Here is a 57,671-nt window from a genome sequence, read left to right as displayed (position 1 = left end):
AGGATTTTGTTCACATAGTAAAAGATAATAATATAGATTTAGTTATTATAGCAGGGGATGTGTATGATTCTAGTAATCCTCCAGCTAGGGCAGAAAAAATGTTTTATGATACCTTAAAAAAGATATCAGCTAATGGGGAGAGGATGACTTTAGTTATTTCAGGAAACCATGATAATCCAGAAAGATTAGTGGCTGCAGGTCCCTTAGCAAGAGAACATGGCATAGTAATGGTTGGAACTCCTAAGAGTATAGTTGAAGTAGGGGAATATGGAAGAAATAAAGTTTTAAATTCAGGAGAAGGATTTATTGAATTAGATATAAATGGAGAAAAGTCTGTAATATTAACTGTTCCATATCCAAGTGAAAAGAGATTAAATGAAGTTTTATATGGTGCAATGGATGAAACTTGTGAGAGAATAAAAAGTTATAGTGATAGAATAAAGCTTTTATTTGATTCCCTTAAGGGAAATTTTAAAGAGGATACAATTAATTTAGTGGTATCTCATCTTTTTGCAATGGGAGCAGAAAATACTGGTTCAGAGAGAAATATAGAGCTTGGAGGAAGTTTTATTGTTGATAAGGAATGTTTCCCAGAAGAAGCTCAATATATTGCTTTAGGACATATACATAAGCCTATGATTCTACCAGGAACTAATAAAAAAATAAGATATGCAGGTTCACCACTTCAATACAATAAAAAAGAAATAAGCTTTGAAAAAAAGTGTTTTATTGTAGATGTTAAAGCAAATGAGGAGGCAAATATAGATGAAATAAAATTTGATGTGTACAAGCCTATAGAAGTTTGGAAGTGTGATAGCATAGATGAAGCTATTTATAAATGTGAAGAGAATAAAGATAGAGAATGTTGGGTTTATTTAGAGATAAAAACAGATAGATATATAAGAGAAGATGAAATAAAGTCTATGAAGAAGCTTAAAGGGGATATTATTGAAATTATTCCTAAGATAACACTAGATGAAGATGAGAATGATGAAAGAAGTTTTTCAGAAAAATCCTTTCAGGAATTATTCACTGACTTTTATGAAAAGGAAAGAGGGGTTAAGCCAGAGGAAGATTTATTAGAGCTTTTACTTAATATAGTTAAAGAGGAAGGGGATGAAGAAAATGAAACCAATTAGGCTAGAGGTTAAGGGATTAAATAGTTTTATAGATAAGCAAGTTGTTGAATTTGATAAGTTAACAGAGAGAGGGCTTTTTGGTATTTTTGGACCTACTGGAAGTGGAAAATCTACAATTCTAGATGGAATAACCCTTGCTTTATATGGTGATATTGCAAGAAAAAGCTCAAACTATATAAATACTAACTGTGATGGTGTTTATGTAAGTTATGAATTTCAAATAACAGGTAATGAAGTAAAAAGGTATAGAGTTGATAGGGAATTTAAAAGAGATAATAAAAGTGGTGGAATAAGAAATAAAAGTTCAAAGATAATTGATATAACAGGCGGAGTTGAAAATGTACTAGAGGAAAAGGCAAAGGCTGTAACTTCAAAGTGTGAGGAAATTATAGGGCTAAAATTAGATGATTTTATGAGGACTGTTGTTCTGCCACAAGGGAAATTTAGTGAGTTTCTTAAGCTAGAAGGAAAAGAGAGAAGAAATATGCTTGAGAGATTATTTAATCTTAGAAAATATGGTGATGATCTTTCTAGTAAGCTTAGTTTTGAAATAAGAAAAGAAAAAGATAAGATGAATGTCTTAGAAGGACAATTAAAGGGATATGAAGGAGTTAGCGAAGAAGCTTTAAAAGCAAAGGAAGAAGAAATTAAGGAAATCAACTTAAGTATTAAAAGTAAAGAAGAGTTATTAAAGAAGATAAAAAAAGAATTTGAGGAAGCGGAAAAAGTTTGGAATATTCAAAAAGAACTTTATGATAAAAGAATTGAAGAAGAGAGTTTAGTAAGTAGAAGTGAGGAAATAAAATCTTTTAAAGAAAGGGTTGAAATTTCAAATAAGGCGGATAAGTTAATAGTATTTATAAATAATCTTGAAGAGATTTTAAAGGAAATAAATAAAGAGGATTTAAAATTTAAGGAGTTAAATAAGAAATTAGAAGAACTTATAAAATTAAGAGAAGAAAATAAGTTAAAGTTTGAAGAGGTTGTTAAAAAGAAGGAAGAAAAATTACCTGACTTAAGATTAAAGAAGGAAAAGTTATTAGAAAGCCAAAAGGAAAGAGAGATACTTTTTCAAATAAAGGCTGATGGGGTTAAATTAAAGGAAGCTTGTAAGAAGATTTTTGAGGATAGAAGTAAATGTGATACTAAATTAAATTCTATAGAAGAAAATGAAAAGAGATTAAATGAAGAATTAAAAGAGAAGGAAGAGAGAAAAGAAGAGCTTTTTGTCCATGAAGAATTTAAAAATAAGATTAATAGTGGATTATTTATTTTAAATTCTTATGAAGGCTTAGATAAACAATTTAATGAGATAAAGAGTGAAGAAATTGAATTAAAGAAATCTATAAAAAGTCTTAAAGAGGATAAAGAAAAGTCGGAGAATGATTTAAAAGTAAAGGTAGAAAGCTTAGGTAAGACAAGGGACAAACTGGAAAATCTTTTAAAGGAAACACCAGGGGATAGTAATTCTATTTTAGAAAAACAAATAAAACTTGGAGAGTATAGAGAGAAGCTTAATAAATATAAAGAGATAAAAAATTCTTTAGAAGAATCCTTAAAGACTAAAAATAACTTTGAAGAAAAACTTAAAACTTTTGAAAATCAAAAATTATTATTAGAAAAAGAGATAAGAGAGCTTAAGGATTATATAAATAAGGTTAAGGTTGAAGAACTAGCTCATAAACTTAGGGAGAATTTAGTAGATGGGGAATGCTGCCCAGTTTGTGGATCAACTCACCATGAACTTAATAAGGTTGAGAAAATTAATTTAGAGGAATCAAATGAAAAAACAACTTTATTAGAAAGTAAGGAAGAAAAATTAAAAGAGCTTATTTTAGAGTTCTCAAAAATAGAAGCTACTTTAGAATATGAAAATAAGAAAATTGAGGAATTAAATATTTCCATAGAAGAAGTAGGAGAAGTTAATGAGGAAAGATTAAAATTCTTAGAAGAAGAGTTTAATACCTTAAAAGATAAAATAGAGGAGTTTAATCTTAAAAAAGAAAATCTAGAAAAAGATTTAGAAAAATTAAAGGAAGAAAAGAATAATTTAGAAAATATCTTCAATAAGGCTGAGATTATTTTATGTGAAAAAATAGTTAGAGAAAAAGAAATAGCTTCAAAGGTAAAGGAATTAGATAAGGAGTTAAAATTAAAAAATTCTGAGCTTAATTCCATAAAGAATGAACTAAAGATTGAGGATATTAAGTTAGAAAATGAGTTGATATTAAAAAAAGAGAAAGAAAAAAATCTATTAGAGAAAGAGATTAGAATCTTAAGAACTCAGTTAGAAGAATCAAATAAGATAAAGGATGAATTAAGAGAAAAAAGAGATGAATTAAAGGAGAATTACTTAAGTCAAAAATCCTTATTAGATGGTAAAGTAGAAGTTTATAGAGAAAAGGAAAGAATGATTAAAGGTGCTTTAAAGGGCTTAATTGATGAAGCTTTACCTATTGAAAAAATAGATATAAAAGGCTTATTAGAAGATTTACAATTAGAGATTGATTATATAGAAAATGCTTATTTAAATTTAAGTGAGGAAAAAGAAAAACTAGAAAAAGCCTTTAATAATATGAATCAAGAGATGGCTGTTACTAAGGAAGGAGTTAATTCATTAAATCTTAGAAAAGAAAATGAGGAGAAAAAAGTAAACTTAGCTTTAGAGGAAGAAGGATTTAAGACAATATTAGAGGTTAAAGAGGGTATTTTATCTAAGGATGAAAAGGAAAAATTAAAAACATTAATTGAAGAATACCATAATAACTTTATTAAGGTTAGGGCAAATATAGAATTATTAATTAAAAAGTTAAATGGAAAGAGTTTAACAGAAGAAGAATGGACAAGGGTTCTTCAGGAGAAAAATAATACTGAAAAAGAATTAAAAGAAGTTGAAGAAATAAAAATTAGACTTGTTACTGAAAGTGAGTCTATAAAGAAAAAACTTGAAGAACAAAGGGATATACTTCATATTAAAGCTAAACAAGAACATAAGCTTGCTCTTTTAAGTGATTTAGAAAAATTGTTTAAAGGAAAGAAGTTTGTAGAATTTATTGCAGCAAATCAATTAAAATATATATCCATAGAAGCCTCTAAAAAGCTTAAGGATATAACAAATGGAGTTTATGGATTAGAGGTTGATGAAAATGGTAAGTTTATAATAAGAGATTATAAAAATGGTGGTGCAGAGAGAGATGCCTCAACTCTTTCAGGGGGAGAAACCTTCCTAGCTTCCTTAGCCTTAGCATTATCACTTTCATCACAAATTCAGTTAAAAGGAACAGCACCTTTAGAATTATTCTTCTTAGATGAGGGCTTTGGAACTTTAGATGATAATCTTTTAGATGTGGTCATGAGTTCCTTAGAAAGACTTCATCATGAAAGGTTATCTGTAGGTATAATAAGTCACGTTGAGTCTATAAAAAACAGAGTGCCAGTTAAGCTTATATTAACACCGGCAGAGGCAGGCATAGGTGGAAGCAAGGTTAAAATAGAAAGAAGTTAAATTAAAATCAAAAGAGCTTAATAAATAAGCTCTTTTGATCATTTTAATATTTAAAAATATTTTAAATTTAGTTAAAGAGATTTATATATTTATTACTAGTTTTAGCTAATAGGTCTTCAAAATAAATCTTGTAAAATTATTGATGTGGTTATTAATGGGGTAATTATATAAAAGTGGAAATTATTTTTCTTATGAATAAAGTAATTGTGAAGTAATTAGTTACATAAAATTCCTAATTTGGAGTTATTATATTATTTTGTTTGAAATAAAATGATTTTGAGAAAATGTTTACAAATTTTTTTTATATTTAAGGTTGAAATATATTAAATTAGAATATAAAATTTATCTTAAGATTGGCGTGGGTTAAAGGTTTAAATCAATTTAACTGAGATTAGGAGAGAGATAAAAATGAAAATACTTATAATTAATTGTGGAAGTTCATCATTAAAATATAAATTAATTGATATGGCTAATGAAAAGGATATCATAGAGGGGATAGTTGAGAGAATAGGACTTGACCAATCTAGATTAGTTCAAAAAAATGAATTGAGAGAAAAATATATAGTAGAAAAAGAAATAAAAGATCATAAAGAGGCTATAGATATAGTTCTAAACACTTTAGTAGATTCAAAGGTTGGAGTTATTAAGTCTATTGATGAAATATCAGCAGTAGGTCATAGAGTAGTTCATGGAGGAGAAAGATATTCTTCTTCAATAATCATAAATGAAGAAGTTATAAAATACTTAGAAGAGTGTAGTAAATTAGCACCACTTCATAATCCAGCAAATATAATTGGAATAAGAGCATGTCAAAGTCTTATGCCAAATAAAGAAATGGTAGCTGTATTTGATACAGCTTTTCATGGAACATTGCCAGAAAAGGCATATATATATGCAATAGATTATGCATTATATAAAGATCATAAAATTAGAAAATATGGATTCCATGGAACTTCACATAAATATGTATCTCATAAGGTTGCAGAAACTATGGGAAAAGATATAAAAGATTTAAAAATAATTACATGCCACTTAGGAAATGGTGCAAGTATATCAGCAATAAAAGGTGGAGAGTGTATAGATACAACTATGGGATTCACTCCACTTGCTGGAATTCCAATGGGAACTAGATCAGGTAATATAGACCCATCAATAATTCCTTTTTTAGTTGAGGAATGTGGATATACTATAGAAGAGGTTTCTGAATCATTAAATAAAAAATCAGGAGTTTTAGGAATATCAGGAGTTAGTTCAGATTTTAGAGATATAGAAGATGCCGCTTCAAATGGGGACAAGCGTGCACAATTAGCATTAGACATATTCCACTATAGAATAAGAGCTGAAATAGGTTCATTTATAGTAAATATGGGTGGTGTAGATGTAATAGTATTTACTGCTGGTGTAGGTGAAAATTCACCTGAAACTAGAGAAGAATGTTTAAAAGATCTAGAATTCTTAGGATTAACTTTAGATAAAGAAAAAAATAAAGTTAGAGGAAAACTTGCAGAAATATCACAAGCTGATTCAAAAATTAAAGCATATGTTGTTCCAACAAATGAGGAATTAATGATAGCTAAGGAAACTGTAGAATTAATAGGTAAATAATTTATAGTAAATAGTTTTATAAAAAGGTTTGTAAACTTTAAAGAGTTTACAAACCTTTTTTATAGTTATCCTCTCTGTATTTCAAGGGAGTTAGACCAGTAAATTTTTTAAATACTGTGCAGTAGTAACTTTGATTACTAAATCCAACCTTATGTGCAATATCCAAAAGTGAGAGGTCAAGATCCTTAAGCAACTCCTTACTCTTTTCGATCCTGTAATTATTTAAAAAGTTTATAAATGTTTGGCCAGTTTCGTTTTTAAATAGATTACAGAAGTAGGACTTATTTATTTTAAATTCTGTGCAAAGAGAGTCTATAGTAATTTCTTTTGAGTAATTTTTTTCTATAAAATCTATAGCTCTTCCCACATAAGGAGAATATGAAATTGAAAAATTATCTTTAAGTTTTTCATCTAAGATTATTTTCAATAGAGAATTATAATACTTAAGACAACTTTTAGTCTTTAAAGGTATTTTATAAAGTTCTAAATCATCATTAGAATTTTTTAAATCCTCCTTTAAATATAAGGGACCTATTATGAAAATTAAGTCTTTATCAATTGATTTATAATTAAACAATGAATAAAAAGATATATTATTTTCAAAGGTAATTATTAGTGAGTCATTATGATCATGTTTTAAATATGAGCGTTCAAATTTGCTATTTAAGTTCAAGTCATTAAATATATAATCATAAAAAGAAGAGTAACCCACCTCAGAAAGAATATTCATATTATTATCTACAGCTCTTATTGGAATTTCACAGCAGTTATAAAAATCTATAAGAACTGATTTTAAAAAAATCACACAAAATCCTCCTTTTTAAACTTAATATATTAAAAAAAATCTTAATATAGAGAAAAACAATTATAAAAATCTATGATAATATAAGTATGTTAACATTATTGATAATCATTTTCAATGGGAAAAGAAAGTCAAAAGGGGGATTAACTTTGGGAAGAAAGAAAATTAATAAAATTTTAGGTTATGCACTTGTAACATCTATGTTAGTTGGAGTAGGAGCGGATACTGTATATGCAGCCACTAACGTAAATAGTGGAACTGCAATTGTGCGTTCAGAAGGACTTAGAGATGGAATATATGAAGCTAATAATGTAACTTCATATGTTGAAGAAGGAAATTCTACAGGAGAAAATATGGCAAGAAATGCTGTAGGAGAAAAAACAAAGTTTAGGATTGAAGATGGCAAAACATTAATGACGGTTTACTTTAATAGTAGTTTATATGGATTTATGAATAATATTGAGGTTAGCACTGGAGGAGAAGCTTTAAAGATAGAAGAAAATAAAGATGATAAATCAATAACATTTGAAGTACCATCACCTGATACAAAGGTAAAAATAGGATTATTCATAACAATGATGGGAAGAAAGGTTGAGCTTTTCTTAGTTAATGATATGAATACTGTTAATTTATTAGATGAAGCACCTACTATAAATAATGCTAAGGATATTAGTGTTACTCAAGGAGATGCTATTGATTTATTATCTGGAGTTATTGGAACTGATAAGGAAGATTCTAATTTAAAAGTTGAGATAAGTGGAGATACATCATTTATAAAAGATGGGAAGGCAGAGATTCCTGGAGTATATCCAATAACTTATAAAGTTACAGATTCATCAGGGCAATTTGATGAAAAAACAGTAAATGTTACAGTAAATAAAAAAACAACTTTAAGGGATGGAAGTTATACCCTTAAGAATACAGTTCAATATGTTGGACAAGGAAACATGGAAACAGGAAATTCCATGGCTAGAAAAGTGTTATCAGATGATTCAAGAATTGATATATCAAATGGAAAAAATACAGTTACATTAACTTTTAATAGTGAATTATATGCTTTCTTAAAGAATTTCAATGTAACAGTTGATGGAGAAAAAGTGGAAGCAGAAGTAAATAAAGATAATAGAACTATAAAGTTTAATATACCTGATTTAAATTCAGATATTGTTGTATCTACACTAGTTAGTATGATGGGGAAAGAAGTTAGTTTTAAAACTACTTTAAATTATGATACAGCTAAGAAATTAGAAGATAATTTAGAAGAAAATAATAAGCCTGGTAATGAAGATAATGAGAATATTCCAGGTGAAAATGAGAATAGTGGAAATCAAGATAATTCAGGAAATAATGGAAGTGCAAATGAAGATAAAGAAAATGAAAGTGAAGGAAGTTCAGGAGAAATAGTAGATGCAAATCAATTAAATAATGGTATCTATAACATAAAAAATGATGTTTCATACATTGGTGATGGAAATCAAGATGTGGGAAATGATATGGCAAGAAAAGCTCTATCTAAGAATAGTAAATTAGAGGTAAAAGATGATAAAAAGATTCTTACACTAAAGTTTAATGAAGAGCAGTTCTCATTCTTTAAGGATTTTAGAATAACTGTAAATGGTAAAGATGCTTTAGCAACGCCAAATGAAGCTGATAGAACAATATCTTTTGAGATACCAAGTCTTGATGCTAACATAGTTGTTACAGCCTTTGTAAGTGTAATGGGTAGAGATGTAAGCTTTAAAACAATACTTAATAAGGGAACTTTAGAATTAGTCAGTGGAGAGGACAAACCTGCCATAGAAGAAGAGAATAAATCAGAAGAAAGTAACGGCACAAGCTCTTCTAATAATGGAAGCTCAGCTAATGAAGAAAATAGTACAGTTACAGAAAATAAAGTTACTAAGGGAAAACTTTACACAATAGAAAACAAAGTTGTTCATAAAAGTCAGACTGGTGTTGATATGGCAAGAAAATATTTAAACAAAATATCTGACTTAGAAGAAATTGATGGAAAAACTTATTTAACATTAACATTTACTGGTCAAGAGTTTATGAAAGACCACAAGATAACTGTAAATGGTAAAGATGCTAACTATAAAGTTGTATCTAAGAATGGTGATTCAATTAAATTAAGATTTGAAATTCCTAATTTAGATGCAGATATTAAAGTAAGTTTATATGTAATACCAATGGGAAGAAATGTTGAGTTTAATGTGGAACTTTTAAAAGATACTAAAAAGTTTGTAAAAGACTTTACTGTATCAAGCTTGCCACAGACTGGTTCACCAATAGGAGGAAACTCAGTTGCATTATTAGGAATGGCAATGATGGGAACTTCTATGTTTATTAGAAAAAGAGAAGAGTAAAAGTATTTTAGTTTGAGAGGATTTCCTCTCAAACTATTTTAAACAAATGGAGGGAAATTAGATGAGACTTTTAAAACCTGTTTTATTAGTTATGTTGACACTTTTTATTTCTTTAACAGGAGTTTTTGGAAGTATTGATGTACTAGCAAATGAAACCTTAGAAAATGGAATATATGATGTTAAAAATGATGTTTATCATGATTCAGATATAGGGATGTCAATGGCTAGAAGCTATTTAAACGACACTATGCAGCTTAAAATTTTAGGGGATGAAACAGAATATACTATAGGTTTTTCAGGAACAGAATATATGGAAAATTTCAGAATCTTAGTAGATGGTAATGAGGGAAATGCTGAGGTTGTTGAGGAAGATAAAGAGAATGGAACTATAAAACTAAAAGTTAAGGTTCCTAATAAGGATTCAGAGCTAGAAGCAAAAATATATGTAGGACCTATGGAAAGAGATGTTCAATTTAAGGTTATTCCAAAGTTTGATACTTTAACTCTTGTTGAGAAGTTAGAAGTACCTAAAGTGGAAAATAAGGATAGTAGAGGTGAAAATCTTTCTGATGAAACTGGAAAAAGTGAAGATGCTATAAGTGAAGCAACAGGTTTAGCAAATAATAAGAATATGTTCATTTATATTGGTGGCGGAATTATAATAGTTGCTTTAATAACTGGTTTAGTAATAGCTAAAAGGAAGAAGTAATATGAGAAATAAACTATCTAAAGGATTATTTATTTTAGGTTTAGTTATAGTTTCTACAGTTCTTATAGGAAAACTTTATAGAAGTAACATTGAGAAAAAAACTTTAGAAGAGTTTAAGGAAAAGTTTAATTATTCAGAAGAAGAGAAGAAGAAGACTTTAGAAGAAATAAAAAATGGAGATGGAATAGCTTTAATAGATATAGAAAAAATAGGTGTACATACAGTTATTGCTGAGGGTAGTACCTTAGATGTGTTAGAAAATAACATTGGCCACTTTGAAAATACTGCTATGCCAGGCGAAAATGGAAATTTTAGTATTGCAGGACATAGAAATACTATAAATAATGAGGTCTTTAGAAATATAGACAAGCTTCAAGTAGGAGATGAAATAAAAATTACAACTTTAACTGACATATTTCAGTATGAAATTAATGAGATTTTTGTCACCTCACCTAGTGATACTGATGTTTTGAATCAAAATTTAGATGAGAAAACAATGACCATAGTTACATGTACAAATAGAGGAAAAGACAGATACATAGTTAAAGCAAAATTAATAGGTTAGTGGAGGGAAAATAGTGTTTTTAAAAAAGGGTATAGCTTTAAGTTTAATATGCCTTTTAGGCTTTGGAGTTATGGGATGTTCAAATAGCTCTGGAGAATCAAAGGAAAGTTTAAAAAAAGAAAATGGAGAAGAGATTGTTGTGGCAACCTCTGTTGCTGTAACAGAAATATTAGATGAATTAGGAGTAAAGATAAGCGGAGTTCCAACTAGTTCTTATGATTTGCCTGAAAGTACTAAAGATGCGGTTAAGGTTGGTAATCCCATGAATCCAGATTTAGAAATAATAAAATCTTTAAATCCAGATGTTGTAGTATCTGTAGATACTTTAGGAGAAGATTATAAAAAACTATTTACTGATAACAATATACCTAGTGAATTTATAGATTTAACTACATTAGAAGGATTAAAAACAAGTATATCAACTTTAGGTGAAAGATTTAATAAGAAAGAAAAAGCAAATGAAATATTAAATGAGCTTAAAGTTAAGGAAGATGAGTTTGTAAACTTATCTAAAGAAGAAAAAAAGGATGTTTTATTAGTATTTGCAGCACCAGGAAGCATGATGATTGCTACGCCTTCATCTTACATAGGAAATTTAGTTGATAAGGTCGGAGCAAATAACATAGTTAAAGATGATAAAAAGCCATTTGTTTCATATAGCAATGAAGAAATAGTAAAGCTAAATCCAGATATGGTATTAGTTATGACTCATGGAATGCCTGAACAAGCTAAAAAAATGGCTGAAGAAAAATTTGCTTCAGATCCAGCGTGGAGCAGAATTGAAGCTGTTAAAGAAGGAAAGGTCTATTACTTAGAAAATGGATACTTTGGTATGAGTGCAAACCTAAAAGTAACAGAATCTTTAGATAAGTTAGGTGAAATAATATATGGTGAAAAATAATAAGTTAAAAAGCTTATATATAGGTTTATCAATATTAATAGTTTTAATTTTAATGATAATTTCTTTAAAGCTAGGAAGTATTGATATAAGTTTTGGTGAACTAATAAAAGGTCTTTTAAGTGGAAGTAATGAAGGAAATATAGGAATAATAAAAGATTTAAGAATGCCGAGAGTTATTATAGCTGCTTTAGTTGGAGGAAATCTTGCCTTGGCAGGGGTATTACTTCAGGCAGTAATAAGAAATCCCTTGGCTGATCCTCAAGTAACAGGAATATCTTCTGGAGCATGCTTAGTATCATTAATATTCATAATATTTATGCCAGCTTCAGGATCAATAAGACCAATAGTAGGTTTCTTTGGAGGGCTTGTTTCTTGTATAGTTGTGTATTTAATGGCTTATAAAAAAGAGTTAGATACTATGAGAATTGTCCTTGCAGGGGCTGCTATAAATGCTCTTTTAGGAGGGCTATCACAAATATTAACTATAGGTAGTGGCGTAGGTGCAGGAAATATACAATCTTGGATAAGTGGAAGCTTAGCTGCCACTTCATGGGATGAAGTTAAAATTTTATTTTTATATTCAATAATAGGAATGGGTTTTGCATTAATTTTAGCTAAATCATGTAATGTTATAGTTTTAGGAAATAAAAATGCAAAAAGTTTAGGTTTTAATTCAGATTTACAAATGATTCTCATAACAGTGGTAGCTGTATTTTTAGGGAGTGTATCAACGGCTATTGTAGGTATTATTTCCTTTGTTGGATTAGTTGTACCACATATTTGTAGAATATTAATTGGCTCTGATCATAGATATTTGATTCCTTTTTCAATATTTGTTGGAGGAGCATTAGTCTTACTTGCAGATACAATAGGAAGAATGCTAGTAAAGCCATATGAAATACCAGCAGGAATAATTATGGCAGTTATTGGAGCACCGTTCTTCTTATATCTACTAAGAAGGAGTGATATGTAGATGATTAGAGGGGAAAAATTATCATTCAATTACAAGGGAGAAAAAAATATCATTAATGATTTAAATATAGATATAAAAGAGGGAGAGATAACAACTATTATTGGCCCTAATGGAAGTGGAAAATCAACTTTGCTAAGTCTATTATGTGCTTTAAATAAAAGTAAAACTGGACATGTTTATTTGGGGGATATAAACATGAACAATCTTAAATATAAGGATATAGCAAAGATTTTAGCAACTGTTCATCAACAAAATAGTGTGCCAAAGGATATAAAGGTTGAAGAACTTGTTGCTTATGGTAGATATCCTCACAAAGGATATTTTAAAAGCAATAACAAGGAGGATAAAAACATAATTAAATGGGCTTTAGAATGTACAGGACTTGATGATTTAAAGCATAAGGGAGTTATGAATTTATCAGGTGGAGAAAGACAAAGAGCTTTTATATCAATGGCTTTAGCTCAAAAGCCTAAAATTTTATTTTTAGATGAGCCAACAACTTATTTAGATATTTTTCATCAAATAGAAATATTAGAGATTGTAAAAAAGTTAAATAAGGATAATGGGATAACTGTTGTTATGGTTTTACATGATATAAATCAAGCAATTAAATATAGTCATAATATTGTTGTCATGAAAGATGGAAAGATTGTAAAAGAGGGAAAATCAGAGAATGTAATAGATGAAAATTTATTAAAGGAAGTTTATAAGGTTAATGGTGTTATTAACAAATGTAATGAAACTGGAGAGATTTATTTTATGCCAAAAACTATTTGTTAAATGAATTTTATAAACTTCAGAAAGATGGTGTAGAAATTATGATGATAGACAAGAGGCTTTTAAACTTGTGTAAGGAATCTAAGAAATACATAGGTTTAACTGTTTTAATGAATTGGATTTCTGTAATTTGTAATCTGATGACAATAATAGTTATTGGGTTTAGCATTCAGGAACTTTTTAGTTTAGGGAATATTGAAAACTTAAATAAAAAAATATTAATTTTAGCTGCTCTTTTAGGGATAAGATTTTGTGTGAATTTATTAAGTGGACACTTCTCATATAAATCTTCAGAGATGGTTAAGATTACTCTTAGAGATAAGATATATGAGAAGCTTTTAAAACTTGGAATGAGATATGATAAGGTAGATTCTACATCTTCAATTGTTCAAATGGCAGTTGAAGGGGTAGAGGCTTTAGAGGTTTATTTTAGTAAGTATTTACCTCAGTTAATATATTCTATTTTAGCTCCTTTAACTTTATTTTGTGCTTTAGCATTTATTTCATTTAAAGCAGCTTTAGTATTTATACTTTGTCTGCCTTTAATACCAATATCAATAATATTAATAATGAAAATAGCAAAGAAGATATTAAAGGAATATTGGGGACAGTATTCAGATTTAGGAAACACATTCTTAGAAAACCTTCAAGGGCTTACAACATTAAAGGTTTTTGATGTGGATAATGAAAGACATGAACTTATGAATGAAGAGGCTGAAAGCTTTAGAAAGATAACTATGAAAGTTTTAAGTATGCAATTAAACTCAATAAATGTTATGGATTTAATTGCTTTTGGAGGAGCTGCCCTTGGAAGTATAGTGGCTTTATTACAATTTAGAGCTGGAACAGTAAGTCTTGGAGGAATGATAGTAATTTTATTAATATCAGCAGAATTTTTCATACCTCTTAGATTATTAGGATCATATTTCCACATTGCTATGAATGGAATAGCTGCTGCAGATAGAATTTTTAAGGTTTTAGAAGCTGATGAAAGCAAGGTTTCTTCAGATAATAATCTTAATGAAATATCAAATATCTCTCTTTGTAATGTAAGTTTCTCTTATGATGGAAAAAGAGAAGTTTTAAAGGATATATCTTTATCAATAAATAAAGGAGAATATGTAGCGATAGTTGGTGAAAGTGGAAGTGGAAAAAGTACTATAGCTTCATTGATTTTAAATAACTATAAGGCTTCAAAAGGAAAGATAACTTTAAATGGAGCTGATATAAATAATATTGATTTTTCAAAGCTTTATAATAGGGTATCCATAATATCAACTAACAGTTATATATTTAATGGAACAGTTAGGGATAACTTATTAATAGCTAAGAAGGATGCAACTTTAGAAGAGATAAATTATGCCTTAAAAAAGGCTAACCTTTTAGATTTTGTGAATTCTAAAAAGGAAAAATTAGATTTAGAAGTTGGTGAAGGTGGATCAAAGCTTTCAGGAGGACAAAAGCAAAGACTTGCTTTAGCTAGAACTATATTAGCAAATAGAGAAGTAATAATCTTTGATGAAGCAACTTCAAATATTGATGTTGAAAGTGAAAATATGATTTGGAAATCTATAAATGAAATATCAAAAGAGAAAACAGTAATAGTTATTTCTCATAGACTTGCTAATGTTAAAAATGCAGATAGAATTTATATGCTAGATAAAGGAGTTCTAGTTGAAGAGGGAAGTCATAAAGATCTTATGAAAAGAAAGAACAAATATTATGGCATGGTAAATTATCAAAATGAATTAGAAATAGGAGGTGTTATATAAATGAGAAAATCAGGTTTTTCAATAATGAAAAGGCTTATAGTTGAGCTTAAGCCTCTTGCCCCTGTAATGTTTATAACAGTATTTATGGGAGTTTTAGGATTTTTAGCAGCTATAGGAATAACTGTATTTGGAAGTGTAGCAATATCAAGTTTAATAGATAGTACTATAAGTTTTTCATTTAAAACAGCTCTTATTTTAATGATAGTACTTGGAATATTAAGAGGACCTTTAAGATATGGAGAACAATTAAGTGGACACTATATAGCTTTTAAAATATTAGTTATATTAAGAGACAAAGTGTTTTCAGCTCTTAGAAAACTTGCGCCAGCTAAATTAGAAGGAATGGAAAAGGGAAATTTAATTTCTATGATAACTTCTGATATTGAGCTTTTAGAAGTTTTTTATGCTCATACTATAGCACCAATAAGTATAGCAATTATAACTAACACCATAATGGGATTAATACTTTTAAGTATAAATGTAAAAGTAGGTATAGTTGGAATAATTGGTTATATACTAATAGGTTTTGGGGTTCCTTATATTAGTAGTAGCTTTGGAAAAGAAGCTGGTGTTCAATATAGAGAAGCCTTCGGAAAAACAAACTCTTATATTTTAGATTCTCTTAGAGGAATTAAAGAGGTTTTAATTTTCAACAATGGTAATGAAAGAAGAGGGAATATAAAAAAATTCTCTGAAGAATTAAATGAGAAGCAAAAGGTTATAAAAAAACATGAGGGAATAATAAGAGCCTTTAGTGATTTAATCATAATGTTAACAATACTTATAGCTTTATATGTTGCTTATTTAGAGGTTTTAAAAGGAACTATGACAATAGGAGAGTTAATAATTGTGGTTACTTTAATAGCATCTTCCTTTGGACCTGTTGTAGCCTTAAGTAATCTATCTAACAATCTTCTTTTAACTTTTGCTTCAGCTCAAAGAATTTTTAATATATTAGATGAAAAGCCATCTGTAGAAGAAGTTTTAGGAGAAGGAATGAAAGTTGGAAACAACATAGAGTATAAGGATGTTTCTTTTGCATATAAGGGAAAAGAAAATGTATTAAAAGATGTAAACATAGATATAAAATTAGGTGACAAGATTGCTGTAATTGGAGAAAGTGGAACTGGAAAGAGTACTTTTGTAAAATTACTTATGAGATTCTGGGATGTTACAAAGGGTGAAATTAGCCTAGGAAATAAGAATGTAAAAGAGATTCAGACAAAAGAGTTAAGAAAGAAAATGGCCTTAATGGGACAAGAAACAAGTCTATTTAATATGAGTATTGAAGACAATATCAAAATAGGAAAGCTAGATGCAACTTTAGATGAAGTAAAAGAAGCTGCAAAGAAAGCTGGAATACATGAGTTTATTATGGGTTTAGAGGATGGATATAAAACAAAAGTAGGAGAATTAGGAGGAAACTTATCTTCAGGAGAAAAACAAAGAATTGGACTAGCTAGAGTATTCCTAAGAGAAAGTGAAATAGTAATTTTAGATGAACCTACAAGTAACTTAGATACTTTAAATGAAGGAATAATCTTAAAGTCTATAAGAACATATTTAAAAGATAAAACACTTATACTTATAACTCATAGAAAGTCTACAACTAGGGTATGTGAAAAGGTATTTAGAATTAATAAGGGAAATTTAATTCAATGTGAAGAGGTGAAACATGAGCTTGCTTAAGATATTTTATGTTATTTTAGGTTTTATTTCCTTAGGATTAGGGTTAATAGGAATAATCTTACCTATATTACCTACTACACCATTTTTATTATTAACAGCATTCTGTTTTGTTAAAGGATCAGACAAGTTTGATAAGTGGTTTAAAGGGACAAAGATATATAAAAATCATTTAGAAAGCTTTGAAAAAAATAGGTCTATGACTTTAAAAACTAAATTAACTATACTACTTACAGCTGATATTATGTTATTATTTCCACTTATATTATCAAAGAGTATTCATCTAAAAATATTTATAGTAATATTAATGATGTTTAAATTCTATTATTTTATCTTTAGAATTAAAACCGTAAAAGTAGGTGAGGTTGTTGAACAGAATAGATAAAGAAAAAGAGATAATAACATTAATGATAAAGCTTTATTGTAAGAAGAAACATGGAGGTTCAAATGGGGAACTTTGTAATGAGTGTAGGGAGTTAGAAGAGTATGCTCATAAGAGATTAACTTATTGTAAGTTTGGAAATGAAAAAAGTTCTTGTAAAAAGTGCCCTATTCATTGTTATAAAAAGGATATGAAAGAAAAAGTTAAAGAGGTAATGAAGTTTTCAGGACCTAGAATACTTATATATAATCCAAAGGAATATATAAGACATATATTTAAATAGTTTTGCAAAAAGGGATGTATCTAAATAGAGAAAATATTTCTTGTTTGGATGCATCTTTTTATTTATATATTGAAGAGTTATGTGGTAAGCTAAAAATATATTTTTAACTTAAGGAGATTTTTAGAATGGGTAATATAGATAAAGATAGAATTGTATGTAGATGTAAAAAGGTATCAGAAGGAACAATAATAGAAGCAATAAAAAATGGAGCAGATACTTATGAAAAAGTAAAAAAAGAGACAGGTGCCAATACTTATGGGTGTTTTGCTTGTAGATTAGAAATAAAAAAATTATTAGAGGAAAATAAATAGGATAAAATTAAAGGGTTGTATCAAAACTTAAAATAAAATTTATAAATATATTGTTTATATGTTTTATTTTAAGTTTTGATATAATCTTTTTTTATTTAAGAAAGTAATTATTATAAGATGAGTATATTTTATTTGGTAGAAATTTTAATAGGAAGATATTAATTTAAAGGTGGGCTTTGTTTAAAAGGAGCCTAAAAATAATAAATAAATATGTAAAAATAGACAATCTACATTTTAGAATGAAAAAGTTATAATATATTTAAATTGGTATAAATGAAGAGAAAAATTGGGGGGAGATTAAATATGAAGCCAAATATTGTTTTAATCATGGTTGACCAGATGAGAGGAGATTGTCTAGGGGTTAATGGAAATGAATTTATAGAAACTCCTAACTTAGATATGATGGCCACTGAAGGATATAATTTTGAAAATGCTTATACAGCAGTTCCAAGTTGCATTGCATCTAGGGCAGCTATTTTAACAGGTATGAGCCAAAAATCTCATGGAAGAGTTGGATATGAAGATGGAGTTTCATGGAATTATGAAAATACCATAGCTTCAGAATTTTCAAAAGCTGGTTATCATACTCAATGTATTGGGAAAATGCATGTTTATCCAGAGAGAAATCTTTGTGGATTTCATAATATTATGTTACATGATGGGTATTTACACTTTGCCAGAAATAAGGAAGGAAAAGCGTCTACTCAAATTGAACAATGTGATGATTATTTAAAGTGGTTTAGAGAAAAGAAAGGGCATAATGTTGATTTAATAGATATAGGGCTTGATTGTAATTCATGGGTATCTAGACCTTGGGGATATGAGGAAAACTTACATCCTACTAATTGGGTGGTTAATGAATCAATAGATTTCTTAAGAAGAAGAGATCCAAGTAAGCCATTCTTTTTAAATATGTCCTTTGTTAGACCACATTCCCCTTTAGATCCACCAAAGTTTTATTTTGATATGTATAAGGATGAGGATTTACCAGAACCTTTAATGGGAGATTGGGCTAATAAAGAGGATGAAGAAAATAGAGGGAAAGATATAAATTGTGTAAAAGGAATAATTAATAAGAAGGCATTAAAAAGAGCTAAAGCTGCTTATTATGGGGCAATAACTCATATTGATCATCAAATAGGAAGATTTTTAATAGCCTTATCTGAGTATAGGGAGTTAAATAATACAATATTCTTATTTGTTTCTGATCATGGAGATATGATGGGAGATCATAATTGGTTTAGAAAGGGAATTCCTTATGAAGGAAGTGCAAGAGTTCCATTTTTTATTTATGACCCAGGAAACTTATTAAAAGGGAAAAAAGGAAAAGTATTCGATGAAGTTTTAGAGTTAAGAGATATTATGCCAACTTTATTAGACTTTGCTAACATTTCTATACCAGATTCAGTAGAAGGCTTAAGCCTTAAGGATTTAATAGAGGAAATAAATTCTACTTGGAGAGATTATATTCATGGAGAGCATTCCTTTGGAGAGGATTCTAACCACTACATTGTAACAAAGAGAGATAAGTTTTTGTGGTTTTCTCAAAGAGGGGAAGAACAATATTTTGATTTAGAGAAGGATCCAAAAGAGCTTACTAATCTTATAGATTCAGAAGAGTATAAGGAGAGAATAGATTACTTAAGAAAAATATTAATTAAAGAGCTTGAAGGAAGAGAAGAAGGATATACTGATGGAAATAAACTTTTAAAAGGACATCCAGTAAGCACTTTAAAGCATATAAGATAATAAAATTTATATGTTTTTAGATAAAATCAGTGATTCTCTAAAAATATTTATAAGTTTTAATTTCTATAATAAAAAAGGAAACTAGAAAGGGGGAGCCTCCTAGTTTCCTTTATCTGATTTATATATGTATATATTTAGTTATATTGTGATTAAAATATTAAGCTATCTTATCTTCAACTTGTGGATTTTTCTTTATCTTTAAAGTTAAAGCTAAAAGAAGTAATGCAATGAATGCACCTATTATGATAAATATGAATGCACCGTTCCATCCAAAGCTATCAGCTATCATACCTAAAACGAAGTCAGCCATGAATTCACCAAGAAGGTATCCGCAAAGTCCTGAGAAACCTGTAGCAGAACCAACAGCAAAGTTAGGTACAACGTCTATTAAGTTCATTCCTATTAATAATTGAGGTCCGTATATGAAGCATCCTATAAATGCAACAGAAATCATTGTTACTAATGTACTGCTTGTTTGCCAGTAAGCTACTGTGGCAAAGATAACACCGATCATACATAAGATACTAAGTGGAGCACGCTTTCCTTTGAATACAACGTCTGAAAGCCATCCAAGTAATATTGATGCTGGTATTGCAGCATATTCAAATAAGAACATTGCCCAGTTTGCATTAGCAGCAGAGAATCCTTTTGATTCTTTTAAGTATATAGGAATCCAGTTAACAACACCTTGTCTTATTAAATAAACAAAGATATTAGCTAGTGCTAAGTACCAAACATATTTATTTTTAAGAACATATTTAACCATTATTTCTTTTGAAGATAAAGTTGTTGGATTAACCTCAGCCTTAACTTCAGGATAATCATTTCTATATTCTTCAACTGGAGGTAATCCAACAGATGCTGGAGTATCAGCTCCAATTACATAACAGAATAAAGCTACTATTGTACATATTATTGCTGGTACAAAGAATATTGATTGGAAATGATTTTGTCCGAATACTAATAAACATAAAGTTGCTATAGGGGCGATTAAACCTCCACCTATATTATGAGAAGTATTCCATATTCCCATTTTAAGTCCTCTTTCTTTTTGAGAGAACCATTTACCTAATACTATTGAACATGGTGGAGCTCCCATACCTTGGAAGAATCCGTTAAATACCATAAGTATTAAGAATATTGGAACTGTACGAGCAAATCCCATTAGAACACTTAATACTGATGATGCAATAAGTCCAAAACATATAAATTTCTTTACATTTGATTTGTCTGATAAATTTCCTAAAATGAACTTACTTAAACCGTAAGATACAGCAAGTCCCATACTTATAAGTCCGATTTGTGTTTTTGAAAATCCATAGTTATCAATTAAATATGGTGATGCTACAGCAAAGTTTTTTCTAACTAAGTAGTAACCTGTATATCCAATAAATATCATAAGGAACATACGAATACGATATGCTTTGTATGCTGATGATACCTTATCTTTTGGAAGTCTAGGTATTGCTGGAGCTGGGCTAAAAAATCCAAACATTCTATAATCCTCCTAGTTATATGTGTTATACGTGTTAATGTTTTCAAAAAACAGTTTACTTATTAATAATAAAATAAGAATTAAACAACAAAATCTCTTAAATGTTTCATAAATGTAACATTTAAGAGATTTTAATTAATTTTAATACTATGATGTTTATTAAATAAATTTCACTTACATATAAGTTATTATTATTTAAATTACTCTTTATTTTTATAGAGTATTTGCATTATTTTTTCCCTATCTTCAGCAGCGAGATAGAAATTATATTTATCATATATTTTAAATTGATTTGTATCAAAGTTCTTAGTAGAAATAGCCTTAGAGAACTTTGATAAGTTACTTGAAGTTTCCTTTGATAATACAAAGTCTATAAAGCTTTTAGCTATTTTTTCATGTTTAGAATTTTTGATTAAAGCTATAGAGTCTACATTCCAACCAGCATTTTCAGGGACTATGCTAATTATATTGTCTGAAGATCTATTAGCTATTAATTGGTCACTTAGAAAGTTAACCGTTATAAGATATTCACCAGAGGCAACCCTTTGAATTGAGTTAAATCCACTTATGGTTGAAGAGGATACATTGTCATTAAGCTTAGCTATAAATGTTTCAAATTTTTCTTTCCCTAACTCTTGGTAAAGTGATGCCATTAAGGTATATCCTGTACCAGAGGTTTGAGGATTAGGGAGTATTATTTTATCTTTAAATTCTGGATTTAATAAGTCCTCAATTTTCTTAGGGTAGGGAACAGAATCTCCAAAATGTGTTTGCCATAGAGATTTGTTTATTCCTATTGATAGTGGAGTTATTTGAAAACCAGTCCAATATCCTCTTAAATCCTTGTATTTTGCAGGAATATTATTAGCCCAGGGAGAGTTATATTCTTCTAAGGCATCATACTTTTTTAAAATTTCATATCCATCACAGCTTCCCCCAATAAAAATATCTCCTTGAGGATTATCCCTGGTGTCTAATATTCTTTGAACAGCTTCTTCCGTTGGAAGCTTTATATATTCATAAGTACAATCATATTCATTTTTAAATTTTTCAAGAAGATATTTTCCCTCTTCTTCTCTAAGAGAGCCATAAACAACTATATGGTTCATGTTAGATGTACTCAAAGCCTTTTCTTTTTTTATAATATGTAATTTGGCTATTAATAGTAGAATTATAATAGTTAATATTATGGTGATTTTTTTATTTAAAAATTTCTTCATTTAAATTCCCCTTTAAATAAATATTTTTACCATTTTCATCACCTAGATATTGTATGATCACGTAGTCCTTATAAACATCTATATAAAAAGTATTATTGGAGATATCTCCTTCTTTAGCATATCTATATAAAGTTAAATGATGTTTAGGTATTTCACTTAAATCAGTTTTTAAAAAATCCTTATTATCATTCATAAGTCTTAAGGACTTAAAGTCCTCTAATAAAAGAGATTTAGAATCCTTTGATAGATTTTTCATAGTTCCATCCTTTTTATAGGTTATTAGATTATCAGGACTTGATAATATGGATTCAAGGTTGTTAACAGTATAAAATGCATCCTTTAGATTATTTCTAAGCATATTTATTAAGGAGGAGTTATTAGAATAACTTTCACCGTCTAATTTTAATATGTTTGATATTTCAAAGGGAGTTTTATCTCCATTTAAATAATAAATTTCACCAGATATAAATAAGGTGTTCTCTAAGGGTAAAGCATTTTCTTTAGTTGAGTTAGTAAGGCATATTTTATTAAAATATTGAAGCAATTCATTAAGTTCAGATTTATTTGATATTACTGTAGTTCCTAAATAAGGATTTGAAAGTATTATTTTATCAGGTATTTTAATATTTAAATCTCCCTTATTCTCTTGTGAACTTTTAACAATTGTTAATGAGTCATATATATTACTAGAATAATAGATATAGGTAGCAAGTATTATTACTATGAAAAATAAGTAAATAGCAAGTGTATTTTTAAAATTTTTACTCATTAAAATCCTCCTCCTTAATCTCATTATTTTTACCAATAGAGAAGGAGAGTGTAACCTTGGTACCAACATCTAATTCGCTTTCTATGTTGAAACCATAGTTTTGACTTTGCATTATATCTTTACATATTTTTATTCCAAGTCCATTTCCTTTAGGATTAACATACTCATCTTTAATTATAAAACCTGTACCATCATCTTCTATAATAACCTCCATTTTATTTGGAGATCTCTTTGTTGATATATTAAGGGTTTCACAACCACTGTATTTTATAGCGTTATCTATTATATTTATGAAGACTTGTTTTGTTTTATCGTGGTCTCCATATATGAAAAAGGATTCATAATTTCTATAAACCTTAATATCATAATTATCCAGTTTTATTTTTAATATTTTTAGACAATCATCTATTAAGGATTTAACATCTATGTAGGTGTATTCAATTTCAAAGGTATTCTTGTTACTTTTAGCTAAAAGAAGTATTTCTTCTACTAAATTTAAAAGTCTTTTTCCTTCTTTTTCTATAAGGGCTGAACTTTGAACTATTTTTTCTTTATCATTTAACTTAGGAATTATTTCAGAGAAGCCAATTATGGCAGTGAGCGGAGTTTTGAACTCATGGGATACATTATCAAAAAATTTTTTTTGGTGAAGCTTAGCTGACTTTATTTCATTTATATATTTATCAAGGTTTTCACTCATTATGTTAAAAGTATTTGCTAAGTCTTCAACCTCATCTCCACTTGTTATATGTAGCTTTTCTTTAAATTTTCCTTCAGAAATATTTTTAGATTTTTGCTTTAAAATCATTAAAGGACTAACTAGTTCTTTAGCAAAAGTATTTATTAAAAAGATGGCAATTACTATGGCTATTAAACCACTTATAATAAATATGGTTAAAGTATTTCTTAAAATTTCATAGGCTTCTGTATTCATTAATATTAGTCTAATTGCACCATATTCCTTACCTTTATAAAATATTGGGCTAGAAAGGAAGAGAGTAGGTATGTTATCTATTTTTTCTACTATGTAAGCAGTCTGCCCATCTAAGGCTTTATTTATATCTGAACCAAATAATGAGATTTCATCTGAGGAAGAATCATATATTATTTGGGCTGAATTACTAATTATTTGTATTCTCACATTATATTTTTCACTAAGTGTCGAAGCTATAAATGGAGCATTATCTCTAATAATATCTTCTTTATCTCCAGAATCATTTGATGAAAGTAGATTAAGTATATATGATTCTGTTGTTCTACTTTTATCAAGTAAATATTCAATAGAGTTATTTATTAAATTTTTACTTAAAGCGTTATAAGTTATTATGAAAATAAAAATTATTATGGGAGCTAATATTAATAAATTAGTTAAAATAATTTTTTGTTTTAAGTTTAAATTTGTTTGCTTTTTATTATTTTTCATCTAGTTTATAACCAGCCTTATATAAGGTTTTTATGTAATTTTGACAGGGACCTAATTTTTTTCTAAGTCTTTGAATTAGAATATCTACAGCCCTAGTTGTTCCTTCAAAATCATATCCCCAAACTTTATTTAGGAGTTCTTCTCTTGAAAAAACTTTATTTTTATTTTGGCAAAGACACCTTAGTACTTCAAATTCTTTAAAGGTTAAGTTTATATATTCAGATTTAACAAGAGCCTTTCTTTCATCTAAGAGTAATGTTAAATCTCCAACAGTTAAATCCTTTACTTTTTTCTTTGAATCACTTGAAATATGTTTACCAACTATATTTATTCTTAAAATTAGTTCGGTGCTATTAAATGGTTTTGTTATATAATCATCAGCACCTAATTGTAACCCTAAAAGCTTATCATTTATATCACTTTTTGCAGTTAGCATTATTATAGGTATATCATCAATATTTTTTATTTTAGGGATTAAATTAAATCCACTTATATCAGGTAACATAGCATCTAAAATTATTATATCTGGCTTTTCTTTTATTACTAATTCTAATGCATCTAAAGCATTCTCAGCCGTTATAGGAATATGACCTTCTATTTCTAAGTTCATTTTTATGAGTTGTAAAATACTTACTTCATCATCTACAACTAAAATTTTCATAACTGTTTATTCCCCCTTTATTAGAATTTAGCAGCAATTTTAATTTTAGCATAAAAGGTTACTTATTAATTGTACTATATTAATTTTATTGTTAAAGAGTAAATTTCATATTTTTGATTATTAGAATAAGTAAAGTAAAATTTGTCCTATTAATAATATAAATAATTTAGGGAGTATTAATACTTATATAAAATCAATGTATTAAAGAATTTAATTATAAATAGGATTGAAAAAGTTACAAAATAAAACTATAATGTAAATTAATGTATATTTTAAGTGGGAGGATTTGTAATGCTATCTTATGAGTTTTTATTTGATTTAGCACTTATTCTTATTAGTACTAAACTATTTGGATTAATAACTAAAAAAGTTAGGATGCCACAGGTTGTTGGGGCTTTGGTAGCTGGGGTTATTTTGGGACCTGCTGTTTTAAATGTTTTATCTGAGACAGAATTTATTCAAAAGCTTGCAGAATTAGGTGTTATAGTACTTATGTTTACAGCTGGCTTAGAAACTGATATTAATCAATTAAAGAAAACTGGTAAAGCATCATTTATAATAGCTGTACTTGGAGTAATAATTCCTCTTGCAGGAGGATTTTTTATTGCAAGTATATTTAATAAGGGAAATGATGTTAATACAATATTGCAAAATGTATTTATAGGAATTATATTAACAGCCACTTCAGTTAGTATTACTGTAGAAACTTTAAAGGAAATGGGAAAATTAAACACAAGGGCAGGAAATGCAATACTAGGAGCTGCTATTATTGATGATATTTTAGGAATAATAGCCTTAACCATAACAACTAGTTTAGCAGATCCATCAATTAATGTAATAATAGTTTTAGCTAAAATAGTTATGTTCTTTATTTTTGCTGGATTTTCAGGATATCTATTCCACTGGGCATTTATAAAATTAGATGAAAGATATCAGAGAGATTTAAGAAGATTTGTAATTTTAGCTTTTGTATTTTGTTTATTATTATCTTTTTGTGCTGAGGAATTCTTTGGGGTTGCAGATATAACAGGAGCTTTTATAGCAGGTTTAGTAATATCTGATTCAAATAGAAGTAAATATTTAAACTCAAGATTTGAAACCTTGTCATATATGTTATTATCTCCTATATTTTTTGCTAGTATAGGTATAAAGGTTCAATTAACAGCTATGACAAAAACTATTTTCATATTTGCAATATTATTACTTATAGTAGCTATATTAAGCAAGGTTTTAGGATGTGCCTTAGGAGCTAAACTGTGTAAGTATAGTAATAGAGAAGCTATTCAAATAGGAACAGGAATGATATCAAGGGGTGAGGTGGCACTTATAGTTGCAAATAAAGGAATTGCAATGGGACTTATGCTACCAGAATTTTTAGCTCCTGTAGTAATAGTGGTCGTGGTTACAACTATAGTAACCCCTATTTTATTGAAAGTTGTCTTTAATAATAAATCTAAAAGTGTAGATTTAAATGTAAAGGTAAATGTGTAGAACTTAAAAATAATTAAGAAAGCTTATTTATTATTAAATTATTTTTAAAGGTATGGATTGAAAATATAAAAAAAGTAAGATTTTTAATGATTAAAATAGAGAGATTAACAACTGGTGATTATAATCATTTTAAAGAATTTTTCTTAGTATTATTATAATTAATAAATAATTATATAAATACTAAGGCTTGAGTGTAGAGAAAGTCTACATTGAAACTATAGTATTTGTATTTATCTTAGGAGGTAATACAAATGAGTAAAGAAATAATAGATATTGAAGTAGAAGAATTTATACCATTTAATGATGCAGCAGATATGAAAGAGTTTAGAAAATTTCTTAAACAATATGGAATAGAAGATGCCTTAGAGGACACTACATTAGATTACACTAAAAAGAAATTAGAGATGTTACTTGCTTTAGCTGAAGATGGTGAGGATGAAGAGTTAGCAGAACATAAAAATATATTAAAAAAATTATTAAATAACTTAAAAGGTGAAAAAGTTAAAAGAGAAGCTATGAAAGCTTTATATGAAGTTTATAGAGAATATGAAGATTTAACTGGTAAGGAATGTGAAGATTTAATTGATTCTAAAGAGTTAGATAAAAAAATAAAGGAGGCTTTAAAAGAGTATAAGAAATATGAGCACTTTAAAACTCATGAAGAACAAATAGCTGAAAAATGGATAAGAGAATTAAAGAAAGAGGCTATAGAATATAAAAAACAATACAAGGAATTAAAAAAAGATATTAGAAGAGATTTAAAAAGATTAGAAAAATAAAATATATTTAGGTTTAAGATAAAAGCTATATCAAAACTTTATTTTAATAATTTGTTTTGATATAGCTTTTTTTAACATATATTATAATAAAAATAAAAAAGGTTCTGTTTTACAGAACCTTTTGTGGTTGCGGGAGCAGGACTTGAACCTACGACCTTCGGGTTATGAGCCCGACGAGCTACCAGCTGCTCCATCCCGCGTCATTAAATTGTATCTACTACTCTTTAACTATACGTTAATATATAATTAAAGTCAAGGAAATTAAATATTTATTATATTTAAATTGTTATAAGTACTTAGAACTTTCTCTTTTGTGATATATAATAAATATAGGGACGTATATTAGTTTTAATTTTTTATTCAGGAGGAGAAATGTTTACCAAAGGTTTTGACGAGGCATATAATAGGGCTTTAGAACTTCAGAAATTATTTTATGGTGAAAAAGAAAAATATAATGAAGAGTTAAAGAATGAAAATAGGGACATAAAGCATTTAGTTAACAAAATAAACGAAGAAAAAATATATATATTAGAAACACTAGTACCTAAATATGCTAAGAATATGAGTATTTTAGAAAGACAAAGTATAAAAGCTACTTTAGGAGAAGAAGTCAGTAGTGAATATATAATAAATGATTATAATATACGACCTATTAAAGAACTGCTACTGATAGATTATGATGAAAAGTCTATTATAAAAAATATAAAGAATCCTTTTATTAAGGTCTTTAAGATAAACAAAATAAATAAAAATTTAGATGAAGAAACTATGGAAATACAATCTGCAAGAGATGAAATGAAAAAGATATCACAATGTGCGCAGGATGATAAGCTTAAATTAATAAGAATTTATAAATTAATATGTTCTGCAACTAATTTAGGGGAAGCAATAGAGGAACGGTTTAGAGATTTCATACCTATGATACAAAGCAGCAGGCTAATATATGGGGATTGCAATATAGAGAAGCGTAGCTATAGAATAGGAAACGTTATGAAATGCTATGATGGAATAATGCAGTTTTTAGTAAAGATATGTGAAACTAAATATAGAAGTGCAGAGGGAAAGCGAGTTAAGTACATAAAAGATTCTTTAATTGATGAGCATTTAGAAGAATTAGATTTATGGAAACAGAGCTTTAATGAAATATAAATTTATTTAATTTCTAAAGTTAAGACAAGAGAAATAGGCATATTTTTATGATTTATTATGGTGTTACAGCCAGTTTATTCAATAAAATGATAAAAATTTTTAAAGAATAGAGAAAAATATGTAGATTTTATTGAATTTTTAACCAGAATATGATACTGTCTACATATAGTAAATACTTATAGCGTGTTAGTATTTATTTTGGATTTGGTTGGAGAATAATTTCTTCAGCCTTTATTCTTTATATAGATAGTTTATAGTTTAAGAAATATTTAAAATTAAGTCTTATGAAATCAAGGGTAACTTGAGTATTCATAAGGCTTTTTTATTTTATTTATTATGGAAATTCATTATAAAAACCTATTTGTAATCATATATTTCATATAAAGATTAATTAATAGGGGAGGAGAATTTTTTATAATGAATACAATTAGTAAAATATTACAATCTTTTTTAACTCAAAATATTCTAGGGTATATTGGTGTTACATTAATTTTAATAGTTATATGCCTAGGATTTATCTACAATATGAGGGTTAAGAAAAAGTATGAGAATCTTTTAAATGCTTTTAATGAAAGTGAGTGGATTAATGTTTCAAATAATGAAGATCAAAAGGAACTTAAATTTCTTAATTCAGAGTTAAAAGCAATGGCAGATGATTTTAGAAAGAGTGCTATTAAAGGAACATATAATATCAACACAGAGGTAATAATTCAAAAGAATATAGAAAAGAGAATATTAAAAGAAGAAAATATTGCAAATATACTGCCATCTATTTCAATAGCCTTAGGTCTTATAGGTACATTTTTAGGGCTTACTGTGGCTATTATGACAACAACAGGTATATTATCCTCTGGAACACAGAGCATGGCTGACTTCTCAAGAAGTATGAATATGCCTCTAGGAAGTATGTCTAGTGCCTTTTGGACAAGTATTGTAGGGGTAATAGGTTCTATCATCTTAAATTGTCTAAACATTAATTTAAAGAGAGCTAAAGAGGATTTCTATGATGTTTTTGAAGACTATTTAGATAACATATTATTTTCTATTTATATAAAATCAGATAAAGATGTACTTACTGATTTTATGAATAAAGCTTTAGGAAGTTTTTCAATAAAGTTAGATGAATTATTTAACAAGGGAATAAATAATTTAGTTGAAGGCATAAATAAAAACACTCTAGATATGACAAGTACCTTTAATGGAATGAATAAACATATAAGTGATTTAGAGAATATTGTATCATACTTTAGAGTTTCGGTTATGGGAATAAAAACACCTATAAAAAGCTTTGGTGAAGATTTAGAAAAGTTTAGTAGGGTAAGTGCAGAGTTTTGTAATTCTGTAAATTCAACAAATAATAAATTCCTTAATAAATCTACTAGACTTGAGGAAAGTGTAAATGAACTATCAAAGGCTATAAATGATAATAAGAGAGAAATAAATAAGCTTTGTATGAGATTAGAGGTTCAAAGTAATGAGGTGAGAAGAGGATATAATACCTTTAATGATGTCTTTAATATTATAAAAGATGAGCAAAGCAGAAATAATAAAATTATTTCAAATCAAATTTCAAAATTAAATGATGGATATAGAGAATTTGAAAGGGGAATAAATAAATTTTCAAGTAATGTTTCAAATATGAAAAATGAAGTTGCAAATGGTATATACTATGCTCTTCAAAGAGAAACTCAAGAACTTTCATCAAATATAGTTGATAAATTAAATGTTCCTCTAAGAGATATTAGCCTAGCAACTGAGGAGTTAAGTAGAAGTACTAATAGGAATAGAGAAATTGGAAAGGCAGATTCAGGGTGGAAAAAAGATTGTAAAGAGATTGGTAGGTGTTAAAAATGAAGGTTAGGAGAAGAAAGTATAAGACAGAACAAGAAGTACCTTCTTATTGGCCTTCCTTTGTTGACATAATGACTACTGTTACCTTAGTTTTTTTCTTTATCTTACTTACTTCAATAGGAATTTCAAGCATTTTTGTGGATAATATAGCGGCAGAAAGAGAAACTGTATATGACAAAATTCAAGGAGAATTAAATCAATATGCAGTTAATGAAGAGGTAATGAATTTTAACAGAGAAGAAGGAAAAATTGATATAAAAACAGAAACTTTTTTTGATAGTGATAGCTCAGTTTTAAAGGAAGATGGAAAGAAATTAGCCTCTGAACTTGGGGATATATTTTTCAAATTATTATCTAATGAGGATATAAAAGAAAAAATAGATTATATAGAGATTGTAGGGCATACAGATTTTGCAGGAAGCACAATTCATGGAAGGGAACTATCCACTGAAAGAGCAATAAGCTTTTTAAATGAAATGATGCCAGAGGATAGTGAACTTGAAAATCTACATGGAGAAAAGTTTAAGGCTTCAGGGATGTCTGAGTTTGAAAACTATGCTTCTAAAGAGGAAAGAGATAGGGGATATGATGAATATAATATAGAAGAAACAAAGAAAGATAGAAGAATTGAAGTGCGTATGGTATTTAGTAATGAAGATTTAGAAAAAGCAATAAAGGAAAGAAAAAATTAAATTTTTTAGGAAGATTTGTGTAAAACAAATCTTCCTATAGTTTTTAAATACTCATATTAATAATAAAATTATAATTATTTAAGTTAAGTAAGATTATACAAAAAATTCCCCATATTAATATTAAATAGATTAATTGTTTATCTTTAAGAACTAAATCAGTAGGGCTTTCTCCTTCACTACTGGAATACATTAAATAATAGTATCTTATTGTTCCCCAGATTACCAATATGTCTGTAAAAATAAAAAATCTTATTGATGTACCTAAAATACAATATATAGAATAAAAGACTATTGTACAAGTTAGTGATATATTAATTACTTTATCTAAAAATTCTAAATTATATTTTGATAAATTTTTTCTATGAGTACTTGCATTTTCACCTAAAAAAATAACTTCATTTCTTCTTTTACCAAAACCTAAAAATAAAGATAAAAATAATGTACATAAAATTATCCAATCTGATGCAAGGACACCAGTAGCAAAACTACCAGCTAATACTCTAAAAATAAATCCTAATGCTATTGAGAAGACATCTATAATAACTAAATTCTTAATTTTAAATGAGTAAAATATATTATTTATTAAATAAATAATTATAATAAATAATATAGAAATTTTTAAGCTAAAGGCTATAGCTAAAGATGTTATGCAAAGAATTATGCCAATTAATATTGCTACTGGAATACTAACTTTCCCGCTAGCTATAGGTCTTTTACATTTGTTTGGGTGCTTTCTATCATTTTCTACATCTACAATATCGTTCATTATGTAGACTGTGGAAGATATAAAGCAAAATGCTATAAAGGTAAGTATATTATTTTTTAGAATATCAATATTTAAAAATTTATTTGAAAAAATTATTGGGCCAAATATAAATAGATTCTTTATCCATTGATTTGGTCTAAGTAGTTTGATTATGTATTTAATCATAATCTAACGCCTCCTCATTTTCTTTTGGATTAAAAGCAGTCATGGCAAGAATTATAAATATCCATGATAAAGGATATGAATATCTGTCTTGAGCTTCTATGAGTAATAACTGTAGTGACATACCACCAAAAAGTATATAAAGAAGATCAATTAAGTTCTTTCTTTTTGACTTATTTTTATATAATCCAACATATGATAATGCAAGAAGTATAATGTAGAAACTTTGAATATAGAATACTCCTTCTTCACTGATTCTTATAGTCATATTTCCATTTTCTTTTCCTAGCATTTTTAGGTAATCTTCCTTATTATAAGCTTCATCTAATCCAGCTTCAGACCAGTAATCACCAGCAAAACTTCCATTATTCCAGAAGTTTGAAAATTTTGAAACATAGAATTTAGCAAGCTCTAATTTAGGAGTATTTATTAATCTTCCTTTTATTATTTCTTTAGCCTTTTTATCAGCCTTTTCATAGTTTTCATCACAGTCATGAAAAACTTTGAAGTCCTCTTCATTCCACTTTCCACCAGAAGCTATATTTGTTCCTTTTAGCATAGAAATGCTTGGTGGTTCTGTACCATGCCAAAGAGGATATTCAGTTATATTTAATTTAATAAGCAGTGTACTAAATAAAACAAAAGGAACTATAAATGATACTAATACTACTAGAATATTTTTAAGCTTAACAGTAATGTTTTCTTTGAAATAAAGAAATAAATACATTATGTAAGCTATTATAAAAACATATCCATTAGGTCTAAATAAATGAGATAAACTCAAAAAGATTCCAGATAGACATAAGTATAATAAATTTTGTTTATTGTTTATTGATTTAAAGAACATAAGTACACTTAGTAATAAAAGTGGCATAGCTAAGTTTTCTGAACAATAAACATTGCTATATAATATCATAGGTGGATACAGGGCACTTATTAATAAAACCCAAAAACTTTTCTTTTCATCTTTAAAAATTTCTTTAGAAATCATATAAAGCAAAATTATGTTAAACATTGAAAGTACTATGTTTATAATTCGGATAGCTATTAAGGGATTACTAAAAAAATTTCTTATTATGGCAAAATAAAGTACTGTTGCTGTCATATGTGGAAATCTTGCAAAGTAACTTGTTCCTCTAAACATATAGTTACTTCCATCTAGAAATTCACCTGCACATATAAACATCCTATTAAAATCACCTATAGGAATACTATCTAAATTTAGAAACCATAAGACTCGAAATATTAGTCCTACTGATAAAAGAATAATAAATAATAGTTTTTTACTATAATTTTTCTTTAAATAAAAATACACAAATATTACTAAGCTTATTGCTATAATAGAAAGCACTAATGAAGTAATTGAAAATTCATAGTATAAATTCCGATGAACAATGCTTTCTACTAAAATCAAAAGAAATAAAAATTTCAATGATATGTTTAAAAAACTACTGAGCGCTACATTTTTTTTCATCAAAAAGTCTCCAATCCATATATTTTTTATAAATTTCACTAGTTTAATAAATTATTTATAAAACTAAAAAATAAAGAAATTATCTATAAAAATAAAGGGTTGATAAAGAAGTTTATTTTTATAGAAAATTTCTAAATAGGCTGTTATATAGCTATTAGTAGAGAACCTAAAATTATTAATATTGTACCTATAATCTTATTACTAGTTATTTTTTCACCTAAAGCTATTTTGGCTAAGATCATAGTCCATATGTAAGTCATGGCAGTAAGGGGTAGTACAATGCTATAAGGTAGATATTTAAGTACAAATATATTTAAAATAGCAGCTGTTACATAGAAAAAACCACCTATGTAAATTTTGAAATTAACTATAAGAGATAAGAAGTTATCTACATTTTCTGCACCTTTTTTAAAAAAGAAGCCACCTAATGCACCGAAGAATGTCATTATGGGAAAAACTAAATATATATTATTCATAAGATTTACCTCTTGCTATAAAAATAACTCCAGTAATAATAACTATAATTCCTAAAAATTGAACTAATGATATATGTTCTTTTAGAAATAAGCTACCATTAATTAATGCAAATATATAACTTGTGCACATTAAAGGGTGTATTATTGAAAGATCTCCAAATTTTAAGGCTAATATCATATTAAGAGCCCCTATGACATATAGGACAAAACCTATAATTAATAGAAAGAGATTAGAATCAACCCCTATTTTCCAAAATAATTGTCCGAAAGAAGTACAGAGTGCGGAGAAAAATATTAAAATTATCCCTTTATTTAAATTTTTATTCTTCAAAATTCTTACCTACTTCCATTTTAATATTTCATATTCATGATTTGAATTTTTGCTATTAACAAGATATGCATTCTTAACTAAACTAAACATTGGCGCATCTGATAAAGAGTCAGAATAAGCAACAGAGTTTTCTTTATCGATTATCAAATCATGTTCTTGTAAAAAGGTATTTATTCTTGAGACCTTTTCTTCACCCTTACAATTTAGTCCACTTATTTTGTTTATAAATCTGCCATTTATAAATTCGAATTTAGTTCCTATTACACCATCTATAAAATCTTCATCCTCAAAATATTTTAAGTAGCATTCTGGAGATGCTGAAATCAACAATATATAATATCCTTTACTTTTTAAATCTTTAATTTTAGTCAAAGCATCTTTATAAATCTTAGGTTTTATCATTGTATTAAAAAAGTCGCTTAAATCACCTTCACAGAGATAATTTAAGGGATAAAACATAGATTCTTTTGCTTTCTTAGTATTTATTATTTTAGCCTTATATCCTAATAATTTTATAAATAATATAGGTAAATGAAAGGATAAATAAGGTTTTTTCTTTATTGTGTATTTAAGTAAATAAAACATGGAATCACCATGTATTAATGTTTTATCTACATCAAACAAAGCTATTTTAGTAGTATTCATATAATTGCTCCTAAGTTATTTAAGATTTAATCATATAACCTAAATGATTATAATTTTTGAAATATAAAGAATGTTTTGTGGCACTTTATAATCATAATTAGAGAGAAACTGATAGTAGTTATAATGTTATCTACAGTAATTTCAGTTTCTTGTTAATTTTACCATATTTAATTGAGATTTCAAGATATATTAAAGCTTAGGATATTCTCTAAAAGTTAATTTAGAATTTAAGTAAGTAGTGTAATTTTGTTTACTACAATTGAAAGAATTAGAATTTAATTTTTATCTAAAATTGAGATTTATCTCCATAGTCTGAACGATATACACCATTTAAACCGGCATATTTACCTATCTCAGATAACTCTCTTATTATATTCTCTTCATTAGAGGAAAAGTCAGTTTTTTTGTGTAAGCTGTAAAATATATATAGTTAACTAATCTATTTATTAAAGGAATATTTTTCTCATCATATAAATCTAGTTTGGTATAAACTTTTAATAAAACTTCTTTAATATCATCAAAATTATTTTCTTTTGATTTCGAAAGACTATTATATAAAGAATGCACTAAATCTTTAGATTTATTCATTAATTTAACATTTTCCATTTAAAATACCTCCTAAAGATAATTATAGATAAATTATAGTATTTTCATGAATATGAGTCCATAAATATTTACAAATAATACATTAAAACATATAATTAACATTAAAAGGGAAATAATTATAAAAAGGAGAAAAGAATGGAGAATCAAATTAAAAAGTCAAAATCACCAATAATTTTAGGAGTTATAAGCTGTATAGCTTGGTTTTTCCCACTAATAGGTTTAATTATTAGTATAGTAGGAATAATTATGTCTTCTAAGAAAATAAAAGAGTTTAGTTGTAAGGCATATAAGATAGCATTAGCCTTAAATATTATAGGGCTAGTATTAACTATTATAAATTCTGTAGCTGGAATGATTATGGTTTATCACAAATTAATGGTTTAGGAAGGTCTATATATGAAAAAGTTTTTTAAAACAGTAGGAGTATGCTTAGGATTTCCAATTTTAAATTTTGTTATTGTAAGTTTTATACAAGGCTTTTTTTTAGGTTATACAAAGGATAATATTTCCTTGTTTCAAAAAAATATTTTTTCACTAACAATATTAGGGAATATATTAACTTTAGTATTAATTGCAGTTATACTTTTACCTTCTAATGAAGGTCTATTAAAAAGAATAAAAATAAAAAAGATAAATTTAAAAGAATATTTGTATATTATTGCCTTAAGCATAGGAGTAAGTATAATATTATTGTTTTTAAGTGCTATTTTAACTAAAATAATACCAAGCTATGGTGAGATTGTTAACCAATTAAATATTGCAAACAAATCTGTCTTACAATTAGTAATAGTCATAATATTAATACCTATATATGAAGAGATAGTTTTCAGAGGAATTATTTTTGGATATTTAAGAAAAAACTTTAATATAATAGTGGCTATTTTAGTACAAGCTTTAATTTTTGGAATTATGCATTTAAATTTAGTTCAAGGTATTTATACATTTATTTTAGGTGTAGTATTAGCTTTGATCTATGTGTATTCAGATTCAATTTTAGGAAATATTACTGTACATATAATTTTTAACTTACTAGGAGTATTATTAATACCAATGTTATTAAGTAAATTTCCAAGTATGGTTATAGTTTTATTAATATTAGGAATTGCACTTTTTATTTTTTCAGTTATAAAAATCATTGGAAAATATGAAAAATCTTTATATAAATAAAGAAAAAGGGTGTGTATCAAAATAACTTTTTATAAAGCTTACAAACAGTATGAAGAGAATATCTAGATGAGCTTTAGAATTTAAATTATTAGCGAAATCTGGTAATTCTAGGAATATGTTTGTGAGTTTTATTATTATATTTTGATACAGCCCATTTTTTTATTTTAAATATAAAAAACTTACTTAGTTATTAGCCTATTTTGTTATTGATATTAACTTTTATATAATCTATTATTTCAGATTTAGTTAATGGTTTAGAGAAATAATATCCTTGAACAATATCAAAGCCTAAACTACTAAATAATTTGAAGTCCTCATAAGTTTCTACCCCTTCAATAACTGAGGTTACATTTAATTTTTTTGCTAATATGGATATTGCTTCAATAACAGCTAATTTACTAGGAGTTCTTGCATTAATTACAAACTCTCTTGGAATCTTTAACTCATCAAAATATAAATTAGATATTTGGCTAAGAGATGAGTATCCAGTACCAAAATCATCTATTGATATACAAATTCCATTTTCTCTAAGAAGATTAATATAAGATATTGTTTTAGCATTATTATTTAGTGATACATTTTCTAATATTTCTGCCGTTATTAACTTTTGTGGAATTTTATACTCATTATAAATAGTTAGAATTTCGCTGATTTTTTCATAGGACTTTAAAGTGTTTAAGGATAAATTTACACTACACTTTAATTTTATGCCTGTATCTATTAAGTATCTTTGAAATTCACAGGATTTCTTAAAAACATATAAATCAAGGGAAGAAATTTCTCCTAAATTTTCAGCTATAGGTACAAACTTAGAAGGAGAAATGATACCTAATTTATCATGTTTCCAACGTAGTAGAGTTTCAAAACCAACTATTTTTAATGTTTTTACACAAACCTTAGGTTGGAATACCAAATGAAATTTGTCTGCTAAAAGATCATTTTTAAAATCCTTTTTTAATATGTTCATATGTTCTAAATCTGTTTTTAAATTATCATCATACATAAGTATAGCATTGTTAGGTACTTTAAGCTTTTTAGCTCTCATTAGGGCATAATCTGTTTCTTGAATTAGTAAATCCAAGTTAATATTTGAGTCATTTAATGAATATCCAATATTAAAATTTATATGTATTAAATCAGAGTTATGTTGGATCTTTATATTTTCAAAATCTCTAAAAAATTTTAATATAAGATCAACTTGATCTAATTTAGATATTAGGGCAAATTCATTTCCGCTATATCTACAGTAGAAAACATTTTTACCTAGAAGTAGTTTAATTTCTTTAAATTTATTTGCCACTTCTACTAATACCTTATCACCAACAACATGTCCAAAAATATTATTAATGTCCTTAAAGCTTTTTATATCTATAAAGAAAAGTGCATAATCAGTAGTTAGAGTTTCAAGTTTCTTTAAAAAGTAATTTCTACTATACATATTAGTTAAAAAGTCTATTTCATTAGCTCTCTTAACACTTGCAATTAACCTTAGATTATCTTTTCTTAATATAACATCTCTACATACTAGTAGAATCATAACAAGAAGTATAATTACTAAGCTTTCTATGCCGTTAAAATCACCACTTGCTATAGAAGATGAGATTATGTCTATAGCTGAAAAGGATACAGGGAAAATTCCAATAGTAATACTTATCCATGAATTATTTATATTCATATAGGAATCATCAAATAGCACCTGATCTGGAGCTTTTTCTTGTTCTGTAATTGAATAATATATAGAAAGCATTAATAATATTGGACAAATAAAATAAATACCAATACCTTGATATAAGTAATGAGAAAAAAGTAACTTGCTATTAAAATAGGATATTATATAGCAGTTAAGATTCGAAACATAAAAGTAGATTAATAATAGAAAACTACTTTTTTTATTTCCTCTTAAATAAATAGTTTTTACAAAGATTAATATAATAAGAAATCCTTCTAAAAAAATCCTTAAGCTATTTATATTTAATAAAACTAAACTATATACTGAATCATCTAAGAAATATATAGAAGATATAAAGTATTTAGAATTTTTATAAATAATAAAGGCAAAAGGTATAAATGTAAAAAATGAATCACGAATAATATAATCCTTTAAAACGCTATACTTAAGCATATCTTTTATAAGTTTATAAATCATTACAATAAATATGAATGATAATATTAAAAGTTGAAAGTTTTTTATTAATAACACATTAAAAATTTGAAGATTAAATATACCAAATAGGTTTGTTGCTAAGGTTATTAAAATTTGTATACTTCCAATTAATATAAAACTTAATTTTATGGTATTTAGGGAGCTTTTAGAAACTCTACACCTAAATGCAAATATTGTACTAATTCCACATTGAAAAACCCAAAATGAAAAGGCTATTGCCCATATGAAATAGTCTGGTAAATGTGATGGTATTACCAATATAGAGAATAATGTTCCTACCAAGACTAAAAAACTTAAGATAATTTGAAGTATAAAAAAAAGTTTTATTTTATTGAGCATAGGTCTATGCGTCATATAAACCTCCGAAAGCTTCTTAATATAATATTTGAATTATTAGTTATTTTTATCAAATAATTCATTAACATTTTATTAATATAAGTAATTTATGTCAAATTAAAATAAATATAATTATGGATAAAAAAATAGTTCTAACCTAGAGTATTCTAAGTTTTATAAATAAAATAGGCTTACTAATGAATATTATTAGTTTTACTGAAATAAAGTTATGGTATAGAGATATATCGTTAATTAATTTTAGGAGGATGTATATGATAGATTATTTTAAAGAATTAAATATTCAGATAGATGCCTCTGATAATGAAGTGAAAAATGCATATTTTAATATGACTAAAAAATATCCACCAGAAAAGTTTCCAAAGGAATATAGAGTTATAAGGGATGCCTATGAAACCTTAATAGATAAAGCTAAAAGGGATGCATATATTTTAGAGACTTTTGATCTTGAAATAAAAAATATACTTAATGAAGGTATTGATTTAGCTAAAAGTGAAAAATATGATTTAGCAGTTTTAAATTTTGAAAAAGTTCTGCAAAAATACCCTGATAATTCAAAGGTTAAAAAGGATTTAGCAGTATGTCTAATGAGAGGGAGAAATTATAAAAAAAGTTCTAAGATATTAAAAGAATTAGTTATAAGAGAGCCTAACAATATAGAATACTATAAGCTTTTAATAAATGCTTATGGAGATAATTATGATCTTAAAAATTTAGAGAGTGTCCTTAAAAAGAGTTTGAATTTAAAAAATGTAGAAGTGGATTTTTATTTAAAATTATTTGAAATTTATAATGAAAGCGAATTAAGGGATTATACAAAGGCTATTAAGGTTTTAAAGGATGGCTTAGAAAATAAAAATATAAATTCAAAGAAGTATAAGTTATACCTTAAGTTTTTAGATTTATCCGATAGATTAGATTGCAAAGATGATTTTAATAAGGGGTGTGAAGCTTTAAGCGGAATCATTTTAAAGGATAATTATGAAGAAGTAAAAAGTTCAATATTGAATTTGTTAGATAGAATTTTAAAAGAGTTTCATTTTAAAAACGGAGTTAGGCTTACATCAACAGCTTTAGTTTTAATAGATGAAAAAAAAGACATGGAAACCTTAGAAAAAATAATGAATTTAAGGCGTAGTTTTTTGGAGTTATCTAGGCTTTATGAGGATAAGAGTATAAATGAAGATTTTAAAAAGATTATTTTTTATAATGTTGTAAGTGAATTTTTAAAGGATGATATTGAATTTAATAAGGATGTCGAAAGAACAACTCAAAACTTTTTTAATAACTTTAATTTTGAAAATGATGAATTAGTAAAATCAATTGGGAAGTTAAAGAATGATTATAGAAATGTGTATTTAGAAACAAGAAAGTTAAGTGACAAGGTTTTGAGTCGATATAGTAAAGTTCAGAAAATAAAAGAGGAAAATAATGTGCCTAAGGAATTTTATTCTAAAAGGAGAGAGGGGAATCCCGTAAAAATTTTATTTAGAAAAGTAATAAATAGTTTTATAGATAAATAAAATAAGGGGGTACTGATTTGAATTATGAAGAGGCTTTAAAGGATATCTGTGAAGAGAAAAAATATATAGATTTATTTGAAGGGGATAGAGGATTAAAAGAAATAAAAAATTCTATAAAAAAAATAGCCATACAAAATGAAAATATGAATCAAGGATATATTGAAGAGGTCTATAAAATAGCTAGTAGTCTTGAAGGGATTACAACTTATATAAGTAAAAAGAGTGAGGAAGAGGAGCTTAGAAGTAAAAGAATAAACAAAGAATTAGAAATAAGGGAAAAGAGATTGGTTAAAAGCATAATCAATATATTGGACAATATAAAATATATTTATGATTTTAGTGAAAAATCTAACAATGAAGTATTAAATGAGGCTATGAATAATCTATTAAACACAGTAAAAAAAGCAATGGTGAATGTAGATATCCTTCTTATTGACGGAAAAGAAACTTTTTTTGATGAAAGCTTACATGAGTGTGTTAGTACTATTTGGAATGACGAAAGAAAAGATTATGAGATAAACGAGGTTTTAAAGTTTGGATACATATACAAGGGAAAAGTTGAGAGGACAGCTCAAGTAGTAGTAGTTAAAAATAAGGAGGATATAGAATGGGAAGAATAATAGGAATTGATTTAGGGACAACAACTTCAGAAATAGCTTATGTAAAAGATGGTAAGCCATGCATAATAAGAAATATTGAAGAAGGAGATGAACATGCTATTCCGTCAGTAGTTTCCATAGAGGGAGATGAAATAAAGGTTGGAAAGAAAGCTAAAAATCAAATTTTGCTAAAGCCTGAATTAACAGTTGCTGAGGTAAAGAGAGTAATGGGAACAGAAAATATTATACAAATTCAAGGGAAAGAATACAGACCAGAGGAAATTTCAGCACTAATTTTAAAAAAATTAAAAGAAGTAGCTGAATATTTTTTAGGGGAAGAAGTAGAAGAAGCCGTAATAACTGTCCCTGCAAACTTTAATGATATACAAAGAAAAGCTACAAAAAATGCTGGGGAAATAGCAGGGTTTAAAGTAGAGAGAATAATAAATGAACCTACTGCAGCAGCTATGGCTTATGGAGTAGACAACCTAGATAAAAACGGAAATATTCTAGTTTATGACTTTGGAGGGGGAACCTTTGACGTAACTATACTAGAAATGTTTAATGGAGTTTTAGACGTAAAAGTAAGCAGAGGGAATAATTATTTAGGTGGAAAAGATATTGATAATAAATTAATAGACCATGTTGTAAATGAATTTAATAAATCAACAGGTGTAAAATTAGATATCTCAGATAGTAGAATTTTGGCTAGACTTAAGGAAGGTGTAGAGGAAGCTAAAAAAACATTATCAACATCTAAGATGGCTGAAATAGTACTTCCTTATATTAGTGCTGACAAAGATAATAATCCAATAAACTTAGAAATGGTATTAACTAGGGAAGAGTTTGAGTTTAATGTTAAAGAAATAATAGATTCTACTGAGGATATAGTAAATGAAGCTTTAGAGGATGCAAATATTACTGATAATGAGATAGATACAGTATTATTAGTTGGTGGTTCTAGTAGAATACCTTATGTAAGAAATATGCTTGAAAAAAGATTTAAAGGAAAAATAGCAAGGGGAGTAAATCCAGATGAGGCTGTGGCTTTAGGGGCTTCAGTACAAGCTGCTATTAAAAATGATATTCCAGTTGGAGATTCAGGCACAATAATAGTTACTGATACATGTAACTATACTTTAGGAGTGGCATTAAAGGGAGGAATATTTGATCCTATAATTGATAGAGATTCAAAATTACCTGCAAATGTAACAAAGAGATATTGCACTGTTATGGATAATCAAACAGAAGTATTAGTAAGTGTTTATGAAGGTGAAAGTAGATATGTTAGTGATAATACTTTAATAGATGAATTTATATTATCAGGAATACCAAAGGCTGATACTGGTAAAGAAAAAATAGATATTACCTTTACCTATGATTTAAATGGAATTTTAAATGTTTCAGCAGAAATTCTTTCTACTGGAGATGAAATTTCTAAAATAATGTCTACTAAAGGCCTTTCAAAAGAAGAGATTCATGATCTTAAAGAGGTAGTTTCAAGTAATGAAAATAATAATGAACTTGTACCTTGGAAATCAGCCAATTTATTTAAATTAGTAGAACCTAACTTTAGATTAGCAGAAAGAAAAATTCCTATGTTACCAAGTGCCGATAGAGAAAAGCTTCAAGAAATTATGAGTGACATGAAGGATGCCATAGTAGATAATGATAAAATGGCACTTATGAAATTAGATGAAGAACTTACAGATTTTTTATTTGATTTCGTAAATTAATATTGGGAGCATTTCTTATGAAAAATAGTAAAGAAGCTTTAGAAGGTGCTTATAATAATGCTTTGGATTTAATCTTAAATAAGAAATTGAAAGAGGGAGAAAAGCTCTTAGAAAAAATTTATGGCTCTGGAAATATAAATATAGATATTTTAAATCTTTTAGGAATAATAAAATATATGTATTGCGATTTTTATGGAGCTAAGAAATATTGGAATGAGAGTTTGAAAGTTTCATGTGAAGATAATCAGGCTTCTGAATTTATAGAGGATATAGAAAGTGATGATTTTAAACTAATAAGTGAAAAATATAGGGATTCACTAAACTTAATAGAAGATAAAAATTATTTACAAGCAATAGAGACCCTAGAGGAAATTGATAAAAGAAGAGGTGAATTAATAGAAGTTAAAATCATCTTAGCATTATTATATATGATAATAGATGAGAAAAATAAGGCCTTTAAAAATATAGAAAGTGCTTTATCATATGATATATCAAATTATAAGATAAAAGAAATATATAATGAAATAAAATGTGATTTAGCAAAGGATGAAGAAAAAGAGGAAAGTGAAGAATTAACTTTTTCTGAGTCTATTCTAAATTTGGTAATGATTTTGAATTATAGGATAAACTCTTTTTATGAAGAGGAATTAAAGTATAGAAATGAAGAAATAAAATCCTTATATGAAGAAATCAAAACTATGAATTTAGAAATTGAATCTTTAAATACGAAAAAAGAAAAATTGAGTTTATAAATTAATTTAGCTGTATTAAATATATTCTAAAAAATAAATTTCTTAGAATATATTTTGATACAGCTATTTGTTTTTTTATGAAGAGAATATTTCCTGTGAAATATATGTATGTAGAATGTATTATTTGGTTTTGTATTATGGTAAAATATTCATGTAAAAAATAGAAAGTTAAGAGTAGATTAGTAAAGGGTTTTATATTATAGTAAAAATTATTTAAACCCTATAGAGGAAGATAGATTTCCTTTTAGGTATTTATTTTAAGGAGGAAAGCAATGATAGATATACATTCACATATAATACCTAATATAGATGACGGTTCAAAAAGTTTAGAAATGTCCTTAGAAATGTTAAAAAGAGCAGAAGAGTCAGGAACTAAGAAAATAATAGCAACTCCTCACTTCTTTAAGGGATATTGGACAGAAAACTATAACAGTGTAAAAGATAAAGTTAAAGAGTTAAATAAGCTAGCTAAGGAAAATAATTTAAATATTGAAATTTATCCAGGACAAGAAGTATTCTTTAATAATTACATATTAGAGGATTTTAAGCTTGGAGATATTGGAACCTTAGGAGAATCAAGATATATGCTTATAGAATTCCCTATGGATAAAATATATTTTCAAAAAGCAATAGATGAAATATATGAACTTAAAATAAAAGGAATAACTCCAGTGATTGCTCATCCAGAAAGATATGTTGATTTCATAAATAATCCAGAGGAAATAAATCAGTTTATTGATGAGGGATACTTATTCCAATTAAATGGAGGAAGTCTTACTGGATTATTTGGAAAAGATGTGAAGAAAACAGCAGAGCTATTCTTAGAAAATAATCTATATAGCTTTATTGGATCTGATGCTCATAGTAATGGAAATAGAAATACTAGCTTAAAGGAAGCTTGTGAAGTTGCAAATAGCATAAGTAGAGGAGCAAGTAGAAGATTTGAAGCTAATGGACTTGCTTTATTAAATAATGAAAAGATAGTATTCCAAGGGCAAAAAGTTAAAAAGAAGAAAAAAGGATTATTCTCATTCTTCAAAAGATAAATTTTAATTTTTAAACCCCACTTCAGTATTAACTGGAGTGAGGTTTTTTTAGTTTAAAAAGTAAATATTTATTCTCCGATAATATTATTAGTATCTTCCATAAGCATTGAAAATTGGCTTTTTTTAATCCAGCCATTACAATTTATTTTTGATTCTGTATTTAACAATGAATAATACCAAATTTCATTGTTTATTTCAGCTTCATCAATAATTTTTACTTGTGATTTTTCTTTGATTTTACTAATAGCAATAGATTCCTCAGATGGAGCTATGAAAATTGAGGTATAAGGTAGTGTAATTCCATATCTAAATTCAGGCTTATTAAAATTTATTATTAAAGTTTTTTTGGAATCATTGTTACTTTTTATATAAGTTGTATCTTTATATTTTGAAAGTTGATTATTTAAAGTTAAAATTTGCCTTTTATATTCAGTAATTTTAATATTGCATTGATATAGTACAAAGGCAACAGCACACACACCTAATAGTATTAAAAAAATACATAAAAAGATCAAATTAAATTACTCCTTAATATTAGTGTTTAATATAATATATTGTTTAAACATAAGATTAATTACATAATTTTGTATGAATAAATTAAAAAAAAAAGCTTAAACTAATAAGGAATTTTAAAATGTTAGGAGGGATTATTATGGCTAATCTAAATGAATTAGAATTACAAAATCTTCGTCACTTAATAGGAGCTCATTGTACAATTGAGAAAAAACTTGAATGTTACTCAGAACAATGTACTGATCCAACATTAAAAAATATGTTAAAAAAAGATGCACAAGATGCTAAAAACAGTAAAGAAAAATTAATGTCATTTTTAGGATAGGAGGCAATTAACATGCAAGAAAAAGAAATGATAAGCGATTATCTTGCTGGAATAAATGCAAGTTTAGCAGGATATGGAAGCATAATTTCTCAATGTGAGAATCAAGAATTAAGAGAAACTATACAAAACATGAGAAACCAAGACGAAGTACGTCAATATGCTCTTTTCAAAGTTGCAAAAGAAAAAGGATACTATATCCCTGCTCAACAAGCAACTCCAGAAGAAGTAGCTACTGTAAAACAACAAGTTTCTCAAGGATAAAATTATCTAACTAAGAATCTACATAGAAATTTGTTAAATAAATTTAAAAAGAGACTATTAGAAAATTAATAGTCTCTTTTCTATTTAAAAAAATAAATTAATCAATAAGGTTTCCTAATACTTTTCCTATGGAGTCATTTATAACTAAGTGAGCTTTAGAATCAGCTTGAGTTGAACTTTTGTTTATTAAAACTAAATTCTTTCCTCTAAAATAGTTAATAAGCCCTGCGGCAGGATAAACAACTAAGGAAGTTCCTCCTATTATAAGGGTATCTGCTTTAGAAATAGCATCGATAGCACCTCTAATAACATTATCATCTAAAGGCTCTTCATATAAAACTACATCAGGTTTAACTATTCCTCCACATTTAGTACACTTTGGTACTCCCTTTGATTCAAGAATGAATTTTTCATCATAAAAAGCGTGGCAATCTACACAGTAATTTCTAAGAACTGATCCATGAAGTTCAAAAACATTTTTACTCCCTGCCATTTGATGAAGTCCATCTATGTTTTGAGTTACTATAGCCTTTAATTTTCCCATTTCTTCAAGTTTAGCTAAGGCAATATGAGCATCATTAGGCTTGGCATCAGGGTAAATAAGTTTAGTTTTATAAAAATTGAAAAACTCTCCTGGATATCTCTGAAAAAAACTATGAGAAACTAATTGTTCAGGGGTAAAAGTAATATTAAGTTTTTCATTAAATAAGCCATTAGCACTTCTAAAGTCAGGAATTCCAGACTCAGTTGACACTCCAGCTCCTCCAAAGAAAACTATGTTATTACTATTTTTTATTATTTCTTTTAATTTGGTTATTTTATCATCCATGAAATCATCTCCAAATATTTGTTTATAATTTAATTATAATTTATTTACAATAATATACAATATCTATATGAAGAGTTATTGACAAGTTTTATTGTCAATTGGTAAAATAAAATTGACAATAAAACTTTGCAAAATAACAAATAAACTTGGTATGAAGGGGGAAAATAATATGGATAAAAATACTGTTTTAGAAAAAAGCCGTAATTCTAGAAGTGATGAAGGTATAGAATATGCTGAATCTAAAGGGCGTAAAATAGGATTTGTTATTTTTAGCTTAATATTTCTTTTTATAATTTTATTTAATCTCTTTTTTTCAGGTGGTAATAATTCTGTTTTTTATGCAGCTTCATCTATGTTCTGGATATTTATTTCAACAGATGCATTTGAAAAATTTAAGTTTACACGAAAAAAATCACATTTAGTTATAACTATTGCAGGAGGAGTTGCAACAATTATTTGGCTTGCAAATTTTATTATAATTACTTTAGAATAGGCAGATTAAATTTATATAAAGGAATTAATGAAAATGAAAGATGAATTAATTTTAAAAAATAAACTAAAGATTTCAAGAGTAGAAAAAGGATTATCACAGCAGGCTTTAGCTGAGTTAGTAGGGGTTTCAAGAAATACAATTAGTTCTATAGAAACAGGACAATTTAATCCAACAGCTAAGCTAGCATTAATATTATGTATTGCTTTAGATAAAAAATTTGAAGAGTTATTTTATTTTGATTAATTAAGAGTGATTAGACTTATCACTCTTAATTTTTATATTTATAAAGTGTATATTTATTTCATATTTTTATGTAATATTAAGTTTGATAGGTTTATAAATATGATTTTTAGAAAAGGATGAGAAGATTATGGACTTAAAAGAAATAAGAGAAAGAATGTATGGTCAAAAACTTTATTATTGTAATGATGAAGCTTTGATGAGTGAGCAGATGAAGGCTTTAGAGCTACTTTATGATTTTAATCAAACAAGACCTTCAGAACAGGATAAAAGGGAGAAAATGCTAAAGAAGATGTTTGCTGAAATAGGAGATGATTGTTATATTGAGCCTCCTTTCCATGCTAATTGGGGAGGAAAAAATGTACATTTTGGCAATGGAGTTTATGCTAATTTCAATTTAACAATGGTTGATGACTGTGATATATTTGTTGGAAATAATGTTTTATTTGGCCCAAATGTTACAGTATCAGCAGGTACACATCCTATACATCCAGAATTAAGAAGTAAACAAGCTCAATATAATATTCCTATACATATAGGAAATAATGTTTGGATTGGTGCAAATTCTGTTATACTTCCAGGAATTAATATTGGAGATAATTCAGTAATTGGAGCAGGAAGTGTTGTTACAAAGGATATTCCATCTAATGTAGTTGCTGTAGGAAATCCATGTAGAGTATTAAGAGAAATTAATGAAAATGATATGAAATATTATTATAGAGACATGAAAATTGATATTGAGTAAAATCATATATATTTTAAAAATAAAATATTTCCTTACATTAAATATTTTTAATGTGGTAAAATAGAAGTATACAGCGTGTAGTTTTAATGACGTAATTCCAGTTGTTAAAACTACTTTTTTTATTTTAGAAAAGTATAGTGCTAACTACTTGAGTTAAAAGAGCAATCTCTTAATGATGAGATGAAAGCAAAATTTTAATTTAAGGAAGGTGAAAATTTATTGTTTAAAATTAATGATTATATAATGTATGGAACCGTTGGGGTTTGTCAGGTTATAGATATTACTAAAGAAACTCTTATGAATAATATTGAAAAAGAATATTATGTATTAAGTCCAGTCTATTCTAAGTATCCTAAAAAGACAGTAATTAAAATTCCAGTTGATAATAAGAAAATTTCTATGAGAACTCTTCTTTCTAAGGAGGATGTAAATTCCATTATAAATAGTATCCCAGAGACGGAAACTTTATGGATAGATAATGATAGACAAAGAAATGATGAGTTTAAAACAATGCTTAGAAGTGGAAATTGTGATGATTTAATTGTATTAATAAGAAGTATATATTTAGATAAAAAGAAAAGAAAATTAGATGGAAAAAAGGCATGTAAGGGCGACGATGAGATTATGCAAACTGCGGAAAAATTAATAAATGAAGAGTTTGCAGTTATCCTTGATATTCGTCCAGAAGAGGTAAAGTCTTATATAAAAAGTCATATACCTCAATAAAGCATAAAGAAAAGTAATCAAGAAGTTAGTGAATACTTTGATGAAATAGCATAAATGTGGGAATTAATAAACCTAGATAAAATATAAAAATATTTTATCTAGGTTTATTTTTATATTTAAATTTAAAATAAATTAGTCATTTCAGGAAAAGATAAAAAGAAGAATATCTTTTGAGGTGTGCTATGAAGGAATTAGAAAGACTTTTAGGAAGGCTGACAATTATCAATATAAAAGAGATTATTATAATTCTTGTTATTATGATAATTGTTTTAATAATAAATAAAATACTAATAAATAATCTATTTAAGTTACTAATGAGAGGGGCAAGAAGGACTAAAAATTACTTAGATAATAATATTGTTAGAGCTTTAGAAAATCCATTAAAGCTTATTGTATCCTTTGTTGGAATATATTCAATATTTAAAGTTATAAATCTTGATTCTTTAGGTATAGATTTTTTATCTACATATAAGATTCTAAGAGTAGGAATAATAGTTTCATTTATATATTTTGCCTATAACTTAACTTTGGAAAATTCATTACTTTATTCTAAGTTACATAAAAATGATGGTGGTAATACTATTGTATTTCCTTTTGTTTCTATAATTATTAGATTAATAATATTGCTAGTTGGAATAATTATAATTGCAAATGAATTTGGCTTAACTGGTTTTATTGCTGGATTAGGTGTAAGTGGAGTTGCCTTTGCATTAGCTGCTCAGGATACATGTTCAAATTTGTTTGGGGGAATGGTAATAGTTTTAGATAGACCTTTTTCTATTGGAGATTGGATACAGGCTGGAGATGTTGAAGGCGTTGTTGAAGATATCACATTTAGAAGTACAAGAATAAGAACCTTTTCTATGGCAATTGCTACTGTACCTAATTCAAAACTTGCTAATAGTAACATAATAAATTGGACTCATAGAAAATTAAGAAGAATCCACTTTAAATTTACTATGGATTGCAAGACACCAATAGAAAGTATAAAAAATTCTGTTAATAAAATAGAAAATATGCTAAAAAAACATGATAAAATAGATAAAAATTTGATAATAGTAAGTTTTAATGAGCTTTCAACTTATGGTTTTGGAGTTTTTATATATTTCTACACAGATGAATTTGAATATTTAAAATATGAAAAGCTTAAGGAAGAAATAAATATAAAAATATTAGAGATATTAAGAGAAGAAAATGTTAGTTTAATGTTTTTAAATTTTGATTTTAAAGGTTTTGAGAGAAGATCTGGGAATTGTAATCTTGAAAACACTGAGTTGGAATCCATAAAAAATATTACTGAGGAGGAGAGAGGCGTATGACAATTAAGTTAGAAGCATGTGTTGGAAATTATAAGGAAGGAAAAAGAGCTGAGGAGTTAGGAGCTAATAGAATAGAGCTTTGTGATAACTTGGCTCAAGGTGGAACAACACCAAGCTATGGAACAATTCTTCAATGTAAAAAGGATATTAATATAGACATTAATGTAATTATTCGACCAAGAGGAGGAAATTTTGTTTATTCTAAAGAAGAATTGAGCATAATGAAAAATGATATAAAACTTTGTAAGGATATAGGGGTAACAGGAGTAGTATTTGGATTTCTAAAGGAAGATAATACTTTAGATTATGAAACAACCAAGGAGTTTGTTGAGTTAGCTAAACCTTTAAGCGTTACATTTCATATGGCCTTTGATGAAATAGAAAATAAGTTTGATGCCTTAGATAAACTTATAGATTTAGGAGTAGATAGGGTTTTAACAAAGGGTGGATTAGATAATGCTTTTAAAAATAAAGATACCTTAAAAGAATTAGTTGAACATGCTAAAGATAAAATAATAATACTTCCAGGTGGAGGAGTTACTAAAGATAATTTTTTAGCGTTAAAAGATTATACCAATGCTAGGGAGTTTCATGGAACCAAAATAGTAGGAAATTTATAAAAACAATAGAAATGATTAGAAATAACTCTTAATATATATAATTAATCTTTTAAAACAGTAAAAAATAACTCTTTACAAAGTAAGGTGAATGTCTTAATATTATATATAGAACAACCAAAGCAATACATAATTGTATGTATTATAAATATTGTAATATTATTTATATATTACAATAGCAATATCATTAAAATATCTGAGACTTTAAGTCATATACTATTAGGATATTATTTTCAATAATATCTATTTTCTAACAAAAGACAAAAGTTAATTTACAAAAGTAACCAATGCTTAAATTCAATGTAAATAATTTGTAATAAGTAGTTTGTATAATTAAGTTAAAGGAATTTGTTGGGAGTGGTAAAGGTGTTAGAGAAGATGATATTAAGTGATAAAGAGTGTGAATATCTTACTAAAAGTATAGCTGGAGGAGTTTTAATAGGACTTGCTTTAGGAGCTGTTTTCAATAATCCTCAGTTTGGCTTTGCCTTAGGTGGAGTAACTGGAATAGTAGCATCTCTTATTTATACTTTAGTAAAAAGAGCTAAGATTAAATCAGATAAAAAGTTAATCAATTAATATATAATAAATAAGTTTGTTCGGGTTTATAGTATAAAATTAACATAGTGTTAATTTCCCCCTACTTAAACTATAAGCCCCTTTTAATATAAAATTTATAAATGTAAAGAAAAAAGAAGCAGATTAATCTGCTTCTTTTTTTATTCCTAAACTAATAGGATGTCTCTTAGAAGAATCCTTTAAATTATTTTTTGTATTTGTAACTTGAAGAGATTCTATAACTGGAACAATAATTGCGGCTACAAAGCCACTTGCAAGTCCATTATTATATAAATTTAATCCTCCATGTAATTCACCAATATTAAAAACCATAAATATGTGAAGAAATCCTGCTATTATTCCATAAGGCCAACCATAGTATCCTGAAATAGGAGCTAATCCTGTACTAAATAATATACAAACTACTGTAACAGGAGAATTTATATCTGATATGCTAATTAAAGATGCTAATGAAGCTCCTATAATTAATGGAACAGAGTTAGCTAAATTTTTTCCGTAGCATCCAAAGCCAGCCATGGAGAAAATAGCTCCAATAGTTGGACCATTTAAATCACCATTTATAAGTAAAACAAAAAGTGTTGAGAATATACAAAGTACTCCCATATTAAAATAACAACTACTACCATAGATTGAAAAAAAGTCACTAGGGAAAATACCATGTTCTTTATTAATTCCTATTTGATCTTTTAGCACACTTTTCTTCGATTTATCTAGTATAAGGCTACAAATTATGAAGTAAGCACTTATAGTAAATAAAAATATCATATATAATATATTATTTCCTTTATGCCATATAGAGTTTGTCTCAAAGTCATGTCCTACAGCTCTCATTAAAGACATTACTGCTATAGCTATAATTCCTCCAGCAAAGCCAACGTTATAAAGAGAGAAACCAGAATGAATCCTAGATGCGTTTTTAGCAATAGGAGGAAGAATAAATCCTACGATTATTCCAACTAATGCACCTGTAACAGCTCCAGATATAGGATGAACCCCTGGGAAAAATGAAAACTGACTTACCGTAGGGGCTAGAGCAGTTCCAAGAGATGCTATAACTAAGTAATCTTTAAATGGCTTTTTTTTCACTTTAGAATATATCCAAGTACCTAAAACTATAGGCCATATATTTATTATATTTTTACCGAACATTCCAAAACCTGTTAAAAACCATAAAGACATTATACTTTTTCCTGTAGATTTTGTATCAGTTATATAAAATAAAAATATAAATATTAAGCCTAAAAGAGCACTATTAATTAAGGTCGCTCCAAAACCACCTATACTTATATAATCTGTTATTAATATGTCTGAATTTGAAATTATATTGTAAAGTCCATTAATTATTTCTTTAGGGCTTTCTAAAAAAAAGGCAAATATAATAAAAGAAATATATAAAATTAAATGTATAAGGTATTCTTGTGGTAACCTTTTCAACAATAGCAACACTCCTTAATAAAAATATATTTTAAGATTAATTTATTTTTATATTTTAAAATAACAATAAATTTAAGTAGATTATATAATATAAATCTTTAAAAGAATAGATGGTTACATTAATCGTAATAAAAAAGAAACAAATAAAGCCACTTTAGTATAATATTAATTTATATACTAGTAGTGGCTTAATATATGTAGGGATACACTACATATAGATTAATCAAATAGATCTGATTTCTTTTTTACTGTTATTAAAGTTTTTACCATCATATTATCTGTATGATTTTGAGGAAACATTTGATTTTCATAATAATTATTATTGTAAGGTGATGGTTTCATTACATAGTTATGCATACAGCAACAACTATGATTTGAATTCTTATTAATCATAGGATTAAGATTCATTGAATTTGAATTGAATTTATTCATAGGCATAAAAGAATATTCTTGATTACTTTTCATATTCATAGGAACTAATTTAAAATCCTCATCATTATCTTTATAATTTTTCATAAAATTACACCCCTAACTTAATTAATACTCCTAATAGAGTATATTAAGTTAGGGGTGTAAAGTTTCCTTAAAAATCAATTTAGTTTTATATAAATAAATATAAATTTAAAATAAGAATTAATATTAAGTATAAAGTTTGACTTAGATATTAGGTATTTGCCAATCTATAGGTTCTTTATTTATTGAAACTAAAAAATCATTAGTTTTAGAGAAAGGTTTTGAACCAAAGAATCCACGAGTAGCAGATAGTGGGCTTGGATGTACTGATTTTATTATTTTATGTATTGGATTAGTTATTAAAGCTTCTTTTGAAATAGCATTTCTTCCCCAAAGAATAAATACTATAGGTTCTTCTCTTTTGTTTAACAATTCAATTATTCTATCAGTGAATATTTCCCAACCCTTACCCTTATGAGAATTTGCTTGCCCTTCTCTAACTGTTAAAACAGTATTTAATAAAAGGATACCTTGTTTAGCCCAAGATTCCAAAAATCCATTATTAGGTATATAACATCCAAGGTCAGAATTTAATTCTTTAAACATGTTTCTCAAAGATGGAGGAGTTTGAACTCCTGGTTTAACAGAAAAGCTAAATCCATGAGCTTGGTTTGGTCCATGATATGGATCCTGCCCTAAAATAACAACTTTAACATCTTTGTAAGGTGTGAATTTTAATGCATTAAATATATCATACATGCTTGGATGTATTTTTTGAGTTTTATATTCATTTATAAGAAACTTTCTAAGATTTAAGTAGTATTCCTTTTCAAACTCATCTTTTAATAAATCATCCCAATCATTATTAAATTCAGCAGCCATTTAATTACCTCCTTATATAAAAATAAATTTTGTCAAAATCATAATTAAATTCTATACTTAATAATTTCTTATAACAAGGGTGCTAAATATAATTTGACTTGAATAGTTTCAATTAATCAATAACAAAATAGTTAGAATTCCATAATTAAAGTGAACTAGCAAATTGTTTGAAGTGATGCTTGGTTATAAATAAATGGTGATAATAATAATTAAAAGTAAAATTTAAAATTGTATTAAGTTTTGTCAAGTTCTACCTTAAGTGATGATAACAATAATTATGAGTAAACTCTAATAAATATTTAAATGTATATTATAAATATTATTTTTAAAAATATTTTAGTAAATTTAATTAATAAGTATATTAGAAGTTTAGTATATATATAATGGGGAAAATTAATTATTAAATGGAATTTGAAACATTATTTTAGAGTGGTATGAATTAGGGGGAGTATTTATGTTATTAAAGAAAATAGCTGCAATATTAACTGTAGCTTCAATAGGTGCTACTACTTTTACTAGTAATAAAGAGGTTATGGCAATAGACTCTGCTAGTAAGGCAAAAGAAATAGTTTCTAATATGACTTTAGAAGAAAAGCTTGGTCAAATGATAATGCCTGATTTTAGAATGTGGCAGGAAGACGGAACTAAAGAACCAAGTGATCTAACGGAAATAAATAGTGAAGTTGCAGAGGTTATAGATAAATATGATTTAGGTGGAGTTATACTTTTTGCTGAAAATGTTAAGGAGATATCTCAGACAACTACTTTAATACATGATTTACAAGAGGTAGCTATAAATGATAAAGATGGAAATTTACCATTACTTATAACTTTAGATCAGGAAGGTGGAATAGTAACTAGGCTTGGAGAAGGAACTAACTTACCTGGTAATATGGCATTAGGTGCTACTAGAAGTGAAAAGTATTCATATGATGCTGGTTACTTAATAGGAAGAGAATTAAATGCTTTAGGAGCAAATGTAAACTTTGCTCCAGTTTTAGATACAAATAATAATCCTGAAAATCCTGTTATAGGAGTAAGATCAATTTCTAGTAATCCAGAACTTGTAGGAAAGTTAGGAAAAAATATTGCTAAGGGTATTCAGGATCAAGGGGTTGCTGCTACTGCAAAACATTTCCCCGGTCATGGTGATACTTCAACAGATTCACATTATGGTTTGCCAATGGTAAATAAATCTATTGAAGAACTTAGAGAAACAGAGCTTAAACCATTTAAAATAGCTATAGAAAATGGTATAGATATGATAATGACAGCTCATATACAATTTCCTCAAATAGAGAAAGATACTTTTATATCAAAAAAAGATGGTAGCCAAATAGTAATTCCAGCCACATTATCAGATGATATTATAACAGGGATTTTAAGAGAAGAAATGGGGTATGATGGGGTTGCAATAACTGATGCAATGAATATGAAAGCCATATCCGATCATTTTGGAGAATTAGAGTCAACAAAAATGGCTATAAATGCAGGGATAGATATTATTCTTATGCCTACTATATTAAGAAATAATGAGGATGTTAAAAAATTAGATTATATAGTAAATGGAATTTTAGATTCTATTAAAAGTGGAGAAATAAAAGAAGAGGAAATAACTGATTCAGTTGAAAGAATCGTTAAACTAAAAATAGATAGAGGGATAATTGATTTAAAAAATAATAATGTATCTTTAGAGGAAAAAATTAAGAAAGCTAAGGAAACTGTTGGATCTATTGAAAATAGAAATATAGAAAGAAGGATTGCAGAAGAAGCAATCACTATTACTAAAAATGAGGATAATATACTTCCACTGAATCCTAAAGAAGGAGAAAAAGTTTTATTAATAGCGCCAAATGAAAGTCAAATTCATAGTATGAAGTTTGGTATAAATAGACTTATACATGAAAATAGTTTAAATAATATTAAGTTAGACACCTATGAGTACAATAACATAGGAGTAATTGATGATGTCTTAAGAGAAAAAATAGAAAGTTCTGATTATATAATAGTGGCTTCGCTAGCAAGTAATGCTAACCACTTAAAGCCTGGTACTTGGAATAGAGATTTACCTAGGTCAGTAATTGATTATGGAAATAAGTTAAATAAAGATACTGTATTAATAAGTTTAAGAAATCCATATGATTTGGCAGCTTATGATAACGCTAAGGCGCAGGTAGTTTCATATGGATTTAAAGGAATGGATCCAACAGAAGGAGATACTTTGTTTCCAACTAAATCTTCAGGGCCTAATATACCAGCATCTATGGGAGTTATTTTTGGAGTTGTAGAGCCTAAAGGAAAGTTGCCGGTAGATATTCCAAGTTTGAATAATGATGGAACTATGAATACTAAAGTAAATTATTATGATTATTGCCATGGTATTACAAACATGAATAGCTTAGGAAATGTTAATATTAGTATAGATAAAAAAGTAAAATTAGGTGATAATTTTCAAGTGAAGTTTAATTTAAGTGATATTAATGAAATAACAGTAGATAAATATAGTGCTAAGATTAAATTTCAAGGAGAAAAATTAGAATTCATTAAGGGAAAGCTAGAGTTAAGTGGAGATTTACAAGCTAATATTATAGATAAGAATACTTTAGAAGTTTTAATAAATTTAGATGCTAGTTTAGTTAAGGCTAATGAGATGAATTTCATTTTAGAATTTAAGGCAATTGATAAAGCTGAATTAACCAGTATAGAAATAACAAGTTCAGAACTTATTGATGCAAAGGGCAGAAGTTTTAATCAGAAAGATGTTATTTCAGAATTTTCAATAGAAGAGAATAAAGAGGATAAACCTATAAGTCCAGATGAAGGTAAAGAAGATGAAGAAAATAATGAGGATTTAGGGAATAGTGATGATAATAATGAAGAAGAGTTACCACAAACAGGTTCAAATGTTGGTAAAGAATTCATTTTTGGATTAGGGTCTCTATCACTTTTAGCTGGAATTGGATTAAAAAGCAAAAGATTTAAAAGAAAATAGTAAGTAAAACAATATAAATTTTTTTTAAAGGAATGCTTTTTTACAGTATTCCTTTTATTTTACATATTAATACAATAAATTATATGAAAACTTATCCCAGCGTATCAATGTAAGAATTATATAGAAAAATTAAGGAAAATAAAGAATTATAGGAATAATAATGAAAATAAGGTGCATTATAAAAGTGGTTAAATCAATATACATGGTAAGATAAATCTCGTCGCTGAGAGACACACAAACAACTTAACAAAATAAATAAAAAGTTTTGAAAAAAGTTGTTGACAAAGTTTCAAAGTGATGCTAAACTAAGAAAGTCGCTTGAGGGCGACGACGAAATGGTCTTTGAAAATTAAACAGAAGATATTAACATAAACCAGCAATTCTTTTATAAGTAATATGAGTATAGA

General features: G+C 27.1%; 55 protein-coding genes and 1 tRNA gene (1 of these 56 running past the window's edge). 37 read left to right on the top strand and 19 right to left on the bottom strand.

The window, feature by feature from the left end; translation table 11 throughout:
- From QP548_RS14555 to QP548_RS14545, 3 genes are all read left to right on the top strand, one after another.
- A protein-coding gene (locus tag QP548_RS14555; RefSeq protein ID WP_061426173.1) for an exonuclease SbcCD subunit D crosses the window boundary here: on the top strand, positions 1–1,139 show its 3' portion. It extends 85 nt beyond the left edge of the window; the window shows 1,139 of its 1,224 coding nt (coding positions 86–1,224); its start codon lies beyond the left edge, outside the window; it ends in the stop codon at positions 1,137–1,139.
- Positions 1,126–4,644 (top strand): SbcC/MukB-like Walker B domain-containing protein, encoded by a 3,519-nt coding sequence (locus tag QP548_RS14550; RefSeq protein WP_061429408.1) that lies wholly within the window; start codon positions 1,126–1,128, stop codon positions 4,642–4,644. The genes QP548_RS14555 and QP548_RS14550 overlap by 14 nt, the downstream gene beginning before the upstream one ends.
- 408 nt (positions 4,645–5,052) lie before the next feature.
- Entirely contained in the window at positions 5,053–6,249 is a 1,197-nt protein-coding gene (locus tag QP548_RS14545) for an acetate kinase (protein ID WP_061426174.1), read from the top strand.
- A gap of 46 nt (positions 6,250–6,295) precedes the next feature.
- Here the strand turns inward: QP548_RS14545 and QP548_RS14540 are convergent, their stop codons facing one another.
- Positions 6,296–7,054, bottom strand: coding sequence for a helix-turn-helix domain-containing protein (locus QP548_RS14540; protein ID WP_061426175.1), 759 nt, complete (start codon positions 7,052–7,054; stop codon positions 6,296–6,298).
- 146 nt (positions 7,055–7,200) lie between these two features.
- On the opposite strand from QP548_RS14540, the gene QP548_RS14535 reads away from it, so the two are divergent.
- The 12 genes from QP548_RS14535 (at position 7,201) to QP548_RS14480 (ending at position 19,525) form a co-directional block, all read left to right on the top strand.
- Positions 7,201–9,417 carry an NEAT domain-containing protein gene (locus tag QP548_RS14535; protein ID WP_061426176.1) on the top strand — a complete coding sequence of 739 codons (2,217 nt, stop codon included), beginning with the start codon at positions 7,201–7,203 and terminating at the stop codon, positions 9,415–9,417.
- Positions 9,418–9,478: 61 nt separating this feature from the next.
- Positions 9,479–10,126, top strand: a complete 648-nt coding sequence (locus QP548_RS14530) for an NEAT domain-containing protein (protein WP_061426177.1) — start codon at positions 9,479–9,481, stop codon at positions 10,124–10,126.
- Between the two features lies 1 nt (position 10,127).
- The gene (locus QP548_RS14525) at positions 10,128–10,691 is read left to right on the top strand and encodes a class D sortase (protein ID WP_061426178.1); all 564 of its coding nucleotides are present in this window, start codon (positions 10,128–10,130) and stop codon (positions 10,689–10,691) included.
- Between the two features lie 13 nt (positions 10,692–10,704).
- Positions 10,705–11,592, top strand: a complete 888-nt coding sequence (gene isdE, locus QP548_RS14520; protein ID WP_061426179.1) for a heme ABC transporter substrate-binding protein IsdE — start codon at positions 10,705–10,707, stop codon at positions 11,590–11,592.
- Positions 11,579–12,565 carry a FecCD family ABC transporter permease gene (locus tag QP548_RS14515; protein WP_061426180.1) on the top strand — a complete coding sequence of 329 codons (987 nt, stop codon included), beginning with the start codon at positions 11,579–11,581 and terminating at the stop codon, positions 12,563–12,565. The genes isdE and QP548_RS14515 overlap by 14 nt, the downstream gene beginning before the upstream one ends.
- The gene (locus tag QP548_RS14510) at positions 12,566–13,345 is read left to right on the top strand and encodes an ABC transporter ATP-binding protein (protein WP_061426181.1); all 780 of its coding nucleotides are present in this window, start codon (positions 12,566–12,568) and stop codon (positions 13,343–13,345) included.
- A gap of 41 nt (positions 13,346–13,386) precedes the next feature.
- Positions 13,387–15,114: an ABC transporter ATP-binding protein/permease gene (locus QP548_RS14505; protein ID WP_081109974.1), complete on the top strand. Its 1,728-nt coding sequence runs from the start codon at positions 13,387–13,389 to the stop codon at positions 15,112–15,114.
- Positions 15,115–16,803 (top strand): ABC transporter ATP-binding protein, encoded by a 1,689-nt coding sequence (locus QP548_RS14500; RefSeq protein ID WP_057258269.1) that lies wholly within the window; start codon positions 15,115–15,117, stop codon positions 16,801–16,803.
- A complete protein-coding gene (locus QP548_RS14495; protein ID WP_003479981.1) occupies positions 16,790–17,185 on the top strand; it encodes a YbaN family protein in 396 nt (131 codons plus the stop codon). The genes QP548_RS14500 and QP548_RS14495 overlap by 14 nt, the downstream gene beginning before the upstream one ends.
- A complete protein-coding gene (locus QP548_RS14490) occupies positions 17,169–17,465 on the top strand; it encodes a nitrous oxide-stimulated promoter family protein (RefSeq protein ID WP_081109926.1) in 297 nt (98 codons plus the stop codon). Before QP548_RS14495 ends, QP548_RS14490 begins: the two co-directional genes overlap by 17 nt.
- A 125-nt stretch (positions 17,466–17,590) precedes the next feature.
- Positions 17,591–17,776: a (2Fe-2S)-binding protein gene (locus tag QP548_RS14485; protein ID WP_003464228.1), complete on the top strand. Its 186-nt coding sequence runs from the start codon at positions 17,591–17,593 to the stop codon at positions 17,774–17,776.
- Positions 17,777–18,079: 303 nt separating this feature from the next.
- Complete coding sequence (locus QP548_RS14480; RefSeq protein WP_061426183.1) at positions 18,080–19,525, top strand: arylsulfatase; 1,446 nt, start codon at positions 18,080–18,082, stop codon at positions 19,523–19,525.
- Positions 19,526–19,682: 157 nt separating this feature from the next.
- Here QP548_RS14480 and QP548_RS14475 read toward each other — a convergent pair whose 3' ends face one another.
- From QP548_RS14475 to QP548_RS14455, 5 genes are all read right to left on the bottom strand, one after another.
- On the bottom strand, positions 19,683–21,020 hold the full coding sequence (locus tag QP548_RS14475) for an MFS transporter (RefSeq protein WP_061426184.1): 1,338 nt from the start codon (positions 21,018–21,020) through the stop codon (positions 19,683–19,685).
- A gap of 200 nt (positions 21,021–21,220) precedes the next feature.
- A complete protein-coding gene (locus QP548_RS14470) occupies positions 21,221–22,240 on the bottom strand; it encodes an ABC transporter substrate-binding protein (protein WP_061426185.1) in 1,020 nt (339 codons plus the stop codon).
- The gene (locus QP548_RS14465; protein ID WP_061426186.1) at positions 22,221–23,009 is read right to left on the bottom strand and encodes a DUF3919 family protein; all 789 of its coding nucleotides are present in this window, start codon (positions 23,007–23,009) and stop codon (positions 22,221–22,223) included. Before QP548_RS14465 ends, QP548_RS14470 begins: the two co-directional genes overlap by 20 nt.
- Entirely contained in the window at positions 23,002–24,432 is a 1,431-nt protein-coding gene (locus QP548_RS14460) for a HAMP domain-containing sensor histidine kinase (protein WP_061426187.1), read from the bottom strand. Before QP548_RS14460 ends, QP548_RS14465 begins: the two co-directional genes overlap by 8 nt.
- Positions 24,422–25,093 carry a response regulator transcription factor gene (locus tag QP548_RS14455; RefSeq protein ID WP_061426188.1) on the bottom strand — a complete coding sequence of 224 codons (672 nt, stop codon included), beginning with the start codon at positions 25,091–25,093 and terminating at the stop codon, positions 24,422–24,424. Before QP548_RS14455 ends, QP548_RS14460 begins: the two co-directional genes overlap by 11 nt.
- Before the next feature lie 291 nt (positions 25,094–25,384).
- Between QP548_RS14455 and QP548_RS14450 the strand changes: the two genes are divergently transcribed.
- Positions 25,385–26,584 (top strand): cation:proton antiporter, encoded by a 1,200-nt coding sequence (locus tag QP548_RS14450; RefSeq protein ID WP_061426189.1) that lies wholly within the window; start codon positions 25,385–25,387, stop codon positions 26,582–26,584.
- Between the two features lie 251 nt (positions 26,585–26,835).
- On the top strand, positions 26,836–27,363 hold the full coding sequence (locus QP548_RS14445; protein WP_003458267.1) for a hypothetical protein: 528 nt from the start codon (positions 26,836–26,838) through the stop codon (positions 27,361–27,363).
- A 124-nt stretch (positions 27,364–27,487) separates the two neighbouring features.
- On the opposite strand, the gene QP548_RS14440 is transcribed toward QP548_RS14445, so the two are convergent.
- Positions 27,488–27,563: transfer RNA gene (locus tag QP548_RS14440), tRNA-Met, on the bottom strand.
- A gap of 172 nt (positions 27,564–27,735) precedes the next feature.
- Between QP548_RS14440 and QP548_RS14435 the strand changes: the two genes are divergently transcribed.
- From QP548_RS14435 to QP548_RS14425, 3 genes are all read left to right on the top strand, one after another.
- Positions 27,736–28,512 carry a hypothetical protein gene (locus QP548_RS14435; RefSeq protein WP_003458253.1) on the top strand — a complete coding sequence of 259 codons (777 nt, stop codon included), beginning with the start codon at positions 27,736–27,738 and terminating at the stop codon, positions 28,510–28,512.
- A gap of 417 nt (positions 28,513–28,929) precedes the next feature.
- Positions 28,930–30,360 carry a hypothetical protein gene (locus QP548_RS14430; RefSeq protein ID WP_061426190.1) on the top strand — a complete coding sequence of 477 codons (1,431 nt, stop codon included), beginning with the start codon at positions 28,930–28,932 and terminating at the stop codon, positions 30,358–30,360.
- Positions 30,361–30,362: 2 nt separating this feature from the next.
- Positions 30,363–31,055, top strand: coding sequence for an OmpA/MotB family protein (locus QP548_RS14425; protein WP_003464272.1), 693 nt, complete (start codon positions 30,363–30,365; stop codon positions 31,053–31,055).
- Between the two features lie 43 nt (positions 31,056–31,098).
- Here QP548_RS14425 and QP548_RS14420 read toward each other — a convergent pair whose 3' ends face one another.
- The 6 genes from QP548_RS14420 to QP548_RS14395 all read right to left on the bottom strand — a co-directional run bounded on the left by QP548_RS14420 (position 31,099) and on the right by QP548_RS14395 (position 35,515).
- A complete protein-coding gene (locus QP548_RS14420; RefSeq protein ID WP_061426191.1) occupies positions 31,099–31,986 on the bottom strand; it encodes a decaprenyl-phosphate phosphoribosyltransferase in 888 nt (295 codons plus the stop codon).
- Entirely contained in the window at positions 31,979–33,457 is a 1,479-nt protein-coding gene (locus QP548_RS14415; protein ID WP_242944755.1) for an ArnT family glycosyltransferase, read from the bottom strand. Before QP548_RS14415 ends, QP548_RS14420 begins: the two co-directional genes overlap by 8 nt.
- 143 nt (positions 33,458–33,600) lie before the next feature.
- The gene (locus QP548_RS14410; protein WP_003472400.1) at positions 33,601–33,933 is read right to left on the bottom strand and encodes an EamA family transporter; all 333 of its coding nucleotides are present in this window, start codon (positions 33,931–33,933) and stop codon (positions 33,601–33,603) included.
- Positions 33,926–34,264: an EamA family transporter gene (locus QP548_RS14405; protein ID WP_061426193.1), complete on the bottom strand. Its 339-nt coding sequence runs from the start codon at positions 34,262–34,264 to the stop codon at positions 33,926–33,928. Before QP548_RS14405 ends, QP548_RS14410 begins: the two co-directional genes overlap by 8 nt.
- Positions 34,265–34,273: 9 nt before the next feature.
- Positions 34,274–34,909 carry an HAD family hydrolase gene (locus QP548_RS14400; protein WP_061426194.1) on the bottom strand — a complete coding sequence of 212 codons (636 nt, stop codon included), beginning with the start codon at positions 34,907–34,909 and terminating at the stop codon, positions 34,274–34,276.
- A 369-nt stretch (positions 34,910–35,278) separates the two neighbouring features.
- Entirely contained in the window at positions 35,279–35,515 is a 237-nt protein-coding gene (locus QP548_RS14395; RefSeq protein ID WP_236907319.1) for a bacteriocin immunity protein, read from the bottom strand.
- Between the two features lie 135 nt (positions 35,516–35,650).
- Between QP548_RS14395 and QP548_RS14390 the strand changes: the two genes are divergently transcribed.
- Positions 35,651–35,899, top strand: a complete 249-nt coding sequence (locus QP548_RS14390; RefSeq protein WP_061426195.1) for a hypothetical protein — start codon at positions 35,651–35,653, stop codon at positions 35,897–35,899.
- 12 nt (positions 35,900–35,911) lie between these two features.
- A complete protein-coding gene (locus QP548_RS14385; protein WP_061426196.1) occupies positions 35,912–36,682 on the top strand; it encodes a CPBP family intramembrane glutamic endopeptidase in 771 nt (256 codons plus the stop codon).
- A gap of 190 nt (positions 36,683–36,872) precedes the next feature.
- On the opposite strand, the gene QP548_RS14380 is transcribed toward QP548_RS14385, so the two are convergent.
- Positions 36,873–39,200: a putative bifunctional diguanylate cyclase/phosphodiesterase gene (locus QP548_RS14380; RefSeq protein WP_061426197.1), complete on the bottom strand. Its 2,328-nt coding sequence runs from the start codon at positions 39,198–39,200 to the stop codon at positions 36,873–36,875.
- Positions 39,201–39,454: 254 nt separating this feature from the next.
- On the opposite strand from QP548_RS14380, the gene QP548_RS14375 reads away from it, so the two are divergent.
- The 5 genes from QP548_RS14375 to QP548_RS14355 all read left to right on the top strand — a co-directional run bounded on the left by QP548_RS14375 (position 39,455) and on the right by QP548_RS14355 (position 44,856).
- Complete coding sequence (locus QP548_RS14375) at positions 39,455–40,723, top strand: J domain-containing protein (protein WP_061426198.1); 1,269 nt, start codon at positions 39,455–39,457, stop codon at positions 40,721–40,723.
- A 17-nt stretch (positions 40,724–40,740) separates the two neighbouring features.
- A complete protein-coding gene (gene grpE / locus QP548_RS14370; RefSeq protein WP_061426199.1) occupies positions 40,741–41,343 on the top strand; it encodes a nucleotide exchange factor GrpE in 603 nt (200 codons plus the stop codon).
- Complete coding sequence (locus QP548_RS14365; protein WP_061426200.1) at positions 41,331–43,058, top strand: Hsp70 family protein; 1,728 nt, start codon at positions 41,331–41,333, stop codon at positions 43,056–43,058. The genes grpE and QP548_RS14365 overlap by 13 nt, the downstream gene beginning before the upstream one ends.
- Before the next feature lie 17 nt (positions 43,059–43,075).
- Positions 43,076–43,810 (top strand): hypothetical protein, encoded by a 735-nt coding sequence (locus QP548_RS14360; RefSeq protein ID WP_061426201.1) that lies wholly within the window; start codon positions 43,076–43,078, stop codon positions 43,808–43,810.
- A gap of 272 nt (positions 43,811–44,082) precedes the next feature.
- Entirely contained in the window at positions 44,083–44,856 is a 774-nt protein-coding gene (locus tag QP548_RS14355; RefSeq protein WP_061426202.1) for a tyrosine-protein phosphatase, read from the top strand.
- 68 nt (positions 44,857–44,924) lie between these two features.
- Here the strand turns inward: QP548_RS14355 and QP548_RS14350 are convergent, their stop codons facing one another.
- Positions 44,925–45,371, bottom strand: coding sequence for a hypothetical protein (locus QP548_RS14350; RefSeq protein ID WP_061426203.1), 447 nt, complete (start codon positions 45,369–45,371; stop codon positions 44,925–44,927).
- A 137-nt stretch (positions 45,372–45,508) separates the two neighbouring features.
- Between QP548_RS14350 and QP548_RS14345 the strand changes: the two genes are divergently transcribed.
- Complete coding sequence (locus QP548_RS14345) at positions 45,509–45,694, top strand: hypothetical protein (protein ID WP_003458368.1); 186 nt, start codon at positions 45,509–45,511, stop codon at positions 45,692–45,694.
- A 12-nt stretch (positions 45,695–45,706) separates the two neighbouring features.
- Positions 45,707–45,955, top strand: a complete 249-nt coding sequence (locus tag QP548_RS14340; RefSeq protein ID WP_060669491.1) for a spore coat protein — start codon at positions 45,707–45,709, stop codon at positions 45,953–45,955.
- Positions 45,956–46,052: 97 nt separating this feature from the next.
- On the opposite strand, the gene QP548_RS14335 is transcribed toward QP548_RS14340, so the two are convergent.
- On the bottom strand, positions 46,053–46,784 hold the full coding sequence (locus QP548_RS14335) for an NAD-dependent protein deacylase (RefSeq protein WP_061426204.1): 732 nt from the start codon (positions 46,782–46,784) through the stop codon (positions 46,053–46,055).
- Positions 46,785–46,953: 169 nt separating this feature from the next.
- On the opposite strand from QP548_RS14335, the gene QP548_RS14330 reads away from it, so the two are divergent.
- The 7 genes from QP548_RS14330 to QP548_RS14300 all read left to right on the top strand — a co-directional run bounded on the left by QP548_RS14330 (position 46,954) and on the right by QP548_RS14300 (position 51,503).
- Complete coding sequence (locus tag QP548_RS14330; protein ID WP_004455891.1) at positions 46,954–47,277, top strand: DUF6442 family protein; 324 nt, start codon at positions 46,954–46,956, stop codon at positions 47,275–47,277.
- A 33-nt stretch (positions 47,278–47,310) separates the two neighbouring features.
- Positions 47,311–47,520: a helix-turn-helix transcriptional regulator gene (locus QP548_RS14325; RefSeq protein WP_061426205.1), complete on the top strand. Its 210-nt coding sequence runs from the start codon at positions 47,311–47,313 to the stop codon at positions 47,518–47,520.
- Between the two features lie 127 nt (positions 47,521–47,647).
- Complete coding sequence (locus QP548_RS14320; protein WP_061426206.1) at positions 47,648–48,262, top strand: sugar O-acetyltransferase; 615 nt, start codon at positions 47,648–47,650, stop codon at positions 48,260–48,262.
- A gap of 219 nt (positions 48,263–48,481) precedes the next feature.
- Entirely contained in the window at positions 48,482–48,988 is a 507-nt protein-coding gene (locus tag QP548_RS14315) for a CarD family transcriptional regulator (protein ID WP_003464290.1), read from the top strand.
- A 182-nt stretch (positions 48,989–49,170) separates the two neighbouring features.
- Complete coding sequence (locus QP548_RS14310; protein ID WP_060795244.1) at positions 49,171–50,307, top strand: mechanosensitive ion channel family protein; 1,137 nt, start codon at positions 49,171–49,173, stop codon at positions 50,305–50,307.
- Positions 50,304–50,927, top strand: a complete 624-nt coding sequence (locus QP548_RS14305; RefSeq protein WP_061426207.1) for a copper homeostasis protein CutC — start codon at positions 50,304–50,306, stop codon at positions 50,925–50,927. Before QP548_RS14310 ends, QP548_RS14305 begins: the two co-directional genes overlap by 4 nt.
- A 363-nt stretch (positions 50,928–51,290) precedes the next feature.
- Positions 51,291–51,503, top strand: coding sequence for a hypothetical protein (locus QP548_RS14300; protein WP_061426208.1), 213 nt, complete (start codon positions 51,291–51,293; stop codon positions 51,501–51,503).
- A 123-nt stretch (positions 51,504–51,626) separates the two neighbouring features.
- Here the strand turns inward: QP548_RS14300 and QP548_RS14295 are convergent, their stop codons facing one another.
- From QP548_RS14295 to QP548_RS14285, 3 genes are all read right to left on the bottom strand, one after another.
- Positions 51,627–52,937, bottom strand: a complete 1,311-nt coding sequence (locus tag QP548_RS14295; protein ID WP_061426209.1) for a DUF1576 domain-containing protein — start codon at positions 52,935–52,937, stop codon at positions 51,627–51,629.
- Positions 52,938–53,156: 219 nt separating this feature from the next.
- Complete coding sequence (locus QP548_RS14290; RefSeq protein WP_061426210.1) at positions 53,157–53,453, bottom strand: hypothetical protein; 297 nt, start codon at positions 53,451–53,453, stop codon at positions 53,157–53,159.
- Between the two features lie 141 nt (positions 53,454–53,594).
- Positions 53,595–54,272, bottom strand: a complete 678-nt coding sequence (locus QP548_RS14285; protein WP_060795234.1) for a uracil-DNA glycosylase — start codon at positions 54,270–54,272, stop codon at positions 53,595–53,597.
- 454 nt (positions 54,273–54,726) lie between these two features.
- On the opposite strand from QP548_RS14285, the gene QP548_RS14280 reads away from it, so the two are divergent.
- Entirely contained in the window at positions 54,727–57,264 is a 2,538-nt protein-coding gene (locus QP548_RS14280) for a glycoside hydrolase family 3 protein (protein WP_061426211.1), read from the top strand.
- Positions 57,265–57,671 lie beyond the last annotated feature (407 nt).

This window comes from Clostridium sp. UMB9555A, from assembly GCF_030222355.1.
GTDB lineage: Bacteria > Bacillota > Clostridia > Clostridiales > Clostridiaceae > Sarcina > Sarcina perfringens.
The sequence above is the reverse complement of the archived record's forward strand: the minus strand, read 5'-3'. Positions and strand labels throughout refer to the sequence as shown.

What these genes read in the sequence shown, in the direction of transcription:
- QP548_RS14475 (WP_061426184.1), bottom strand. Translation starts at nt 21,020, where the DNA reads ATGTTTGGATTTTTTAGCCCAGCTCCAGCAATACCTAGACTTCCAAAA.
- QP548_RS14450 (WP_061426189.1), top strand. Translation starts at nt 25,385, where the DNA reads ATGCTATCTTATGAGTTTTTATTTGATTTAGCACTTATTCTTATTAGT.
- QP548_RS14380 (WP_061426197.1), bottom strand. Translation starts at nt 39,200, where the DNA reads ATGACGCATAGACCTATGCTCAATAAAATAAAACTTTTTTTTATACTT.
- QP548_RS14345 (WP_003458368.1), top strand. Translation starts at nt 45,509, where the DNA reads ATGGCTAATCTAAATGAATTAGAATTACAAAATCTTCGTCACTTAATA.
- QP548_RS14395 (WP_236907319.1), bottom strand. Translation starts at nt 35,515, where the DNA reads ATGGAAAATGTTAAATTAATGAATAAATCTAAAGATTTAGTGCATTCT.
- QP548_RS14545 (WP_061426174.1), top strand. Translation starts at nt 5,053, where the DNA reads ATGAAAATACTTATAATTAATTGTGGAAGTTCATCATTAAAATATAAA.
- QP548_RS14455 (WP_061426188.1), bottom strand. Translation starts at nt 25,093, where the DNA reads ATGAAAATTTTAGTTGTAGATGATGAAGTAAGTATTTTACAACTCATA.
- QP548_RS14320 (WP_061426206.1), top strand. Translation starts at nt 47,648, where the DNA reads ATGGACTTAAAAGAAATAAGAGAAAGAATGTATGGTCAAAAACTTTAT.
- QP548_RS14460 (WP_061426187.1), bottom strand. Translation starts at nt 24,432, where the DNA reads ATGAAAAATAATAAAAAGCAAACAAATTTAAACTTAAAACAAAAAATT.
- QP548_RS14430 (WP_061426190.1), top strand. Translation starts at nt 28,930, where the DNA reads ATGAATACAATTAGTAAAATATTACAATCTTTTTTAACTCAAAATATT.
- QP548_RS14385 (WP_061426196.1), top strand. Translation starts at nt 35,912, where the DNA reads ATGAAAAAGTTTTTTAAAACAGTAGGAGTATGCTTAGGATTTCCAATT.
- QP548_RS14330 (WP_004455891.1), top strand. Translation starts at nt 46,954, where the DNA reads ATGGATAAAAATACTGTTTTAGAAAAAAGCCGTAATTCTAGAAGTGAT.
- QP548_RS14425 (WP_003464272.1), top strand. Translation starts at nt 30,363, where the DNA reads ATGAAGGTTAGGAGAAGAAAGTATAAGACAGAACAAGAAGTACCTTCT.
- QP548_RS14280 (WP_061426211.1), top strand. Translation starts at nt 54,727, where the DNA reads ATGTTATTAAAGAAAATAGCTGCAATATTAACTGTAGCTTCAATAGGT.
- QP548_RS14305 (WP_061426207.1), top strand. Translation starts at nt 50,304, where the DNA reads ATGACAATTAAGTTAGAAGCATGTGTTGGAAATTATAAGGAAGGAAAA.
- QP548_RS14400 (WP_061426194.1), bottom strand. Translation starts at nt 34,909, where the DNA reads ATGAATACTACTAAAATAGCTTTGTTTGATGTAGATAAAACATTAATA.
- QP548_RS14485 (WP_003464228.1), top strand. Translation starts at nt 17,591, where the DNA reads ATGGGTAATATAGATAAAGATAGAATTGTATGTAGATGTAAAAAGGTA.
- QP548_RS14510 (WP_061426181.1), top strand. Translation starts at nt 12,566, where the DNA reads ATGATTAGAGGGGAAAAATTATCATTCAATTACAAGGGAGAAAAAAAT.
- QP548_RS14285 (WP_060795234.1), bottom strand. Translation starts at nt 54,272, where the DNA reads ATGGCTGCTGAATTTAATAATGATTGGGATGATTTATTAAAAGATGAG.
- QP548_RS14435 (WP_003458253.1), top strand. Translation starts at nt 27,736, where the DNA reads ATGTTTACCAAAGGTTTTGACGAGGCATATAATAGGGCTTTAGAACTT.
- QP548_RS14505 (WP_081109974.1), top strand. Translation starts at nt 13,387, where the DNA reads ATGATAGACAAGAGGCTTTTAAACTTGTGTAAGGAATCTAAGAAATAC.
- QP548_RS14495 (WP_003479981.1), top strand. Translation starts at nt 16,790, where the DNA reads ATGAGCTTGCTTAAGATATTTTATGTTATTTTAGGTTTTATTTCCTTA.
- QP548_RS14390 (WP_061426195.1), top strand. Translation starts at nt 35,651, where the DNA reads ATGGAGAATCAAATTAAAAAGTCAAAATCACCAATAATTTTAGGAGTT.
- QP548_RS14310 (WP_060795244.1), top strand. Translation starts at nt 49,171, where the DNA reads ATGAAGGAATTAGAAAGACTTTTAGGAAGGCTGACAATTATCAATATA.
- QP548_RS14340 (WP_060669491.1), top strand. Translation starts at nt 45,707, where the DNA reads ATGCAAGAAAAAGAAATGATAAGCGATTATCTTGCTGGAATAAATGCA.
- QP548_RS14360 (WP_061426201.1), top strand. Translation starts at nt 43,076, where the DNA reads ATGAAAAATAGTAAAGAAGCTTTAGAAGGTGCTTATAATAATGCTTTG.
- QP548_RS14335 (WP_061426204.1), bottom strand. Translation starts at nt 46,784, where the DNA reads ATGGATGATAAAATAACCAAATTAAAAGAAATAATAAAAAATAGTAAT.
- QP548_RS14365 (WP_061426200.1), top strand. Translation starts at nt 41,331, where the DNA reads ATGGGAAGAATAATAGGAATTGATTTAGGGACAACAACTTCAGAAATA.
- QP548_RS14550 (WP_061429408.1), top strand. Translation starts at nt 1,126, where the DNA reads ATGAAACCAATTAGGCTAGAGGTTAAGGGATTAAATAGTTTTATAGAT.
- QP548_RS14355 (WP_061426202.1), top strand. Translation starts at nt 44,083, where the DNA reads ATGATAGATATACATTCACATATAATACCTAATATAGATGACGGTTCA.
- QP548_RS14525 (WP_061426178.1), top strand. Translation starts at nt 10,128, where the DNA reads ATGAGAAATAAACTATCTAAAGGATTATTTATTTTAGGTTTAGTTATA.
- QP548_RS14375 (WP_061426198.1), top strand. Translation starts at nt 39,455, where the DNA reads ATGATAGATTATTTTAAAGAATTAAATATTCAGATAGATGCCTCTGAT.
- QP548_RS14290 (WP_061426210.1), bottom strand. Translation starts at nt 53,453, where the DNA reads ATGAAAAATTATAAAGATAATGATGAGGATTTTAAATTAGTTCCTATG.
- QP548_RS14410 (WP_003472400.1), bottom strand. Translation starts at nt 33,933, where the DNA reads ATGAATAATATATATTTAGTTTTTCCCATAATGACATTCTTCGGTGCA.
- QP548_RS14530 (WP_061426177.1), top strand. Translation starts at nt 9,479, where the DNA reads ATGAGACTTTTAAAACCTGTTTTATTAGTTATGTTGACACTTTTTATT.
- QP548_RS14325 (WP_061426205.1), top strand. Translation starts at nt 47,311, where the DNA reads ATGAAAGATGAATTAATTTTAAAAAATAAACTAAAGATTTCAAGAGTA.
- QP548_RS14465 (WP_061426186.1), bottom strand. Translation starts at nt 23,009, where the DNA reads ATGAGTAAAAATTTTAAAAATACACTTGCTATTTACTTATTTTTCATA.
- QP548_RS14500 (WP_057258269.1), top strand. Translation starts at nt 15,115, where the DNA reads ATGAGAAAATCAGGTTTTTCAATAATGAAAAGGCTTATAGTTGAGCTT.
- QP548_RS14480 (WP_061426183.1), top strand. Translation starts at nt 18,080, where the DNA reads ATGAAGCCAAATATTGTTTTAATCATGGTTGACCAGATGAGAGGAGAT.
- QP548_RS14415 (WP_242944755.1), bottom strand. Translation starts at nt 33,457, where the DNA reads ATGAAAAAAAATGTAGCGCTCAGTAGTTTTTTAAACATATCATTGAAA.
- QP548_RS14470 (WP_061426185.1), bottom strand. Translation starts at nt 22,240, where the DNA reads ATGAAGAAATTTTTAAATAAAAAAATCACCATAATATTAACTATTATA.
- QP548_RS14445 (WP_003458267.1), top strand. Translation starts at nt 26,836, where the DNA reads ATGAGTAAAGAAATAATAGATATTGAAGTAGAAGAATTTATACCATTT.
- QP548_RS14420 (WP_061426191.1), bottom strand. Translation starts at nt 31,986, where the DNA reads ATGATTAAATACATAATCAAACTACTTAGACCAAATCAATGGATAAAG.
- QP548_RS14515 (WP_061426180.1), top strand. Translation starts at nt 11,579, where the DNA reads ATGGTGAAAAATAATAAGTTAAAAAGCTTATATATAGGTTTATCAATA.